Origin of the sequence: Paenibacillus sp. UNC496MF, from assembly GCF_900113915.1 — a bacterium.
GTDB lineage: Bacteria > Bacillota > Bacilli > Paenibacillales > Paenibacillaceae > Paenibacillus_Z > Paenibacillus_Z artemisiicola.
On sequence record NZ_FORE01000005.1, the window covers coordinates 230,687 to 288,357 of the forward strand.

General features: G+C 59.2%; 55 protein-coding genes (2 of these 55 running past the window's edge). All 55 read right to left on the minus strand.

Annotated features, from left to right (window positions below; genetic code table 11):
- Window positions 1–1,092 carry the 5' portion of a 30S ribosomal protein S12 methylthiotransferase RimO gene (gene rimO, locus BMZ79_RS05845; RefSeq protein ID WP_090637507.1) on the minus strand. The gene continues 234 nt to the left of window position 1, outside the view, so the window shows 1,092 of its 1,326 coding nt (coding positions 1–1,092); it begins with the start codon at window positions 1,090–1,092; its stop codon lies off the left edge, out of view.
- A gap of 150 nt (window positions 1,093–1,242) precedes the next feature.
- Window positions 1,243–1,731, minus strand: coding sequence for a YajQ family cyclic di-GMP-binding protein (locus BMZ79_RS05850; RefSeq protein ID WP_090637509.1), 489 nt, complete (start codon window positions 1,729–1,731; stop codon window positions 1,243–1,245).
- Between the two features lie 120 nt (window positions 1,732–1,851).
- The gene (locus BMZ79_RS05855; RefSeq protein WP_090637511.1) at window positions 1,852–2,868 is read right to left on the minus strand and encodes a helix-turn-helix domain-containing protein; all 1,017 of its coding nucleotides are present in this window, start codon (window positions 2,866–2,868) and stop codon (window positions 1,852–1,854) included.
- Window positions 2,869–2,903: 35 nt separating this feature from the next.
- Window positions 2,904–3,668: a DUF3388 domain-containing protein gene (locus BMZ79_RS05860; protein WP_090637512.1), complete on the minus strand. Its 765-nt coding sequence runs from the start codon at window positions 3,666–3,668 to the stop codon at window positions 2,904–2,906.
- Between the two features lie 196 nt (window positions 3,669–3,864).
- Window positions 3,865–4,116, minus strand: coding sequence for a DUF3243 domain-containing protein (locus BMZ79_RS05865; protein ID WP_090637513.1), 252 nt, complete (start codon window positions 4,114–4,116; stop codon window positions 3,865–3,867).
- A 125-nt stretch (window positions 4,117–4,241) separates the two neighbouring features.
- Entirely contained in the window at window positions 4,242–4,973 is a 732-nt protein-coding gene (ymfI, locus tag BMZ79_RS05870; RefSeq protein ID WP_090638714.1) for an elongation factor P 5-aminopentanone reductase, read from the minus strand.
- 14 nt (window positions 4,974–4,987) lie between these two features.
- Complete coding sequence (gene yfmH / locus BMZ79_RS05875; protein ID WP_090637516.1) at window positions 4,988–6,274, minus strand: EF-P 5-aminopentanol modification-associated protein YfmH; 1,287 nt, start codon at window positions 6,272–6,274, stop codon at window positions 4,988–4,990.
- Between the two features lie 5 nt (window positions 6,275–6,279).
- Window positions 6,280–7,560, minus strand: coding sequence for an EF-P 5-aminopentanol modification-associated protein YfmF (yfmF, locus tag BMZ79_RS05880; protein WP_090637518.1), 1,281 nt, complete (start codon window positions 7,558–7,560; stop codon window positions 6,280–6,282).
- A 129-nt stretch (window positions 7,561–7,689) separates the two neighbouring features.
- Entirely contained in the window at window positions 7,690–8,481 is a 792-nt protein-coding gene (sleB, locus tag BMZ79_RS05885) for a spore cortex-lytic enzyme (protein ID WP_090637520.1), read from the minus strand.
- Between the two features lie 98 nt (window positions 8,482–8,579).
- Entirely contained in the window at window positions 8,580–11,234 is a 2,655-nt protein-coding gene (locus BMZ79_RS05890; protein WP_090637525.1) for a DNA translocase FtsK, read from the minus strand.
- 75 nt (window positions 11,235–11,309) lie between these two features.
- The gene (locus tag BMZ79_RS05895) at window positions 11,310–11,534 is read right to left on the minus strand and encodes a YlzJ-like family protein (RefSeq protein WP_090637527.1); all 225 of its coding nucleotides are present in this window, start codon (window positions 11,532–11,534) and stop codon (window positions 11,310–11,312) included.
- The gene (locus BMZ79_RS05900; protein ID WP_090637529.1) at window positions 11,531–12,283 is read right to left on the minus strand and encodes a ClpP family protease; all 753 of its coding nucleotides are present in this window, start codon (window positions 12,281–12,283) and stop codon (window positions 11,531–11,533) included. The genes BMZ79_RS05895 and BMZ79_RS05900 overlap by 4 nt, the downstream gene beginning before the upstream one ends.
- 171 nt (window positions 12,284–12,454) lie before the next feature.
- Window positions 12,455–14,134: a ribonuclease J gene (locus BMZ79_RS05905; RefSeq protein ID WP_090637531.1), complete on the minus strand. Its 1,680-nt coding sequence runs from the start codon at window positions 14,132–14,134 to the stop codon at window positions 12,455–12,457.
- Between the two features lie 476 nt (window positions 14,135–14,610).
- Window positions 14,611–15,483, minus strand: a complete 873-nt coding sequence (gene dapA, locus BMZ79_RS05910) for a 4-hydroxy-tetrahydrodipicolinate synthase (protein ID WP_090637533.1) — start codon at window positions 15,481–15,483, stop codon at window positions 14,611–14,613.
- 74 nt (window positions 15,484–15,557) lie between these two features.
- A complete protein-coding gene (dapG, locus tag BMZ79_RS05915) occupies window positions 15,558–16,787 on the minus strand; it encodes an aspartate kinase (RefSeq protein WP_090637535.1) in 1,230 nt (409 codons plus the stop codon).
- Between the two features lie 72 nt (window positions 16,788–16,859).
- Window positions 16,860–17,900 (minus strand): aspartate-semialdehyde dehydrogenase, encoded by a 1,041-nt coding sequence (locus tag BMZ79_RS05920; RefSeq protein WP_090637537.1) that lies wholly within the window; start codon window positions 17,898–17,900, stop codon window positions 16,860–16,862.
- Between the two features lie 74 nt (window positions 17,901–17,974).
- Window positions 17,975–18,562: a dipicolinate synthase subunit B gene (locus tag BMZ79_RS05925; RefSeq protein ID WP_090637539.1), complete on the minus strand. Its 588-nt coding sequence runs from the start codon at window positions 18,560–18,562 to the stop codon at window positions 17,975–17,977.
- A complete protein-coding gene (gene dpsA / locus BMZ79_RS05930; RefSeq protein WP_090637541.1) occupies window positions 18,559–19,458 on the minus strand; it encodes a dipicolinate synthase subunit DpsA in 900 nt (299 codons plus the stop codon). Before dpsA ends, BMZ79_RS05925 begins: the two co-directional genes overlap by 4 nt.
- A gap of 256 nt (window positions 19,459–19,714) precedes the next feature.
- Window positions 19,715–20,158 carry a dUTP diphosphatase gene (gene dut / locus BMZ79_RS05935; protein ID WP_090637543.1) on the minus strand — a complete coding sequence of 148 codons (444 nt, stop codon included), beginning with the start codon at window positions 20,156–20,158 and terminating at the stop codon, window positions 19,715–19,717.
- Window positions 20,139–21,404, minus strand: coding sequence for a M16 family metallopeptidase (locus tag BMZ79_RS05940; RefSeq protein WP_090637545.1), 1,266 nt, complete (start codon window positions 21,402–21,404; stop codon window positions 20,139–20,141). Before BMZ79_RS05940 ends, dut begins: the two co-directional genes overlap by 20 nt.
- Window positions 21,405–21,458: 54 nt before the next feature.
- Window positions 21,459–22,457 carry a polysaccharide deacetylase family protein gene (locus BMZ79_RS05945; RefSeq protein ID WP_090637547.1) on the minus strand — a complete coding sequence of 333 codons (999 nt, stop codon included), beginning with the start codon at window positions 22,455–22,457 and terminating at the stop codon, window positions 21,459–21,461.
- A gap of 121 nt (window positions 22,458–22,578) precedes the next feature.
- Window positions 22,579–24,684 carry a polyribonucleotide nucleotidyltransferase gene (pnp, locus tag BMZ79_RS05950; protein WP_090637549.1) on the minus strand — a complete coding sequence of 702 codons (2,106 nt, stop codon included), beginning with the start codon at window positions 24,682–24,684 and terminating at the stop codon, window positions 22,579–22,581.
- A gap of 265 nt (window positions 24,685–24,949) precedes the next feature.
- Window positions 24,950–25,219, minus strand: a complete 270-nt coding sequence (rpsO, locus tag BMZ79_RS05955; protein WP_090574209.1) for a 30S ribosomal protein S15 — start codon at window positions 25,217–25,219, stop codon at window positions 24,950–24,952.
- A gap of 166 nt (window positions 25,220–25,385) precedes the next feature.
- Window positions 25,386–26,342, minus strand: a complete 957-nt coding sequence (locus BMZ79_RS05960) for a bifunctional riboflavin kinase/FAD synthetase (RefSeq protein ID WP_090637551.1) — start codon at window positions 26,340–26,342, stop codon at window positions 25,386–25,388.
- A gap of 27 nt (window positions 26,343–26,369) precedes the next feature.
- Window positions 26,370–27,293: a tRNA pseudouridine(55) synthase TruB gene (gene truB / locus BMZ79_RS05965; RefSeq protein WP_371263635.1), complete on the minus strand. Its 924-nt coding sequence runs from the start codon at window positions 27,291–27,293 to the stop codon at window positions 26,370–26,372.
- A complete protein-coding gene (locus BMZ79_RS05970; protein WP_090637553.1) occupies window positions 27,290–28,300 on the minus strand; it encodes a DHH family phosphoesterase in 1,011 nt (336 codons plus the stop codon). Before BMZ79_RS05970 ends, truB begins: the two co-directional genes overlap by 4 nt.
- Window positions 28,297–28,659: a 30S ribosome-binding factor RbfA gene (gene rbfA / locus BMZ79_RS05975; RefSeq protein ID WP_090637555.1), complete on the minus strand. Its 363-nt coding sequence runs from the start codon at window positions 28,657–28,659 to the stop codon at window positions 28,297–28,299. The genes BMZ79_RS05970 and rbfA overlap by 4 nt, the downstream gene beginning before the upstream one ends.
- Before the next feature lie 7 nt (window positions 28,660–28,666).
- Window positions 28,667–31,597 carry a translation initiation factor IF-2 gene (infB, locus tag BMZ79_RS05980; RefSeq protein ID WP_090637557.1) on the minus strand — a complete coding sequence of 977 codons (2,931 nt, stop codon included), beginning with the start codon at window positions 31,595–31,597 and terminating at the stop codon, window positions 28,667–28,669.
- Window positions 31,590–31,925, minus strand: a complete 336-nt coding sequence (locus BMZ79_RS05985) for a L7Ae/L30e/S12e/Gadd45 family ribosomal protein (RefSeq protein WP_177222029.1) — start codon at window positions 31,923–31,925, stop codon at window positions 31,590–31,592. Before BMZ79_RS05985 ends, infB begins: the two co-directional genes overlap by 8 nt.
- Window positions 31,906–32,223, minus strand: a complete 318-nt coding sequence (gene rnpM / locus BMZ79_RS05990; RefSeq protein ID WP_090637561.1) for an RNase P modulator RnpM — start codon at window positions 32,221–32,223, stop codon at window positions 31,906–31,908. Before rnpM ends, BMZ79_RS05985 begins: the two co-directional genes overlap by 20 nt.
- A 35-nt stretch (window positions 32,224–32,258) precedes the next feature.
- Window positions 32,259–33,356, minus strand: coding sequence for a transcription termination factor NusA (nusA, locus tag BMZ79_RS05995; RefSeq protein ID WP_090637562.1), 1,098 nt, complete (start codon window positions 33,354–33,356; stop codon window positions 32,259–32,261).
- Between the two features lie 63 nt (window positions 33,357–33,419).
- Window positions 33,420–33,881 carry a ribosome maturation factor RimP gene (rimP, locus tag BMZ79_RS06000; RefSeq protein ID WP_090637564.1) on the minus strand — a complete coding sequence of 154 codons (462 nt, stop codon included), beginning with the start codon at window positions 33,879–33,881 and terminating at the stop codon, window positions 33,420–33,422.
- A gap of 267 nt (window positions 33,882–34,148) precedes the next feature.
- Window positions 34,149–38,456 carry a PolC-type DNA polymerase III gene (locus BMZ79_RS06005; protein ID WP_090638719.1) on the minus strand — a complete coding sequence of 1,436 codons (4,308 nt, stop codon included), beginning with the start codon at window positions 38,454–38,456 and terminating at the stop codon, window positions 34,149–34,151.
- 17 nt (window positions 38,457–38,473) lie between these two features.
- Complete coding sequence (proS, locus tag BMZ79_RS06010; RefSeq protein WP_090637566.1) at window positions 38,474–39,922, minus strand: proline--tRNA ligase; 1,449 nt, start codon at window positions 39,920–39,922, stop codon at window positions 38,474–38,476.
- Window positions 39,923–39,928: 6 nt separating this feature from the next.
- Entirely contained in the window at window positions 39,929–41,206 is a 1,278-nt protein-coding gene (gene rseP / locus BMZ79_RS06015; protein ID WP_090637568.1) for an RIP metalloprotease RseP, read from the minus strand.
- Window positions 41,207–41,284: 78 nt separating this feature from the next.
- On the minus strand, window positions 41,285–42,424 hold the full coding sequence (locus BMZ79_RS06020) for a 1-deoxy-D-xylulose-5-phosphate reductoisomerase (protein WP_090637570.1): 1,140 nt from the start codon (window positions 42,422–42,424) through the stop codon (window positions 41,285–41,287).
- A 22-nt stretch (window positions 42,425–42,446) separates the two neighbouring features.
- Window positions 42,447–43,241, minus strand: coding sequence for a phosphatidate cytidylyltransferase (locus BMZ79_RS06025; protein WP_090637572.1), 795 nt, complete (start codon window positions 43,239–43,241; stop codon window positions 42,447–42,449).
- Between the two features lie 28 nt (window positions 43,242–43,269).
- The gene (locus BMZ79_RS06030; protein ID WP_090637574.1) at window positions 43,270–44,034 is read right to left on the minus strand and encodes an isoprenyl transferase; all 765 of its coding nucleotides are present in this window, start codon (window positions 44,032–44,034) and stop codon (window positions 43,270–43,272) included.
- 70 nt (window positions 44,035–44,104) lie between these two features.
- Window positions 44,105–44,659, minus strand: a complete 555-nt coding sequence (frr, locus tag BMZ79_RS06035; protein WP_090637576.1) for a ribosome recycling factor — start codon at window positions 44,657–44,659, stop codon at window positions 44,105–44,107.
- The gene (gene pyrH, locus BMZ79_RS06040) at window positions 44,659–45,390 is read right to left on the minus strand and encodes a UMP kinase (RefSeq protein WP_090637578.1); all 732 of its coding nucleotides are present in this window, start codon (window positions 45,388–45,390) and stop codon (window positions 44,659–44,661) included. Before pyrH ends, frr begins: the two co-directional genes overlap by 1 nt.
- Window positions 45,391–45,518: 128 nt before the next feature.
- Window positions 45,519–46,169, minus strand: coding sequence for a translation elongation factor Ts (gene tsf, locus BMZ79_RS06045; protein WP_090637580.1), 651 nt, complete (start codon window positions 46,167–46,169; stop codon window positions 45,519–45,521).
- Between the two features lie 105 nt (window positions 46,170–46,274).
- Window positions 46,275–46,973 (minus strand): 30S ribosomal protein S2, encoded by a 699-nt coding sequence (gene rpsB / locus BMZ79_RS06050; RefSeq protein WP_090637582.1) that lies wholly within the window; start codon window positions 46,971–46,973, stop codon window positions 46,275–46,277.
- 121 nt (window positions 46,974–47,094) lie between these two features.
- Window positions 47,095–47,751 (minus strand): hypothetical protein, encoded by a 657-nt coding sequence (locus BMZ79_RS06055; protein ID WP_090637584.1) that lies wholly within the window; start codon window positions 47,749–47,751, stop codon window positions 47,095–47,097.
- Window positions 47,748–48,362, minus strand: a complete 615-nt coding sequence (locus BMZ79_RS06060; protein ID WP_090637586.1) for a hypothetical protein — start codon at window positions 48,360–48,362, stop codon at window positions 47,748–47,750. The genes BMZ79_RS06055 and BMZ79_RS06060 overlap by 4 nt, the downstream gene beginning before the upstream one ends.
- A gap of 32 nt (window positions 48,363–48,394) precedes the next feature.
- Window positions 48,395–48,724, minus strand: coding sequence for a hypothetical protein (locus tag BMZ79_RS06065; RefSeq protein ID WP_090637588.1), 330 nt, complete (start codon window positions 48,722–48,724; stop codon window positions 48,395–48,397).
- 62 nt (window positions 48,725–48,786) lie between these two features.
- Window positions 48,787–50,175: a DUF342 domain-containing protein gene (locus tag BMZ79_RS06070; RefSeq protein WP_090638721.1), complete on the minus strand. Its 1,389-nt coding sequence runs from the start codon at window positions 50,173–50,175 to the stop codon at window positions 48,787–48,789.
- A gap of 39 nt (window positions 50,176–50,214) precedes the next feature.
- Window positions 50,215–51,000, minus strand: coding sequence for a FliA/WhiG family RNA polymerase sigma factor (locus BMZ79_RS06075; RefSeq protein WP_090637590.1), 786 nt, complete (start codon window positions 50,998–51,000; stop codon window positions 50,215–50,217).
- A gap of 4 nt (window positions 51,001–51,004) precedes the next feature.
- Window positions 51,005–51,388, minus strand: a complete 384-nt coding sequence (locus BMZ79_RS06080) for a hypothetical protein (RefSeq protein WP_218154663.1) — start codon at window positions 51,386–51,388, stop codon at window positions 51,005–51,007.
- Between the two features lie 50 nt (window positions 51,389–51,438).
- Window positions 51,439–51,933 carry a chemotaxis protein CheD gene (locus BMZ79_RS06085; protein WP_090637594.1) on the minus strand — a complete coding sequence of 165 codons (495 nt, stop codon included), beginning with the start codon at window positions 51,931–51,933 and terminating at the stop codon, window positions 51,439–51,441.
- A complete protein-coding gene (locus BMZ79_RS06090; RefSeq protein ID WP_090637596.1) occupies window positions 51,930–52,547 on the minus strand; it encodes a chemotaxis protein CheC in 618 nt (205 codons plus the stop codon). Before BMZ79_RS06090 ends, BMZ79_RS06085 begins: the two co-directional genes overlap by 4 nt.
- A gap of 3 nt (window positions 52,548–52,550) precedes the next feature.
- Window positions 52,551–53,012, minus strand: a complete 462-nt coding sequence (locus tag BMZ79_RS06095) for a chemotaxis protein CheW (RefSeq protein ID WP_090637597.1) — start codon at window positions 53,010–53,012, stop codon at window positions 52,551–52,553.
- Between the two features lie 14 nt (window positions 53,013–53,026).
- A complete protein-coding gene (locus BMZ79_RS06100) occupies window positions 53,027–55,099 on the minus strand; it encodes a chemotaxis protein CheA (RefSeq protein ID WP_090637599.1) in 2,073 nt (690 codons plus the stop codon).
- Between the two features lie 45 nt (window positions 55,100–55,144).
- Entirely contained in the window at window positions 55,145–56,413 is a 1,269-nt protein-coding gene (locus tag BMZ79_RS06105; RefSeq protein ID WP_090637601.1) for a protein-glutamate methylesterase/protein-glutamine glutaminase, read from the minus strand.
- A 29-nt stretch (window positions 56,414–56,442) separates the two neighbouring features.
- Window positions 56,443–57,312 carry a MinD/ParA family protein gene (locus tag BMZ79_RS06110; RefSeq protein ID WP_090637603.1) on the minus strand — a complete coding sequence of 290 codons (870 nt, stop codon included), beginning with the start codon at window positions 57,310–57,312 and terminating at the stop codon, window positions 56,443–56,445.
- Window positions 57,305–57,671: the 3' end of a flagellar biosynthesis GTPase FlhF gene (flhF, locus tag BMZ79_RS06115; RefSeq protein WP_090637605.1), read on the minus strand. The gene runs 1,106 nt beyond the window's last position; only the last 367 of its 1,473 coding nucleotides appear in the window; its start codon lies off the right edge, out of view; the stop codon is at window positions 57,305–57,307. The genes BMZ79_RS06110 and flhF overlap by 8 nt, the downstream gene beginning before the upstream one ends.

Consider the following 57,671-nt stretch of genomic DNA (forward strand, 5'->3'; position numbering starts at 1 on the left):
TTCCATCAGCGTATTGGAACGCCATTCCTTGACGTCGTCCGGCACGGCGTTCGGCAGGCGAACGGCCGGCGTGTCCTCCTCCGGCGAATACGTGAAGACCCCGAGCCGGTCGAACTTCATTTCGCGGACGAAATCGCACAGGCGATCGAAATCCTCCTCGGTCTCGCCGGGGAACCCGACGATGATCGACGTGCGCAGCGCCACGTCAGGAATCTGCGCGCGAATGCGGGAGACAAGCTCACGCGTATCGCGTTGGCGGCCCGGACGGCGCATGCGCTTCAGGATGGAATCTTCGCTGTGCTGCAGCGGCATGTCGATATAGTTGCACACCTTCGGGTTGGACGCGATCGTCTCGATCAACTCGTCCGAGAAGAACCCCGGATAAGCGTAATGCAGGCGCACCCAGGCGATGCCTTCCACTTCGCTGACGCGGTTGAGCAGCTCCGGCAACATGAACTTGTCGTACAAATCCGTGCCGTAGTTCGTGGAATCCTGCGCGATCAGGCTGACTTCCTTGACGCCTTGGTTCGCGAGCTGCCGCACTTCGTCCACGATCGATTCGATCGAACGGCTGCGGAACTTGCCGCGCATAATCGGAATCGAGCAGAACGTGCAAGCGTTATCGCAGCCCTCCGCGATTTTGACGAACGCCGTATAGCGCGGCGTCGTGACGAGCCGCGGCAGCTTCTGATCGTAGTCAAACGCCGGATTGCCGACTTTGACCGGCCGTTTGCCGCGCAGCGCTTCGTCGACGATATCGGTGATATGGTGGAAATCGCCCGTTCCGACGATGCCGTCGATTTCCGGCATCTCGTCCATGAGCTGCTGCTTGTACCGCTGCGTCAGACAGCCCGACACGATGAGCGCTTTCAACCTTCCGGTCTGCTTTAGCTCCGCCATGTCCAAAATGGTATTCACGGATTCTTCCTTGGCGGCGTCGATAAATCCGCACGTATTGACGATGATGACGGTCGCATCGTCTGCCTGGTCCACCAAATGGTAGCCTCTGGCATCGATCAATCCCGACATGATCTCGGAATCGACGAGGTTTTTCTCGCATCCCAACGTTACCACTTTCACTCTTTCAGTCATCGATGTGTCCCCCAAACCCCTCCGAAAAGCTATCTTACCCAGTATAATACATGGCCTATGCAGTGTCAAAACAGGAAAAAGCCCCGAAAGGCCGCGATTTCGGCGGCAAAACGGGACCTCGCCTATGTACGTTAACGGCGCTTGCCGTCCTTATTTATAGTTCGTAAACTGCAGGTCGATCTGCAAATCGGCGCCTCGCAGCAGCGCCATAACCGCCTGAAGATCGTCTAGGCTCTTGCCGGTTACCCGGATGGAATCGCCTTGGATCTGGCTTTTCACTTTGATTTTGGAATCGCGGATCAGCGTGTTGATTTTTTTGGAGCTGTCCTGTTCGATTCCTTGCTTCAGCTTGACTTTTTGCCGGACGGTTCCCATCGAAGCTGCCTCGACTTTGCCGAATTCCATGTTTTTGATCGGAACGCCGCGCTTCATCATTTTGGATTGCAAAATGTCGATGACGTTCTTCAGCTTGTATTCGTCGTCCGAAACGACGACCAAGTCGGTCTTCTCCAGCGTGAAGCTCGTTTTCGTTCCTTTGAAGTCGAACCGGGTGTCGATCTCCCGCTCCGCTTGCGTGATCGCGTTGCTCAGTTCCTGCATATCGACTTTCGACACGATATCGAATGAATGATCCGCCATTGCGCTGCAGCTCCTTTGTCTTTCCTTTTCTTGTCACGTATTATAACGTATCCCGCTCCGCAAGAAAAGGCACCCGGGACCATAATGCCTGCAGTCCGGATGCCTTTGTTGTGGCGAACATCAGGGCGTCGTTCCCGCGTTCGCCGCGTTTCCCGTCCCGGTCGTGCCCGTTCCGGACCCGGCGGATTCGCCTTCCACGGGGGTAAGCTGAATTTTTCTAGAACCCGCTTTATTGCCGTCGTCGATTAATACACCATCGACGGTTACGTCTACGGTATTCGCGTGCGCCACCGAAATATACACTGGTCCATCCGCATCGTAGGAAACGCTATCGTCGCTTTCCAGCGTCTTGCTCAATACCATTTTTCCGTTATGGCTTTTTTGGTAAACACCGACCCATACCCGTCCCGTGGATTTGAACTCGATCTTATGAGCGCCGCCCGGAGACACATTGTAATAATCCGTCGTGCCCGACGTCCGGTCGAGCGTCAGCGTCGTCGTCGGTGCCGTCGGCGGCGGAGTCGTCTCGCCCTCCGACTGTTGATCCGGCGGCGTTGCCGAATCCGTCCCCGTGCCGTTCGTCCCGCTCCCGTTAGAAGCTCCGCCTCCGTTCGTCGATCCGCCGCCCGTTGTCGCGTTGCCCCCGTTGTTCCCCGTACCCTTTTCCGGATTCGTCGCCGGAGGCGTCGTTTCGTCGGTCATCTTCGTCTGATCCGCCGAATCCACGTTCTCTTTGCTTGGCTGCTTAATGGCGAAGATATAGACGAGCACGATGATCAGCAGCAGAAACGACCACATGAGCGCCCGAAAGCCCCATCGGCTTATGCGGTCGGACGTATGCGACTGGCCGCCGGACCGACGCGGCCGCTGAACGGGCTCGATTACCGGCTGCTCCGGTACGCTCGACGGAATCTCCTTATTATAGAGACGCAGTACTTCTTCCGCGTCCAGTCCGACGGATTCGGCATAGTTTTTCACGAATGCGCGTACATAGAACGAACCGGGAAGCACGCTGTAATTGCCTTCCTCGATGGCTTCAAGATAACGCTTGCGGATTTTCGTCAAGTCCTGAATATCGTCCAAGGACAGGCTTCTCTGTTCCCTCGCTTTCTTGAGCAATGCGCCCAAATCCGACATGACCACACCTCCTTATCATTATTGGCTCACCGGTATTAAAAATCATTAAAGCCCATCGTGAACGATTCGTACGAAATTTCTTCGTCCGGCGTATTGCGAAGCTCGATGATATAATCGAAGTCGCTGTATTCGAATGCCGACTCTTTTACGAAAATATCGGGATGCTCGATGACTTTCGTCGAAGGCATCGCCATGATTTCCTGAAGGAGCGCATGATGCTTTTCATTGGAACGAATGGTGCTTACGATCCCGTCGATAATAAAAATATTGTTCGGCGTCATTTCCTCTTCGGACAGCTGGCTGCGGACCGTCTGGCGCAGGAGCGTCGAGGACACGAACGTCCATCGCTTGTTCGAACAGACGCTGCCGGCGATGATGGATTCCGTCTTGCCGACGCGCGGCATGCCCCGCAGGCCGATGACCTGATTTCCTTCTCTTTTAAACACCTCGCCCAAAAAGTCAACCAGCATGCCGAGTTCGTCGCGCGTGAAGCGGAACGTTTTGCGGTCGTCGGAGTCTCGCTCGATATAGCGCCCGTGCCGGACGGCTAAAATATCGACCAGCTTGGGCTCGCGAAGCTTGAGCACCGTGATATTGTCGACCTTCTGCAGCATTCGTCCGAGGATTTCGATCTTCTCGTCGTCGTTCGTCTGCAGCAGCATGCCGCGGGTGCGGTTTTCGACCCCGTTGATCGTCAAGATGTTCACTTCGAGCATGCCGAGCAGCGACGCGATGTCGCCGAGCAGGCCGGGGCGATTCTTATGTATTTTATATTCCATGTACCATTGTTTGAATTCCATCGGAGGCACCTCTGCTGAAAGGATGAAGTTCTTTGAAAGCTTCTTATCGATATGAGAGCAAACCCGCCCGCCGTAGCGCGTTCGAGCTATGAATTTATGCTTTAAAAAGTTTATTCTACAATATTCGTCAAATTCCTGCAACAGGCAGCGAACATTACAGAAAAGCCTCCGCTGGGGAGGCTTTTCTCGTGGGCGTTTACGAATGTTGGACGAGCTTGACCATCAGGCCTGCGATCGTTTTGCGTTCCGATTCATCGCCGACATCCCACAATTGCTTGAGCGTACGCTGCTCTTCGTTCTTCGGATCGACCTTCTCATCCAGGAAGGAGCCGATCTCGTAAGCGAGGTTGGAAATCGTGTCTTCGTTCAACCCCATGCTTTTTGCTTGCTCGACGCGGTCAGATAAAAACTCTTTCCAGGTACCGAAGTTAGAAAGGACTGTTGCCATTGATGAACTTCCTCCTTTGCGTGTTGGCTGTTGATCAGCAACAACCGTATTGTTCGCGCAAGGAGCGACATTTATTCTTCACCGGACCGGTCGTCCGATTTTTTCTCGAAGATAAGGCCACCCGGTCAGGTCAACCAGCCGCCGTTCGGGCTGATGATCTGGCCGGTGATATAAGCGGATTCCGGCAATGCCAAAAAGTACACAAGCGAAGCGATTTCTTCCGGCTGCGCGAAACGGCCGACCGGGATTTCGGATTGGAGCGCCACCTTCTCGGCGGCGTCCAGGTTGTCCAGCATGACGGTATCGACCGCCCCCGGCGCGACCGCGTTCACGGTTACGCCCGACGGCGCGAGCTCTTTGGCAAGCGCTTTAGTAAACGCGTTCATTCCGCCTTTGCTGGTGGAATACAGTACCTCGCACGAAGCGCCCGATATGCCCCAAATCGACGACACATTGATGATCCGGCCGAACCGCTGCCCGATCATGGCCGGCATGAACAGCTGCGTGCACAAGAACATGCCTTTCAAATTCACGTTCATGACTTCGTCCCAATCGTCGTCCGTCACGTCCGCCAGCATGCTGTAATGGGCAATGCCCGCGTTGTTCACGACGATATCGGGCACCATGCCGCGCTGCTCCAGCTTCTCGCGCATCCGCAGCAGTTGTTCCCGCGAACGGACGTCCGCGGATACGGTCAGCACGTTGGCCGCTCCGAGCCGCATGCAGCTGCGAGCGGTCTCGTTCGCAGCCTCATGCGCCTGATTGTAGTGAATGACGACGTTCATGTTCTCCACCGCGAATCGGCGCGCGATTGCGGCGCCGATGCCGCGGCTTCCCCCGGTTACGAGAACGGTCATTTCCTTTAACGTTTTCAAGCTTCTTCCTTGGCTACGATCGATACCGCCATCCGGTCCCAGTTGAAGTGGCTGCGCAGACGCGCGTTGGCTTCGTCGAGCGTGATGCTTTCATAGACCGGCAGCAGCTTGAACAAATCCGCCCCGCGGAAACGGTAACGCGTAAATTCGCTAGCAATCGCTTCGGGGGAGTTCAGCATGCGCAAGTAACCGCCGATTTTTTTACGTTTCGTACGTTCGAACGTATCGACGTCGAGCCCTTTCGCCTGCGCGGCTTCGATCGCTTGGCGCAGCCTGCGCAGCAGCTCGTCGGGATCGCGAGATTCACCGCCGACGACGGAGAACGCGTAGTCCTCGCTGCTGTTGAATTCATGGCCGAACGAATCCGTGATCAGCGTGTCGTCGTACAACGCGTGATAAATCGGCGAGCTGGAGCCGAGCAGCGCTTCGAGCATAAGCTTCGTCGTCAGCTCCGTGCGCAGCAGCTCCTCCGGATCGGACGCGCCGCCGCGCTCCTTGAAGCCGATCATGACCTTCGGCATGGAGACGGGGAGCGTCGTCTTCTTGAGCGGAATCTTCACGGTGTCCGGCTCGGGATCGAAGTAGCGGGTAATCTCGCCCTGCCGCTCGAACGGCTTGCGCGCCTGATTGTCGCGAACGAGCTTCATGACCGTTTCGGGTTTCACGCCGCCGACGACGAACAGAAACATGTTGGACGGATGGTAAAACGTTTCGTAGCAGCGATAAAGCGTTTCTTTGTCGATCTGATAGATGGACTCCACCGTGCCGGCGATGTCGATGTGGATCGGGTGTTTATGGTACAGCGCGTCGATCACGCCGAAGTACACGCGCCAGTCCGCGTTGTCGCGGTACATGTTGATCTCTTGCTCGATGATGCCCTTTTCCTTCTGGACGTTCTCGTCCGTGAAGTAAGGATGCTGCACGAAATCGATCAGCGTCTCCAAATTCGCTTCGATCTGCTCCGTCGCCGAAAACAAATAGACGGTGCGGTCGAAACTGGTGAACGCATTAGCAGACGCGCCTTGGGACGCAAAGGTTGCAAAAATATCGCCCGTCGGCTCCTCGAACATTTTATGTTCCAGGAAATGCGCGATGCCGTCGGGAACCGAAACCGGTGCTTGACCGCCGACCGCGAACCGGTTGTCGACGGATCCGTATTTCGTCGAGAAGGTCGCGTACGTTTTGCTGAAGCCTTCCTTCGGAAGCACGACGACCTCGAGCCCGTTTGGCATGACTTCGCGGTATAACGTCTCTTGAACGCCCGGGTAGGCTAACGTTTCCATTGGCTTCAGCCCTCCTTATTGTCGCGCAGGAAATAGATCGTGTCGAGCTCGGCTTTGCGCGCGACGGCCGCGATCTGTTCCGGCGTGACCGCCTGCACTTCCCGCAGCAGCTGCATCGCCGAACGCTCGCGCTTCGACAGGACGGCGTTGAAGTCGAACCCGATCATTTCGTTGGCGGAATCCTGCAATTCGCGCAAGTGATTGGCGATCATCGCCTTCGTCTGGCTCATTTCCAACTCGCTGTACGAGCCGCTGCGCATCTGCTCCAGCTGCTCCTGAATGATCGTCTTGGCCTTCTCATAGTTGCCGATTTCGATGCCGGATTGAATCGTGCAAATGCCTTTATGTCCGTCAAGCCGCGATGCCGCGTAATAGGCCAAGCTGGCTTTCTCGCGAACGTTGAGAAACAGCTTGGAGTGCGGATAGCCGCCTAAAATGCCGTTGTACATCAGCGCCGCCGGATAGTCGTCGTCGCCGTATCCCGTATTGATGCGCAGCCCCATGTTCAGCTTGCCTTGGGTCACGTCCATCCGTTCGACGACGTTCTGGACTTCCTTCACCGGCTTGGTTGCCGAGGAGACGCCGTAGACGGCGGGCTCGCCCGCGTTGTGGCGGAAGGCTTCAGCGACCAGCGCTTTCACCTCGTCCAACGTCGTATCGCCGACGACGTACAAATCGAACGCCGCCGTCCCCAGCCAATCCCGGTACGTTTTCGTCACGGATGCCGGCGTGATCGCGTCGATGTCCTCCATCCGCCCTAGCGGGTGCAGCCTGTACGGCTCATCCGCGCACATCACTTCCAAGCAGCGCTCGGCCGCATACCGGATTTTATCGTTAATGATCGCTTCGAGCCGCTTGCGCAGGGTATCCTTCTCCGCCTCGACGTATTTGGGACGCAGGACGCCGTTCTCCATGACGGGGTCCGTGACCACTTCGCCGAGCAATTGGAGCGATGCCGCGAGCAGCGGCCGGTCGGACGACACGAAGCGGTCGTTGATGACGTCCATGCGGAATTGCACGATCTGCGAATCTCCGCGCTTGTAAACGTCGAAACCGAAGCCGGCGCCGTACAGATCGTCGAGCCGTTCGCGGAACGCGATCGTTTCCGGCGTGGAAGCGGTGCCTCTGCGCAGCACGAAAGGAATCAGCGCGGCCGAAGTGACCGTCGATTCATGAAGCGGCAAACCCGCGTATAGGGAGATTGAAAAGGTTTTGAAACGCTGCGTCGGCAATACATGCAGTCGAATTCGGTTCAGCTGTCCTCGTTGAAATGGCGAGTTGCTCACGCCTCACGTCCCCTTCCGCTCAAGTGATATAAAGCCAATCTATTCCAATTCCCAGAGATCTATTCCATTCTACCCGATGCGAAAAGGAAGAAGCAACCCGCGTCCTCGTGCGGGCTGCTTCAGCCGACTCTACATGCAGAAAATGTGTTTTCCGATGGTTTTGACCTGCGGACGGGTCCAGATCCACTTGGACGTCGCCGTCTCGGGGTTAAAATAGTAGAGGCAGCCGCCCGTCGGATCCATGCCGTTCAGCGCGTCCTGCACGGCCTGAGCCGCTTTCTCGTTCGGGGTCAGCCAGATTTGGCCGTCGGCGACCGCCGTGAACGCGCCTGGCTGGAAGATCACGCCGGACACCGTATTCGGGAAGCTCGGCGATTTCACCCGGTTCAGGATAACCGCCGCCACCGCGACCTGCCCGATATAAGGCTCGCCGCGGGACTCGCCATACACGGCATTCGCCATGAGCTTCAGATCGTTCGCGGACAATCCGAGCGAGTTGGATTTCGTGACGTCCGATCCAGCGTTGTCGCTTTGATTGCCGCCGGCTCCCGTTCCCGCGTTGCCCCCGCCGCTTACGGCCGTGTCCGCCTCCGAGGGCGCCCAATTCTTGGTCGCCTCCCACAGCTTCAGCTTCGTCTTGGCGCCGACGACGCCGTCGGACTTGAGCCCGAATTTCCATTGAAACCAGGTAACGGCGTTTTTTGTGGAGGAGCCGAACACCCCGTCCACCTTGCCGTCGAAAAAACCGAGGAATTTCAGCCGCCCCTGCAGCTCTTTGACGTCTTTGCCCGACGATCCGACCTTGAGGGTTGCGCTGCTGAACGTTTCCGCCGATTTGCCGAAGTGGGCGTTCTTAAGCGAGAATGCCCCGAACAACAGGAGGACGATGACGATGGTCACCGTAATTAAACGATTTCTCATCTTGGAATCTGCCTTTCTCTTGCAAATGTTTTCGCAAAGCAAGCCGAAGCATATTCCTATTATGAGAAATCGAGGGAACAACTATGCATGAAGCCGAATTATGAACTGATTCGGCCGGCGTCGTATTGATCGATCGACAGCAAAACTTCCCGCGGCTTGCTGCCTTCGTAAGGACCGACGACGCTTCGCGCCTCCATCTGGTCGATCAGCCTCGCGGCGCGCGTATAGCCGATGCGCATGCGCCGTTGCAGCAGCGAGACCGACGCCTGCTTCGCCTCCAGCACGATTCGGACGGCCTGGTCGTACAGCTCGTCCAGCATTTCCTCGCCTTCCGCCGCCGTATCTTCCACTTCCGGAACGAGGTCTTCCTTGTACTCCGCCTCGCCTTGGCCCCGCGCATACGTCACGATGGCCTCGACTTCCTGATCGGACAGAAACGCCCCTTGCACGCGAATCGGCTTGGACATGCCTACGGGCAGGAACAGCATGTCGCCGCGGCCGAGCAGCTTCTCCGCGCCCGCCATGTCGATGATGGTACGCGAGTCGACCTGGGACGAGACGCCAAAGGCGATCCGCGACGGAATGTTGGCTTTAATGACGCCCGTAATGACATCGACCGACGGCCGCTGCGTCGCGATGATCAGGTGGATGCCCGATGCGCGGGCCATCTGCGCCAGCCGGCAAATCGCATCTTCCACGTCGTTCGCCGCCACCATCATGAGATCGGCGAGCTCGTCCACGATGACCACGATGTACGGCAGCACCGCGGCCGGATTATCGGCCATCAGCGTGTTGTAGCCTTCGATGTTGCGAGTGCCCGACTTGGAAAACAGTTCGTAGCGCTTCTCCATCTCGACGACGATCTTCTTCAGCGCGAGCGATGCCCTGCGCGGATCCGTCACGACGGGCGCGAGCAAATGCGGAATGCCGTTGTAGACGTTCAATTCGACCATCTTCGGGTCGATCATGAGCAGCTTCACTTCATCCGGCCGCGCTTTGTACAAAATGCTCGTGATGATGCCGTTAATGCAGACCGATTTCCCCGAACCCGTCGCGCCCGCGACGAGCAAGTGGGGCATTTTGGCCAAATTGCCGACGATCGGCTGCCCGGAAATATCCCGTCCGAACGCGATGGACATTTTGGACGTCGCGTTCTGGAACGATGGCGTCTCCATAACCTCGCGCATCGTGACGACGGATACTTCCGTATTCGGCACTTCGATCCCGATGGCCGATTTGCCGGGAATCGGCGCTTCCATCCGAATATCCTTCGCGGCGAGCGCCAGCGCGATATCGTCCGTCAAGCCGACGATCCGGCTGACCTTCACGCCGGTGGCCGGCTGCACTTCGTAGCGCGTCACCGCCGGGCCCCGCACGACGTCCAGCACTTTCGCGCGGACGCCGAAGCTCTCGAGCGTCGCTTCCAGCTTGCGCCGCGACTCGATCGAATCCGCGGCTTCGCCCGCCTTCCCGCCGCCGTTCGGCTTCTGCAGCAGCGCCAGCGACGGCAGCAAATACGGCTTCTCCGACGGCGGCTTCACGATGCTGCCTGCCGCGTCGGGCTCCTCCTCCTCGTCCGGCGAAGCGATCGCCGGGCTGCGCGGCGGATGAGCCGGCGATTCATCCGGAAAATCGTCGTCCAAACGGTCGGCCTCTCGAACGTCCGCGACCTCTTCATCGTCGTCGAGCGGCTCGTCCGAATCGTAGGGCAGCGATTCCGCCGGCGGACGGGCGGACTCCGCCAGCGGCGGATTCCAAGGCTGCGCCGGCACGGACGGCTCTTCGATCGCGCCCCCGCCTTCCAGCACGGGCGAGCGCCAATCGTCGTCCTCTTCTTCGTCCTGCCAGACGGCCTTCCGGGCGGCGGACTTGCCGCCGGTACCGCTCGCGGCGTCATGCTCGTCCTCCAGCTGCCATTCTTGATCGCCGGGCTCGTGGCCGCCCTCCTGCTTGGACACGTCGTTGAACCACGAGAAGATCGGCGAACGCTTCTTTTTGGTCCGCGCGCTCATGGCCGCCGCGTATGCGTCATCGTCGTCCTCATCGTCCAGGTCGTCCAGTTGCACGGCTTTGCCGGCGCCTTTGGATGACGCTGCTCCTGCCGTTGCCGGCTGGCGCCGCGAGACGATTTTCATGCGCAGCAGGGACAGGAAGCGTCCTCCTCTGACGCGAGCGGCGCGAAGCAGATCGACGTACGATTTGCCCGTCATCAGCATGACGGAAATCGCGAACATGACGATCATGATAAACTTCGCGCCGAAATAACCGAATAACCAATAGAGCAGCGTATACTGGATCGCGCCGGCATATCCGCCGCTTGCCGAATACGTGACGCCGGCTCCTTGCGAATCCGCTGGAGCGTCCATGAGCGAGCCCCGAATGTCGCTGCCGAGCTGCGACAGGATATACGAAGCGGTCAATCCGCCCGTCGGCTCCGTCTTCTGATCCATGACGGCGATCGAGCTCCAAAGCGTGCAGGCGAGCACGACCAGCAGCGCGCCCGTCTTGCGGCTGGACCAGCCCGAAGGCCAGGCCCGCTTGATCATGACGGCCAGACCGACATAGATGCCGACCAGCGCCAAAACAAAATAGAACTTGCCTAATACAAGTCCGAATAATTTCGATAATGCGCGGCCGACGGTCGCTTCTCCGGATAGTGCGATGACGGATACGGTGATCAGCAAAATCCCGTATACTTCGTATTTAAGGCTCGTCCCGACTGAGTGTTTTCTCTTTTTCTTTTTCTTAGCCAAAATCGTCACCTCTGTCAGCTATTATACCATAGGAGCAGGGTGCGATGTGTTACTATTATCCAGCGCGGAGCCCGGTTACGAGGTTGTCGCGCCGTACGCGACGAGCGTCCCGGGCGTCAGCTCGGGGCGCAAATACGCGTCCAGCGGCCCGTCCGTCAGGCGCACGATGCGCCCGATGCCGGGCGCGACGGCTTCGATTTGCAGCCGGACGTCGCCGGCTTGAACGGTCAGATAAGGCCCCGGCTGCTGGCGGATTCCGTCGAGCACGAGTTCGAGCGGCATGACCGAATAAATCGTCATTGCGTCAGCCCTCCAAGCACCGGTGCGCCTGCCGATTGGCGTCTCGCATCGATCAGTTGGTTCAATCGGCGCAGCGCCTGGCCGATCCCGCCGACCTGGTCGATCAGCCCGTGCTTGACCGCGTCGGTGCCGATGACCGTCGTGCCGATATCACGCGTCAGTTCGCCGGTCTTGAACATGAGCTCCTTAAATACTTCTTCCGTGACGTTGGAGTGCGACGTCACGAACCGGACGACCCGCTCCTGCATCTTCTCCAAATATTCGAACGTCTGCGGCACGCCGATCACGAGGCCGTTCAGCCGAATCGGATGAATCGTCATGGTAGCCGTCTCCGCGATGAAAGACGTATTGCCGGCTACGGCGATCGGCACGCCGATGGAATGGCCGCCTCCGAGCACGAGCGTCACCGTCGGTTTCGTCAGCGACGAGATCATTTCCGCGATGGCCAGACCGGCCTCCACGTCGCCCCCGACCGTGTTCAGAACGATCATGATGCCTTCGATTTTCGGATTTTGCTCCGCCGCGACCAGCTGCGGAATGAGATGCTCGTACTTCGTCGTCTTATTTTGCGGCGGCAGAACGATATGCCCCTCCACCTGTCCGATGATCGTCATGCAAAAGATATTGGATTCCGCTGCCGGCGTCGCCGTTTGGCCCAGCTGCTGGATCGTTTCGACGACCGGATTGCCGATCGGCGGCTTGGCTGCCGGCGGCTCCGGCTGCTCCGACTTGAATGTTTCCTCCCACATTGCCTGTCCTCCTCGATGTCATGCTAGGCTTTGCCATGGCTGGCTCTGCATAGTATGGAATCCCCTTGCGGATTTATACGGACCCCCGGGAATAAAAAAACGGCCTCCGGCCGAAGCTTATCGCTCCGCCGAAGACCGTCGTTTCTAGTTGTTCTATGGCTTGCGCCGTGCTTATACTTCCATAATAATCGGCAAAATCATCGGACGGCGGCGCGTCTGCTCGTACAAGAAACGGCCGAGCGCGTCCTTCACGTTCGTCTTCAGGGACGCCCATTCGTTGACTTTATCGTTCATCAGCTTATGCAGCGTCGAGGTAACAATTCGGTTCGCTTCTTCCAACAAGCCCTCCGACTCTCGCACGTAGACGAAGCCGCGGGAAATGATGTCCGGGCCGGACAGAATCGCGCCGTCCTGCTTGCTCAGCGTAACCACGACGACCAAGATGCCGTCCTGCGACAAGAGCTTGCGGTCGCGAAGGACGATATTGCCGACGTCGCCGACGCCGAGGCCGTCGATCAGCACGTTGCCCGCGGGCACTTTGCTGCCTTTGCGCGCCGTGCCGCCCTGGAATTCCACCGTATCGCCGTTATCGATGATGAAGATATTTTCCCGTTCGACGCCGACCGCTTCGCCGAGGTGCGCGTGCTGGCGGAGCATCCGGTATTCGCCGTGAATCGGAATGAAATACTTCGGACGAATCAAATTGAGCATCAGTTTCAGCTCTTCCTGGCTGCCGTGGCCGGAAACGTGAACGCCGGAGACGGAGCCTGGTCCGTAAATGACGTGCGCGCCCAAGCGGAACAGCTCGTCGACCGTACGGCCGACGTAGCGCTCGTTGCCCGGAATCGGCGTCGCCGCGATGATGACCGTATCGCCAGGCATAATGTCGACCTTCCGGTGCGTGGAACGAGCCATGCGCGTCAGCGCGGACATCGGCTCGCCTTGGCTGCCCGTGGACAGCACGGCGACGCGGTCCGCCGCCATTTTATTAATCTCTTCCGGTTCGATGATCGTGCCTTCCGGAATGTTCAAGTACCCGAGCTCCGACGCGATCGTTACGACGTTGACCATGCTGCGGCCGACGACGGCGATTTTGCGCTTCGTCGCGACGGCGGCGTTCACGACCTGCTGGATCCGGTGCACGTTGGACGCGAACGTCGCGACGACGACGCGCTGCGTCGCTTTGCGGAAAATATCTTCCAGCTCGGAGCCGATCATGCTCTCCGACGGCGTGAAGCCCGCGCGCTCCGCGTTCGTGCTGTCCGACAAGAGCGCCAATACCCCGCGGCGCCCGATATCGGCGATCCGCTGCAGATCGGCGTATTGATTGTTGACCGGCGTATGGTCGAACTTGAAGTCGCCCGTATGTACGACCGAGCCTTCCGGCGTATCCAAGCAAACGCCGACCGAGTCGGGAATGCTGTGATTCGTTTTGAAGAAGGACGCCTTGATCGAGCCGAGCTGCACTTCGCTGTCGGCATTGATCAAGATGCGTTTCGTTTCGCCGAGCAGACCTGCTTCCTTCAATTTACCCTCGATGAGACCGAGCGTCAGCTTGGTCGCGTAAATCGGCACGTTCAGATGCTTGAGCACGTACGGCAACCCGCCGATATGGTCTTCGTGGCCGTGGGTAATGAGAATGCCTCTGACTTTGTCGCGGTTTTCCGTCAAGTACGTAATGTCGGGAATGACAATATCGATTCCGAGCATATCTTCTTCCGGGAACTTGAGACCCGCGTCCACCACGACGATATCGTTCGCGTATTGAATGACGTACATGTTTTTACCGATTTCACCGACGCCGCCAAGGGCAAAAATAAGCAGCTTATCCTGGATGTTCTTCTTAGACAAGTGAATTCAATCCTCCTAATCGTACTACGAAATAAGGTGTACCTCGTCCGCCATTTAATCAAAAAATAGCGAAGAAGACACTTTGTTTCATCGCGATATATATTTTCCGAGCTCAAATTACACGGCCGCCCGTTCCTCGCTCGGGAACGTCGCTGCATGTAATCAATAACTAGTGCTGTCGAACGCCGCCCCTCGGCGTTACACTTTTTCAAAAATTTGCCGCACACCGTCACTTGCATTCATTATACATGATTGAAAATAAGAAAAACAAGTAACTGTTCGAGAAGCCGATAGAACGCCGCGCAATCAAAATACAATCGAAATACGCTGCTATGATAACGCTTTCGAAAACTTGCTCGAATAGGCATGTCCGACGCGCCGGCGTGCTTTGAACGCGCAGCCGGTCCGCTGAAACAAAAAACCGATGCTAGCGCATCGGTTTTTGACGAATGCAGCAGTGTACGTCCGGCAGAGCTTTACGCCTCTTGCTTTAAAACGCGGCGCAGCGTCTCTAGCTCGCTCTCGCTCGCCGCGACCAGAGGCAGCCGCACGCCGCCGACCGGAAGGCCTTGAAGCGACAGCGCCGCTTTGACCAGGACCGGATTCGGGAGGTCGAACAGCCCTTTGAAGATCGGCAGTTGCTCGCCGTGCAGCTTCGCCGCTCGGCTTACGTCACCGTCCAAATACGCTTGGATCATCGCCTTCATCGGCTTGCCGATGATATGGCTCGCCACGCTCACGACGCCGTGCGCGCCTACGGCGAGCGCCGGCAACGCCGAGCTGTCGTCGCCGCTATAGACCAGGAAGCCTTCCGGGGCGCCCATGACGATTTCGGCGACTTGGTCGAGCGCCGCGCATTCCTTCGTGGCGACAACGTTCGGCAGCTGCGCCAGACGCAGCGTCGTCGCGGCGGACAGGCTGACGATCGTACGGCCCGGCACGTTATAAAGCATAACCGGCAAGGACGTCGATTCCGCGATGGCCTTGAAATGCTGGTACAACCCTTCTTGCGTCGGCTTATTATAATAGGGCGCGACGAGCAGCACGGCATCGACGCCGCATTGTTCAGCGATACGGGTCACATGAATGGAGTGCGCCGTATCGTTGCTGCCGGTGCCCGCAATAATCTTGCAGCGGCCGCGGGCATGCTTCACGGCGAACGCGAACAGCGCCTGCTTCTCCTCGTCGTTCACCGTCGGCGATTCGCCGGTCGTGCCGCAGACGACGACGCCGTCGCTGAGTTGATCTTCGATTAAGTAGTCCAATAAACGCCCCGTCGTCTCCCAGTCGATCGAACCGTCCGCCGAGAAAGGCGTAACCATCGCTGTAATCAAACGTCCGAAATCCACGATTATTCCTCCTCAGAATTTTGCCTAGCAAAATTCACTTCGTAAGCATGGGTTTGAATTTTGCGCAGCAAGATTCACTTCAACTCTTTAATATCATGCAGTGCGAATTTCGCGTGCAGCGCCTGAAGCGCGCTTGCCATATAGCTCTCCCGCACCAGAACCCATATCGTTGTGTTGGAGTCCGCCGACTGCAAAATCGGGATGCCCTCTTCCGTCAAAGCTTCCACGATCCGGGCCATGATGCCGGGCACGCCGTTCATGCCTCCGCCGATGACCGAGATTTTCGCGCAGCCGTTGACCGCCCGCGGCGCGTAACCGATTTCTTGCAGGACCGCCACCGCTTTGTCCGCGTCCTGGTCAAATACGGTATACACCGCTCCGCCGGGATTGACATTAATGAAGTCGACGCTGATATGATGTCTCGCCATCGCCTGGAACACCTGCAGTTGGACGTCCGCATGTCCTTCCTGCGCCTGCACGGTGATCTGCGTAACGCCGCTCACATGCGCGACGCCGATGACATGCCGATCGCGAACGGCGCCGGAATGAAGGACGTCGCTAACATCCGTGACGAGCGTGCCCTCCTCTTCCGAGAAAGTAGAGCGCACCCGCAGCGGAATGCGTGCCTGCTGGGCGATCTCCACGGCTCGGGGATGAATGACCTTGGCTCCTTGTCTCGCCATGTTCCCGACTTCCCCGTAGCTGATGACGGACAATGCCCGCGCGTCCTTGACGATTCGCGGATCCGCGGTCAAAATCCCGTTCACGTCCGTATAGATATCGACGCGCGCCGCTTGAAGCGCGGCTCCGAGCGCCGTGGCCGACGTATCGCTGCCGCCCCTGCCGAGCGTCGTGAAATCGCCGGATTCCGTAACGCCCTGGAATCCCGTCACGATAACGACGTTGCCCGCCTGAAGCGCATGGCGGATCCGGTCGGTGCGGATTTCCAAGATCCGCGCCTTGCCGAACTGATTATCCGTAATAATGCCTGCCCCGCCTCCCGTTAGCGCGATGGCCGGAATGCCCGCGGCGCGCAGCAGGCTGCACAGCACCGATGCGGAAATGATTTCGCCGCAGCCTTGAAGCAAATCCCGCTCCTTGGCCGGCAGCGCATCGCCGTGCTCCGCGACGAGCGACAGCAGCGTGTCCGTTGCGTACGGATCGCCTTTTCGCCCCATTGCAGAGACGACAACGACGAGTTGGTACTGTCGTTGCCGCTCTCTTTGGATATGCTTGATTACCAGTTCTCTCGCTTCTTTCGACGACAGCGAAGTGCCGCCGAACTTCTGCACGAGGATATGCATGGCCAAACCTCCGTATCCGACTGTGAAGCCCGCCGGATCGTCCGTCTGACAACCTGCTTGCAAGGAGGATGATTATGGTTTCTCGATGGCGATATATTCTGCGATTTGGACGGCGTTCCATGCCGCGCCCTTCAACAGATTATCAGATACGATCCACAAGTTAAGGCCGCGTGCATGACCGAGGTCACGGCGCAGACGACCGACGAAGACATCCGGCTTACCTGCCGCATCGGTTGCGAGCGGGTAGCGTTGCCCTGCCGGGTCATCGACCAGAACGACGCCCGGAGCGTCAGCAAGCAGTTTCTTGACGTCTTCCAGTTCATAATCCTGTTTCAATTCGACGTAAACCGACTCCGAGTGGCCGTAAACGACAGGGATCCGAACGCAAGTCGCCGTCACGTCGATCGACTCGTCATCCATGATTTTTTTCGTTTCGCGGACCATTTTCATTTCTTCGAGCGTATAGCCGTTATCCTGGAACTTATCGATTTGCGGAATCGCGTTGAATGCGATTTGATGCTTCACCGGCAAAGAACCGACCGGCAAAATGTCCGGATTCACTTCGTTGCCGTCGAGCACTTCGCGCGTCTGGCGAAGCATTTCGTCGATCGCGCGGCTTCCTGCGCCCGAGACGGCTTGATACGTGGAAACGATGATGCGGGAAATGCCGTATTTGTCCTGCAGCGGCTTGAGCGCCGCCACCATTTGAATGGTGGAGCAGTTCGGATTGGCGATGATGCCTTTATGTTCGTTCACTTTGTCGAGGTTGACTTCGGGCACGACAAGCGGGGTATCCGGATCCATGCGGTACGCGTTCGTATTGTCGATGCAAACCGCGCCGTGCTCCACGGCGTGGGGGGCAAGTGCTTTCGACACGTCGCCGCCCGCGCTGAACAAAGCGATTTCGACGCCTTTGAAGCTCTCCGGCGTCGCTTCTTCGACCGTATATACCTTGCCTTTGAACGTCACTTTTTTGCCCGCGGAGCGAGCGGACGAGAGCAATTTCAGTTCCGCGATCGGGAAATCGCGTTTCTCGAGCAACCCGATAATTTGTTCGCCTACTGCGCCTGTCGCCCCGACTACGGCGACGTTAAACATCTTCTGCTGTGACATTGGCTGTCGACTCCCCTTTAAAAAAACTTATGTCAAGGATTGCTCCAATTGCATACGGGATGAACTTGCGAGATTTAAGCGCGCTCGACGAGCAGCGGTTGAAGCTGCTTGCCGTTCAAGGCCGCTTCGCACGTTTCGGGCACCAGCTCCATTTTCGCGACGAGCGAATTCGGCTTCTGGATCGGATTATCCTGCCCGAACGGCACGAAATACACGTTTTTGCATACTAATAGTTTCGCGATGTTGGCCGCATTCAATCCAAGCCCGTCGTTGGTCGAGATGGCCAGCACGAGCGGACGCTGATTGCGCATTTGCGCTTTGGCCGCCATAAGGACCGGGCTGTCGGTTTGCGCGTTCGCCAGTTTGCTCGTCGTATTGCCCGTGCAGGGCGCAATGACGAGTACGTCGAGCAGTTTGGACGGCCCCAGGGGCTCTGCGTCGACAATGGTCGAAATGATGTCGTTTCCGGTGATGGCTGTCAGCTGACGCTGCCACTCTGCCGCCGTTCCGAACCGGGTATCCGTCGTAAGAAGCGTCTGCGTAACGATCGGCACGACGTTCGCGCCTTCGTCTACGAATCGCTGGATGACCGGCATGACCTCCGCGAACGTACAGTGAGAACCGGAGAGCGCGTAACCCACCGTTTTGCCTTGCCATTTCATTGCTCATTCCCCCGTAACCTGGAATCTTCCATAATCAATCGGCTTAAACAATCCGCGATGATGCGTCCAGCGGTTTTGGGTGCGACGATTCCTGGGAGACCGGGGGCGAGCAAAGCCTTGATTCCGCGCTTCTCGGCGAACCGGAAATCGGTTCCGCCGGGCTTCGAAGCAAGGTCGATAATGACCGCTCGCGAGGGCAAATTTGCTATAATTTGCGCTGTGACTATCATAGTCGGAATTGTATTAAAAAGCAAGTCAATATTCCCCACGTATTGCAGCAAATCCTTGATATAAAAAGGCTCGAAACCCATCTCGTACGCCCTTGCGAAATGCTCTTCCCGGCGTACGCCGACCTTCACTTTCGCGCCCAAACCTTGCAGCGTCCGCGCCAGCGTCAACCCCGTCCGCCCGATGCCGAGCACCATGCACGACGAGCCGTGAATCGTAATGTCCGTGTTCTGCATCGCCATCATGACGGCGCCTTCCGCGGTCGGAATCGAATTATAGATGGCCACGTCGTCCCGGTCGAACAGTTCGACGAGCGCAATGCCGTGCTTCTGGCACAGATCGCGCAAGTATGGTTTGGCCATGCCGGCGTAAACCTTGCAATGCTTCGGCAGCTTGGCGACGTATTCGTCGGTCAGCACCAGTTCCTGGTCGCTGAACACGGCCACGATCTTGCCTTCGTCGTCGGTCCCGACCGCAGGCAGAACAAGCGCGTCCGCGTTAACGAACAGCGATTCGCTCATCTCGGCCCGGACGGCGCCGTCGAGCGACGAATGAAGCTGATCGAACCCCGCGACCGTCACCGTTGCATCGAGCTCGGTCAGCTTCCGGATGACTTCCAATCCTCGAGCGTCGCCACCTAGAAGCACGACCTGAACTCCTGTCAGCATAAGGGTATCACTCCTTTCAGCGGCAACCGATACGCGCCGCGTGAATCGGCGGTTCGGTCGGCATTACAAACCGCAACCGTCGGCCCGCGTAAAGGCTGCCCGGTTGACAGTTGTTCGCTCTTGGTTATAGACCATCTTATGCACCCGCCCAGAGGGTGGTGAAGCCGTTTTGCGCATTTGCGGCGAAAATGAAAAAAGCACCGGAGCCGAGGCTCCGGTACTTCATTTTCCGAAAATCGAGTCTTTCCGTCAGCCTTTAAACGCCCGTATGCCCAAACCCGCCCGCGCCGCGCACGGTCTCGGGCAGCTCGGCCGCTTCCGTAATCGCAACCTCGGGTACAAGCTGGAACAGCATCTGGGCGATGCGTTCGCCGCGTTCGATCGCGAACGGCTGCTGGCCGAGATTGATCAGCAGCACCTTCACTTCGCCGCGATAGTCCGCGTCGATCGTGCCCGGCGAATTCAGGCACGTGATGCCGTGCTTGAACGCCAGTCCGCTGCGCGGACGAATTTGCGCTTCGAGCCCCGCCGGCATCGCCATCGCGAAGCCCGTCGGAACGAGCTTCCGCTCTCCGGGCTGCAGCGTTTCCGGCTCCGTCACGGCCGCGTGCAGGTCGAACCCTGCGGCCAGCTCGGACATTTTGCGCGGCAGCGGGATGTCTTCGTTGCCGGGAAGCCGCTTAATCGATACTTGATACAAGCGAATCCCTCCCGATGGCCGCAGCCGCTTTGTCGTTGCTTCCGACCATCGCAACGGCGAACGGCACGGACAGGATGCGCTTCGTTACGGCGCGGATGTCGTCCATCTTCACGGCGTCGATCCGTTCCAGCATCTCGTCCAGCGTGAAGTGCCGCCCCAGCATGAGCTCGTTTTTGCCCAAGCGGTTCATGCGGCTGCTCGTGCTCTCTAGGCTGAGAATGAGACTGCCTTTCAGCTGTTCCTTGCCGCGGTGCAGCTCCGCGTCCGTCAACCCTTTCGTCGCGAGGTCGTGCATCTGCTCGAGCGTCAGGTCCAGTACTTCCTTCGTCTGCTTCGGAGCCGTTCCCGCATAGACGGTGAACAAGCCGCTGTCCGCGTACGACGTGTGGTACGAATAAACGGAATACGCCAGTCCCCGCTTCTCGCGGATTTCCTGGAACAGCCTGGAGCTCATGCCCCCGCCGATCGCGTTGTTCAGCAGAATCATCGCGTACTGAAGCGGGTCCGCGATCGAACAGCCCGGGAACGAGATGCAGATATGGTTTTGCTCCGTCTTCTTCTTATGAAACAAATAATTGCCGTTGAAGCTCGGCGACGAGACTTCGCGCTCCGCGCCGGTTGTCTTGAACGCGCCGAAATGCTGCTCGAGCAGTTCCAGCAGCGGCCCTTCCTCCACGTTGCCCGCGACGGCGATGACTGTGTTGTCGATGCGGTAATGGCCGTCCATGTAGCCGCGCAGCGTATCGCCGTTCATCGCGCCGAGCCGGTCTTCAAGACCGAGAATGGAATAAGCCAGCGGATGGTCGCCGAAGGCCGCGCGCGAAGCTTCGTCGTGCACCTTGTCGTCCGGCGTATCCTCATACATGGAAATCTCTTCCAATATCACGTTCTTTTCCTTCCCCAGCTCCGTCGGGTCCATCTTGGAATGGAAGAACATGTCGGCCAGGGCATCCACGGCGATCGGCAAATGCTGGTCCAGTACCTTGGCGAAGTAGCACGTATACTCTTTGGCCGTGAATGCGTTCACGTTGCCGCCGATTCCGTCGAACAGGTCGGCAATGTCTTTGGCGCTGCGACGGTCGGTCCCTTTGAATAACATGTGCTCGATGAAGTGCGAAATGCCGTTATTGTCCGGCGTTTCGTTCCGGGAACCCGTTTTGACCCAAACGCCGAACGAGACGGAGCGGCAGGTCGGAATGTATTCCACAACGACGCGCAGGCCGTTGCTAAGTTTATAGTTGTTCAATCTAGACGCCTCCTACGGCAACAGCATGAAATTATTGACTTCACTATAACAAAATTACGGTCCCGCCTCAACTAAGGACGCCCGGTCGGAGGAAAGCGTGTCGCTGACGGTCCCGAGCATGAGCCCTTTTCCTTTGATCGCCTTGATCATGCCTTCGAGCGCTTGGCTGGACGAATCCGTCGGATGCATGAGAATGAGCGAGCCCGGTTCCACGCGCGCGCGGATCTTCTGCACGATCGCATACGCGGGCGGATGCTTCCAATCGACGGTGTCGAGCGTCCACAGCACGGTCTTCAGTCCCTGCTCGGCGGCCACGTCGACGGTCATCTGATTGTAGTCGCCCGAAGGCGGCGCGAACCAGCGATTGGTCACGTTCAGCGTCGATTTGAGCAGCGCTTCCGTCTTGGCGATCTGATTGTACGCCGCGTTGCGGTCGAGCTGGCTCATATTGGGATGCGTGTAGGCGTGATTCGAAATCTCGTGCCCGTCCGCTTGGATCCGCTTCGCCGCGTCCGCGTTCTTCTTCAGCCAAGAACCGTCGAAGAAGAAGGTCGCTTTGACGTTCTCGTTCTTTAGCGTCTGGAGCATGGACGGGATGTACTCGTTACCCCAAGCGACGTTGATCATGAGCGCGACCATCGGCTTATTCGGATTGCCTTTATAGATCGGGACGCGGCCGAGGTCGTCCAGGTTAACCCTGGGTTTCACTTCCCTGTACACGAACCGGATCGGCTGAGTTTCGGGAGCGTGAAGCATTAACCGATACGTCTTGTCGACGTCGACTTCGAGACCGTTGTAGCCCGGAATCGCTTTCCACACGCGGTCGACGCGCGCATCCACCGGGGCGATCCGCTTCTTCTCCGCCTCGGTTTGTATCGCCTCGCGCAGGGAGGCCTTGCCTTGCGGCGACGGCACGGACGGCGCGGAGGCGAAAACCGCCGCGTCCCCTCGCTTCATCGCGGACACGTAGGCCGACAACGGGCCGTTCAGCCGAACCGCGATCAACAGCGCGCACATGGTCAGCAGCATGAAGATTCCCTTTTTCAGCTTCATGGCGTTGTCCCCCCCTTCTCTTTCATCTTATTATGGCTCGGCCCACAATATGAGAAGAAGAACGCGGAGGATGCAAAAAAGGAGACAGGTTGCCCTGCCTCCTTCCATTCTCAAGCGATGATTATGACTGCTGAGCCGGTACTTCCGGCGTGAGCAGCGCCTTGCGGGACAGATTGATCCGGCCCTGGGCGTCGATTTCCGTGACCTTGACCGTCACTTGATCTCCGATGTTGAGGACGTCCTCGACCTTCGCGATGCGCTCTTGCGCAACCTGCGAAATATGGATAAGCCCGTCCTTGTTCGGCAAAATCTCGACGAAGCAGCCGAATTTCTCGATGCGCTTGACCGTGCCCGTGTAAATCTCGCCGACCACGACTTCGCGGACGATGCCTTCGATGATCTGCTTCGCGCGTTCGTTCGCCTCGGCGTTGGACGAGGCGATGAATACCGTGCCGTCCTGCTCGATATCGATTTTAACGCCGGTCTCGTCGATGATCTTGTTGATGATCTTGCCGCCGGACCCGATGACGTCGCGGATCTTATCCGGGTTGATCTTCATAATGACGATCTTCGGCGCATAAGGCGACAGGCTCGTACGCGGCGTTTGCATCACTTCGTTCATTTTGCCGAGGATGAAAACGCGGCCTTCGCGCGCCTGTTCCAGCGACTGCGATAAAATCGCGCGGTCGATGCCATCGATTTTGATGTCCATTTGAATGGCCGTCACGCCGGCAGCCGTGCCGGCGACCTTGAAGTCCATGTCGCCGAGATGGTCTTCCATGCCCTGGATGTCCGACAGAATGGAGAAATGATCGCCATCCTTGATCAATCCCATCGCGATGCCCGCGACAGGCGCCTTGATCGGCACGCCGGCATCCATCATCGCCAAGGTGCTGGCGCAAATGCTGGCCTGGCTCGTGGAGCCGTTCGATTCCAGCACTTCGGACACGAGGCGGATCGTATACGGGAATTCGGTTTCGCTCGGAATGACCTTCGACAAAGCGCGCTCGCCGAGCGCGCCGTGGCCGATTTCGCGGCGGCCCGGAGCCCGGAGCGGTCTTGCTTCGCCGACGCTGAACGGCGGGAAGTTATAGTGATGCATGAAACGTTTGGTTTCTTCCAGGTCGATGCCGTCGAGAATTTGCACGTCGCCGAGGGCGCCGAGCGTACAAATGCTGAGCGCTTGCGTCTGTCCGCGCGTGAACAGGCCGGAGCCGTGCGTGCGCGGCAGCAGCGCGACGTCGCATTCGATCGGACGGATTTCGCTCAAGGCCCGTCCATCCGGACGGACTTTGTCGTGCGTGATCAGGCGGCGCACTTCTTCCTTGACGATATCGTACAGCACTTCCTTGACGTCGCCGAGCAGTTCCGGCGTCTCCGCGTACTCCACTTCGAAGTGCGCGATGGCGTCCGCGTTCACCGCGTCGATCGCCTCTTGGCGCGCGTGCTTCTCCACGACGCGAACGGCTTCGACCAGCCGTTCTTTCGCGAACGCGCGCACCGCTTCGTTGACGCCTCCGTCGACGGCGTGCAGCTTCACTTCGATCTTCGGCTTGCCGGCGAGACCCTGCAGCTCTTCGATCTTCGCGACGATGCGGCGGATCTCGTCATGGCCGAACATGATGGCTTCGAGCATGACTTCCTCCGGCACTTCGTTCGCTTCCGCTTCCACCATCATGATGGCGTCCTTCGTTCCCGCGACGACGACGTAAATGTCGCTCTTCGCTTCCTGCTCCACCGTCGGATTGATGATGAACTGTCCGTCGAGGCGGCCGACGACGACGCCGCCGATCGGTCCGTTGAACGGAATGTCCGAGATCGTAAGCGCCGCGGACGTGCCGATCATCGCCGCGATTTCAGGCGAGCAGTCTTGGTCCACGCTCATGACGATGTTCGCGATTTGGACTTCGTTGCGGAAGCCATCCGGGAACAACGGGCGAATCGGTCGGTCCGTGAGCCGGCTCGCCAGAATCGCCTTTTCGCTCGGACGGCCTTCGCGCTTGATGAAGCCGCCGGGGATTTTGCCCACGGCGTACAACCGCTCTTCATAGTTGACCGTGAGCGGGAAAAAATCGAGATTTTTCGGTTCGTTGGACGCGACGACGGTACACAACACGACCGTTTCGCCGTATTTGACCGTAACCGCCGCGTTGGCTTGTTTCGCCAAACGTCCCGTTTCCAGCACGAGCGGACGGCCGCCCAAAGTAGTTTCTACGCGCTGCACCATATAGTTCCTCCTTGCCGCGACGGTCCTTCCCGTCTACAAACGGGCGCCATCGCAGGCATTCATATTTCCAAGCGACTTGTATATGAAGTCCGGCCGGCAAACCCAATGCCGGATTCGTATTCACGTTGAGGAGATCAGCCCATCAACGGGCTCTTCGTGTCCATGTATGTATGCAAGCAGGCGATGCGATTTATAAAAAGCAACCCAGCGCAGCCGCCCGTTCCCGGGCGGCATCACAACCAGGTTGCTTTTATCCCCGCATCTATTATCGGCGAAGGCCGAGTTTTTCGATCAATGCGCTGTAACGTTTTACGTCTTTGTTTTTCAGGTAAGCCAACAGCTTGCGGCGTTGACCGACCATTTTGAGCAGACCGCGGCGCGAGTGGTGATCTTTCTTATGCGTCCGAAGATGGTCCGTCAAATTGACGATGTTTTGCGTCAGGATAGCGATTTGAACTTCCGGGGAGCCCGTGTCGTTCGCGTGGGTTTTGTGCTCGTCGATCAGTTGATGCTTGCGTTCTTGCGTAAGTGCCATCCGTGTTCACCTCCTTGTTTCTTAATCGCCGTCAGCCTCGCCGCCGTTCGGTGAATGACGGGCGGCCAAGCTAAGGTTCCGTTGCTGCGCGCGCTGCGAATGAAAAGTACGACTGCGCAACGTCTTCGAGTATAACATAGGTTTAGGCCAGAAGTAAATGCGAATGCTATTTCTTGTTGTAAGCCGTCAGCAGCGCCCGCGCTTGATCCGCATCGGCATGGATCTGGGCGATAAGCTCGTCGACGCCGCCGAATTTTTTCTCCGTCCGCAGGAACGCGACGAATTGAACGGTCACGGTCTTGCCGTACAGGTCGCCGTCGAAATCGAACAAATGCGCCTCCATGACCGGTTCGGGCAAGCTATCGTGAAACGTCGGCTTAACGCCGATGTTCAGCACGCCGGGGTACCGCCGGCCTTCCGTCTCCGCCATGATGGCGTACACGCCCTGGCGAGGAACGAAAAAGCCGTCTTCCTGCCGGATATTGGCCGTCGGAAATCCGATCGTACGGCCGCGCCCTTCGCCCTGCACGACCACGCCGCGCACGGCATAGAGTTCGCCGAGCAGCTCCGCCGCTTCCTCGGGACGGCCGTTCATCAATGCTTCGCGAATGCGCGTGCTGCTTACTTTATCTCCGTCTTGCATGAATGGCTCCACAATTTCCACCCCAATATCCGGTTCGCCAAGCGCCCATAACGTCTCCGGCTTGCCCGCGCCTCTGGCCCCGAACGTGAAATCGAAGCCGACGACGGCCCGTCTCACCCGCAGCGGCCTCAGCACGTCGTCGACAAACTCGGCGGGCGTCACCTTGGCGAAATCCAAATCGAATTGCACGATATAAACGACGTCCACTCCCAACCTGCGGAAACGTTCGAGCTTGTCCTCAAGCGGGGTCAAACTCGCGTTGTAGTGCGGGCTCCTGCCCAGCACTTCCTTGGGATGGGGATGAAACGTCATCACAGCCCCCTGGAGGCCGGCCGCCCGCGCGCACGTCATCGCATGGGAGATGACGTTTTGATGCCCCCGATGGACGCCGTCGAAGTGGCCGATGGCCAGCGCCTTCGGAGACGCGTTCCGGGCCAGCGCGGACTCGCCGATCGGGTACTGCACAGAAATGATTTCCACTGCGGTCACACCTGCTTTTTCAACTTGCTAGTCTCCCGTCGGCGTAAACACTTTGACGGCCTTCAGGGTGCCGGAATCCGCATCCGGCTGAAATACGCCGGCGAACGCTCCGTCTTCGCCATATATGCGGACTAAGGATTCGGGCTCGTAGGGTTCGTGCGCCAAGATCGCCCGAAGAGGTATCCGTTTCCCTTGGAACGCGCGCACGACGTCCGCCTCGCTGACGGTGATCCGCGGAAAATGATCCAGCGCTTCGTCGGGAGGCGTCAGCTTGTCCGCGAGCTCGCCGGCCGCTTTCAACCGCGCGACGTCCTCGAGCGTCAGGCAATTCGCTTCCGTGAAGCCGCCGGACATCGTCCGCGTCAGCTTCGCCATGACGGACGGCACGCGCAGCGCGGCGCCGATATCGACGCAGAGCGTTCGGATATACGTACCCTTGGAGCAGACGACGGAGAAACGGATGACGGGATGCGGCTGATCCAACTGCGTATCCAGCAGTTCCATGCCGTAGATCGTTACCTTGCGCGGCTTGCGTTCCACGACCTGCCCTTCCCGGGCAAGTTCGTAAAGCCGCTTGCCGTCGACGCGCACCGCCGAGAACATCGGCGGCACTTGTTCGATCTCGCCGACGAACGACGCCAAAACGGCGCGGATTTGCGCCTCGGTCACCTTGACCTCGGGCAGCTGCTCCGTGATCGTGCCCGTCAAGTCCTCGGTATCCGTCGCCAATCCGAACTGCATGACGGCCTCGTAGGACTTAGGCCGATCTTGCACGTATTCGACGACGCGCGTCGCCCGTCCGATGCAGAGCGGCAGCACGCCGGTCACCTGCGGGTCGAGCGTGCCGGTATGCCCGATCCGCTTGACCTTCAGAATGCCCCGAACCTTCGCCACCACGTCGTGCGAGGTCCAGCCCGCCGGTTTCCATACCGCCAAAATTCCGTCCATCATCGATCCAGCGCCTCTCTTACGGTTTGCACGACGGTCGCGATCGCGGCGTCCATGCCGTGCTGGAGCCGGCAGCCGGCCGCCCGGACATGCCCGCCGCCGCCGAAGGATTGCGCGATGGCCGCGACGTCCGCCTTGCCCGACGAACGCATGCTGACCTTCACTTCGCCGTTCTCCGTCTCTTTGAACAAAATGCCGACTTCCACGCCTTCGACGTTCAGGGCGTAATTGACCAACCCTTCCAGATCGTCCCCGACCGCGCCCGTCTCCGCCATGTCGGCGTACGAGACGTACAGCCAGGCGATCCGGTTGTCGTCCGAAAACGCCAATCGGCTGAGGCCTCGCTGCAGCAGTAAAAGCTGCGGCTTCGTCATGCGCTCGAGCAGATGGTTGGCGATCCAATAGCCCGGCACGTCCTCGGCCAGCATGCGCGATGCCGCCTGCATGACGCGCGGGGTCGTATTGGAGTAGCGGAAGCCGCCGGTGTCGGTCAACAGGCCGGTATAGACCGCCGTCGCCGCTTCCCGGTCGAACGGGATGCCGGCGAACTCGATCAGATCATGCAGGATCTCGACCGTCGCCGCGGCGTCGACCCGGATCAGGTTATGCGTGCCGAAGGCGTCGTTCGTCGGATGATGATCGACGTTCAGCAGCTTCGCCCCATCCGCGAACAAGTCCTTCACCGTGCCGATCCGGCGGAAATCCGCGCAGTCGACCGCGACGACGCGATCGAATTTTTCTTCGAGCGGTTGCTTGCCGTGATTGACGATGGAAGCGGCCGCGTCCATGAAAAGAAGCCGCGCGGGCACCGCGCCCTCGTTCGCGAGCACCGCTTGTTTCCCCAGCTGCCGGAGCAGCCAGCCGACGACGAGCGTCGAGCTGATGGCGTCTCCGTCCGGCTGCACGTGCGCGACGACGAGATACCGGTTGCCTTCCCGCAGGAAGTCGAGCGCCTCCTGCAGCTGCGCCCGATAAGCGTCCGGCGAACTCGCGCCGTTCGCGGCGGTCATTGCGTATCCCTGCCGCTGCGATCGTTGATGTCGTGTAGAAGCGACTCGATCCGGCTGCCGTACTCGATGCTGCTGTCGAACTTGAACAGCAGCTCCGGGGTATGGCGGAACCGGATGCGCTTGCCCAGCTCCGAGCGAAGGAAGCCGGTGCTGCGCGCGAGCGCCTTAAGCGTTTCTTCCTTCTGCTCGTCGCTGCCCAGCACGCTCAGGTAAACCCGCGCTTGGGACAGGTCGTTCGTGATCTCCACGCCCGTCACCGTAATAAAGCCGATGCGCGGATCCTTGAGCTCCGTCTGAATAATCGTGCTGAGCTCTTTCTTGATTTGCTCGCCTACGCGTCCTACGCGGACTTTGGCCATCGGTCAATCACCTCTCCACGGACTCTAAGATGTACGCTTCGATAATGTCGCCCTCTTTGAGGTCGTTGTATTTATCCAGCGTAATGCCGCATTCGTAGCCTTGGGCCACTTCCTTGGCGTCGTCCTTGAACCGTTTGAGCGATTCGATCTCGCCTTCGAAGACGACGATGCCGCCGCGGATCAAGCGCGCTTTGGCGTTCCGCGCGATTTTGCCCGAGATGACCATGCAGCCCGCGATAACGCCGACTTTGGTCACCTTGAACAGGTTGCGGATTTCGGCTTGGCCGATGACGACTTCCTTGAATACCGGATCCAGCATGCCCTTCATCGCGTGTTCGATCTCGTCGATGACGTTGTAGATGATGCTGTGCAGGCGGATGTCGACTTTCTCTTGCTCGGCCGTTGCCAGCGCCTGCGGTTCCGGACGCACGTTGAAGCCGATGACGATCGCGCTGGAAGCCGCGGCGAGGTTGATGTCGGATTCCGTGATCGCGCCCGCGCCGCTGTGAATGATTTTCACGCGCACGCCTTCGATGTCGATCTTCGCGAGCGAGCCCTTGAGCGCCTCGGAAGAACCTTGCACGTCGGCTTTGATGATCACGTTGAGATCCTTGATTTCGCCTTCTTTAATATGATTGTACAAATCTTCGAGCGTTACGCGCGAGTTCGCGCCGAGCTCGGATTGGCGATGCTTGATGGCGCGGCGCTCGGCGATGTCGCGCGCTTTGCGCTCGTCCTCGAACACGAGGAACGGATCGCCCGCCTGCGGCACTTCCGTCAAACCGGTGATTTCGATCGGCGTGCTCGGGCCGGCTTCCTTCAGACGGCGGCCTTTGTCGTTGACCATCGCCCGGACGCGGCCGAAGCAGTTGCCGGCGACGAACGCGTCGCCGATTTTGAGCGTGCCGTGCTGCACGAGAATCCGCGCGACCGGCCCTTTGCCTTTGTCCAGCTCGGCTTCGATGACGGTGCCGCGCGCCCGTTTGTTCGGGTTCGCTTTATAGTCGTTCACCTCGGCGACGAGGAGAATCATTTCGAGCAGTTCTTCCAGGCCGATGCGCTGCTTCGCGGAGACGTTGACGAAAATCGTGTCGCCGCCCCACTCTTCCGGCACCAGTCCATACTCCGTCAAGCTCTGCTTGATTTTGTCCGGCTCGGCGTCCGGCTTGTCGATCTTGTTCACCGCGACGATGATCGGCACGTTCGCCGCCTTCGCGTGGTTGATCGCTTCGACCGTTTGCGGCATGACGCCGTCGTCCGCGGCCACGACGATGATCGTGATATCCGTTACCTGCGCGCCGCGCGCCCGCATCAGCGTGAACGCTTCGTGGCCCGGCGTATCGAGGAACGTGATTTTCTTATGGTTGATCTCGACTTGGTAGGCGCCGATATGCTGCGTAATGCCGCCGGCTTCGCCGCTCGTGACGTTGGTTTTGCGGATCGCGTCGAGCAGCGTCGTTTTGCCGTGGTCGACGTGACCCATGATCGTGACGACCGGCGGACGCGCTTCGAGGGATTCCTCTTCGTCCTTCTCTTCGATCGTCTCGAATTGATCTTCCTCGACCGGAATCTTCACTTCGACTTCGACGCCGTATTCCGCCGCGATGAGCTGCACGGTATCCAGGTCGACTTCTTGGTTGATCGTCGCCATGACGCCGAGCATGATGAGCTTCTTGATGACTTCCGAAGCGTCCTTATGCAGCAGTTTCGCCAGATCGCCGACGGTTACCGTGCCGCGCACGATGATTTTCTTCGGCGTATTGTCGATCTTCTCGCGGCGATCCTGCTGCTGGTTCCGGCCGCGGTTGTTCTTGCCGCCTCTATTGTTCTTCCCGCCCCGGCCGTTGTTGTCTTCGAATCGCTTGTTGTTGTTGTACGAATTGTTCGAGGCTTTCGGATTGTTGCGTCTCCGATCGTCCGACGTGCCGCCGCGGTTGCTGTTGTCGAACGTGCGTGCCGGCGCGCTGCCGGCGGCGCCGCCCTGACCTTGCGGACGATTGCCCTGGCCGCCGCCTTGACCTTGCGGTCGGTTGCCTTGGTAGCCGCCTTGGCCGCCGCTCTGGCCTTGCGGACGATTGCCTTGATAACCGCCTTGGCCGCCGCCTTGGCCTTGCGGACGATTGCCTTGGTAGCCGCCGCCTTGGCCTTGCGGTCGGTTGCCTTGACCGCCCTGACCGCCGCCTTGACCTTGCGGACGGTTGCCTTGATAGCCTCCGCCGCCTTGGCCTTGCGGACGGCTGCCTTGGTAGCCTCCGCCGCCTTGGCCTTGCGGTCGGTTGCCCTGGTAGCCGCCGCCTTGGCCGCCTTGGCCGCCTTGACGATTGCCTTGGTAACCGCCGCCGCCGCCCTGGCCGCCTTGGCGATTGCCTTGGCCTCCCTGGCCGCCTTGACGATTGCCCTGGTAGCCGCCGCCTTGACCGCCTTGACGATTGCCTTGGCCGCCTTGGTTATGCAGGCGTTGATTCTGATTGTCGCTGTTTGAAGAAGTACCCGAAGTTTGGGCGCTGGAAGCCTGGCCCGAAGCCGGCGAGGGACTGGTCGTCGTGTTGGCGGACGTTGCCGCGTTCTTGGATTGTTCCGTTGTATGTGAAATAGTCATATTCCCCTGTTTTTCTTTCGTATTTTTGTTGCCTTGCTGAACGGATGCGTTGAGCGCGTGCTGCGGCTTGCGCTCCTGCTGCTGCCGATTGGACGATTGGGCCGCCGAAACCGTCGCGTTCTCCTGCGCGCGTTTGGCCGCCGCGTTCGCTTTGATGTCGCGGAAGAAACCTTCCACCTTCGAAACCATCTCATTCTCCATGACGCTCATATGGTTGTTCACGGGCAGATTGAGACGTTTTAGAATCGTGATGATTTCTTTGCTGCTCATGTTGAGCGATTTCGCGTATTCGTATACGCGCAATTTATCTTTGTTGTCTTTGTCTTGTTGTTTAGTCAATATACTCCACCTCCGTAGATTCAGCTAAGCTTTGAACGATGCTTTTGGCAAAACCGGCATCCGTCAGCCCGAGAATGACCCGCTCCGATTTCCCGATCGCCTCTCCCAACGCAATCCGGTCAAAAGCCTCCACGCAGTTCGTGTCGTACGTCGCGCATTTATCCCTAAACTTCTTCTTCGTATTATCCGAGGCGTCCGCCGCGAGGATGACGAGCGCCGCCTTGCCTTGACGGACGGCCTTCAGCACGGTTTCGTCGCCGGTGACCAGCTTCCCGGCCCGCATCGCCATGCCGAGCATGGACAGCGCCTTATGCTTCCTCTGCTTCATCGGGCTCATCCTTGCTTGCGATAAACTCGTCTTCGACGGCGATGAAATCCTGCGCGAGCTGGTCGTAGATCTCCGCCCCGACCGTCTGCTTCAGCGCCCGGTCCAGCGCCCGGCTCTTCTTCGCCAGCCTGAAGCAATCCACCTGTCCGCAGAGATAAGCGCCCCGGCCCGCCTTCTTGCCCGTCAAATCGATCAGAACGGCTTCGTCCGGCGTGCGGACGACCCGGATCAGTTCTTTCTTCGGCTTCATTTCTTGACAAGCCACGCACTTGCGCAGCGGAATTTTTCTCGGTTTCATCCTTCATCCCTCCCCCGGGCGATGGCCCGCCCCGATCAATCGATGGAGACGGAATCTTGATGCATCGTGCTCATCGCCGATTTCGGACGACCGTATTCCTGCTCGGCTTGCGATTCGCTCTTGATGTCGATTTTCCAGCCGGTCAGCTTCGCGGCCAACCGCGCGTTCTGCCCCTTGATGCCGATCGCTAGCGAAAGCTGGTAGTCCGGCACGATGACGCGCGCCATCTTCTCCTGCTCGTACACGATGACTTCGATGACTTTGGACGGGCTCAGCGCGTTCGCGACGTATTCTTCCACGCTCTCCGACCAGCGCACGATGTCGATTTTCTCGCCCTTCAGCTCCGTCACGATCGTCTGGACGCGCATGCCCTTCTGCCCGACGCACGAGCCGACCGGATCGACTTCCGGATTGCGCGAATGCACGGCGATCTTGGAACGGAAACCCGCTTCGCGCGCGACCGAGCGAATCTCGACGACGCCGTCGTAAATTTCCGGCACTTCGAGCTCGAACAGCCGTTTGAGCAGGCCCGGGTGCGTGCGGGACAAGAAGATTTGCGGCCCCTTCGTCGTGTTCTCCACTTTCGTGATGAACGACTTGACGCGGTCGCCGTGTTTGAACTTATCCGTCGGCATCAGCTCGGTCAGCGGCAGCACCGCCTCGACCTTGCCCAGATCGATGAACAGGTTGCGCACGTCTTGGCGCTGCACGATGCCGTTGACGATATCCTCTTCCTTATCGATGAACGCGTTATAGATAAGGCCGCGTTCCGCTTCCCGAATGCGCTGCGTGACGACCTGCTTCGCCGTCTGCGCCGCGATCCGTCCGAAATCGCGCGGCGTCACTTCGATCTCCGCGACGTCGTCCAGCTGGTAATGCGGGTTGATCTCGCGGGAAGCCTCGACCGAGATTTCGAGACGCGGATCCAGCACCTCGTCGACGACGGTCTTCCGTGCGTATACCTTGATGACGCCCGTAAACCGGTTAATGTCCACCCGGACGTTCTGGGCGGTATTGAAATTGCGTTTGTAGCTCGAAATCAGGGCAGCCTCGATCGCTTCCAGCAAAATATCTTTGCTGATCCCTTTCTCTCTTTCGATTTCCGCCAATGCTTCGATAAATTCCATGCTCATTGGAAATGAGTTCCCCCTTTCGACTGGTTCCCTACGTTATGATAAAGCCGCCTCTTCCGTCAATCAGAAGAGGATGGCCAAACGCGCGCTTGCCACTTTCGCGTACGGAATGGCATGCTTCTTTTTGCCGATCTCGATCACGACTTCTTCGCCGTCGAAGGACGCGAGCGTACCCTCGAACTCTTTCAAGCCGCCGATCGGCTCATACGTGGTCACGAACACATGCTTGCCTACGGACTTGGCGACGTCCTCCGGCTTCTTCAGCGGACGTTCCGCTCCCGGAGACGAGACCTCGAGGAAATAAGCTTCCGGAATCGGGTCGTTCGCATCGAGCCGCTCGCTTAAATATTCGCTGATCCGGCCGCATTCGTCGATGTCGATGCCGCCTTCTTTGTCGACGTAGACGCGAAGGAACCAATTGCTTCCCTCTTTCACGTATTCCACGTCCACGAGTTCAAATCCATGTTCGTCAAGAAACGGTTTGACCATGTCCTCGACGGCGCTTTTGATTTTAGGTGTGCTCAAAAACGTTGTACCTCCCATTGCAGCCTGTCGTCGTCGGATAGGCGCGCTGTCCGTTAATTTTTCGGTCGTCTCGCTTACGAAGGAGAATCTCGCTGTCATTCGTACGGGTAAAAAGGTGCAGACAAAACGTAAAGAGTGGGTTTCCCCACTCTTCTGCGAAAAAGTCGTATCATCAGCATTACCAGAAAGATTATACCATAATCACGAATCCGTGACAATACGGTGCGGGCCGTCATGCGCCGAGACGCCGCTTCCCGCTTGCCGCTTTTAAAACAGCGACAGCTGATTGGATTCCGGCAGGCCGCGGAAACAGCCCATGCCCGTCAGCACTTCGACGATCGTCTTCGTGGCTTTCGACTTCTGCTGGAAGTCTTCGATCGAAAGGAACTCGCCGAAGTCCCGGGCCGCCGCGATGTTGCGGGCGGCGTTCTCGCCGATGCCGCTGATGGCCCCGAACGGCGGAATGAGCGAATTGCCTTCGACGATGAAGCGCGTCGCCTCGGAGCGGTAAAGGTCCACGGGCTTGAAGGAGAAGCCCCGCGCCGTCATTTCGAGCGCCATTTCGAGCAGCGAGATGCTGTTCTTTTCTTTCGGCGTGGCGCTGAACCCTTTTTGCTCGATCTCGATAATCCGCTTCAGGATGGCCTCGTAGCCTTGGCACAGCAGGTCCAGGTCGAAGTCCTCGGCCCGGATCGAGAAGTACGTCGCGTAATAATAGATCGGATAATAGAGCTTGAAGAAGGCCGTCCGCACGGCGGATATGACGTAGGCCGCCGCGTGGGCTTTCGGGAACATGTACTCGATTTTGAGGCAGGAATCAATGTACCATTGCGGGACCTTGCAGTTCTTCATTTCCTCGATCCACTCCGGCGTGAGCCCCCGGCCCTTCCGCACGCTCTCGGTGATTTTGAAGGCGAGCCCCGCGTCCATGCCGGCCTTGTAGATCAGGTACAGCATGATGTCGTCGCGGCAGCCGATCACCGTCTTGATCGTGCAGGTCCGGTTCTTGATCAGCTCCTGCGCGTTGCCGAGCCAAACGCCCGTACCGTGGGACAGTCCCGAAATTTGCAGCAAATCCGCGAAGGTCGACGGCTTCGTCTCCTCGAGCATCTGCCGCACGAATTTCGTGCCCATCTCCGGGACGCCGTAGGTGGCGACGGACGAGCGGATCTTCTCCGGCATGACGCCGAGCGCTTCCGTGGAGCTGAACATGCTCATGACCTTCGGATCGTTCATCGGAATCGTCGTCGGATCGACGCCGGTCAAGTCCTGCAGCATGCGCATCATGGTCGGATCGTCGTGCCCGAGAATATCGAGCTTCAGCAAATTTTCCTCGAAGGCGTGGTAATCGAAATGCGTCGTCTGCCATTCGGCGTTCAAGTCGTCCGCCGGATACTGCACGGGCGTCACGTCTTCCACGTCGATGTAATCCGGCACGACGACGATGCCGCCGGGGTGCTGGCCGGTGCTGCGCTTGACGCCGGTACAGCCGGCCGCAAGCCGGGACAGCTCCGCGCCGCGCCACTTCTTGCCCTTCTCTTCCTCGTACTTCTTGGCGAAGCCGTATGCCGTCTTCTCGGCGACCGTGCCGATCGTGCCCGCGCGGTACACGGCTTTCTCGCCGAACATGATTTTGGTGAAATTATGCGCCGTCGCCTGGTATTCGCCCGAGAAGTTCAAGTCGATATCGGGCACCTTGTCGCCTTTGAAGCCGAGGAACGTCTCGAACGGAATGTCCTGGCCTTCGCCCTTCAGCGGCTTGCCGCAATTCGGGCACGGCTTGTCCGGCAGATCGAAGCCGCTCGGATAGCTGCCGTCGAGGAACCATTCGCTGTACTTGCACGCTTCGTTCAGGCACAGATAATGCGCCGGCAGCGGGTTAACCTCGGAGATGCCGAGGAACGTCGCGACGACGGACGAGCCGACCGAACCCCGGGAGCCGACGAGATAGCCGTCCGCGTTGGACTTCTTCACGAGCCGCTCGGAGATGAGATAGTTCGCGGAGAAGCCGGCTTTCGTGATCGGCACGAGTTCTTTCTCGAGCCGCTGTACGACGACCTCCGGGATGGGATCGCCGTAGAGCCGTTTCGCCGTCTCGTAGCACGTGGCGCGCATTTCCTCGTCCGCGCCTTCCATGATCGGCACGAACAGCTTGGACGGGAACAGGTCGAATTTCTCGAACCGGTCGGCGAGCTCGTTCGTGTTTTTCACGACGACTTCGTACGCCTTCGCTTCGCCGAGGAACTTGAATTCGTCCAGCATTTCTTTGGTCGTCCGGAAATGCGCGTCCGGCTTCGTAATGTCCTTCAGCGGGCTGAAGCCGGTGATGCCGTGAATCGTAATGTCCCGGAACATTTTGTCGCGTTCCTTCAAGTAGTGCACGTTCCCGGTCGCGATGACCGGCTTGCCCAGCCTGTCGCCGATTTCGCACACGCGCCGCAAAGCCTGCTCGATCTCGGCACGGCTCGCGACGAAGCCCTTCTCCACGAGATGCATGTAGAACGTTACCGGCTGAACTTCCAGCACGTCGTAGTAGCGCGCGGTTTCCTCGGCCTCTTCCACCGACTTGTTCAGCACCGCTTCGAAAAACTCGCCTTTCTCGCAGCCCGAGATGATGAGCAGCCCTTCGCGAAGCTCGGTCAGCTTGCTCTTCGGGATGACGGCGACGCGTTTGAAGTGTTTCGTGTGGGAGATAGAAATCAATTTGAATAAGTTCTTTTTGCCGACCGCGTTCAGCGCGTAGATGCAGCAGTGGAACGGCCGCGAGTTGGACAGGTCCAGCCCGACGTAGTCGTTCAGCATATGCAAGCCCGTTATGTTGCGGGCCGCCGCATCGCCGATGAGCCCGAACAGCACGCCGCCGAGCGCGATGGAGTCGTCGATGGCGCGGTGGGCGTTCTCGAGACTGATTTTGTATTTGTCCGCCAGCGTGCCCAGCCGATGGTTCTTCATCGATGGATGCAGGAAGCGGGCCAGCTCCAGCGTATCGAGCACGGGATTCGTCACTTCCGGCATCCCGTAGAGCTTGCAGGCGGCCTGGATGAAACCCATATCGAACCGCGCGTTGTGCGCCACCAGCACCGCGTCGCCGATGAATTCGACGAACTCGCGGATTTTCGGCTCCAGCTCCGGCGCGTCCGCGACCATTTCGTTCGTAATGTTCGTCAGCTGCTGGATGTTGTACGGTATATGCTCGTGCGGGTTGATGAACGTCGAGAAACGTTCGATTTCCTTGCCCTCCTGCATCTTGACGCCCGCGAGTTCGATGATTCGGTTGTTCACGACCGACAGACCGGTGGTCTCGATGTCGAAGACCACGTACACGGCCGCCGCCATCGGCTCCTCGCGCGCGTTCATGACCATCGGCACGGCGTCGTTGACGACGTTCGCTTCGAGCCCGTACAGCACTTGGACGTCGTTCTTTTTCCCGGCCTTCGCCGCCTCGGGGAAGCATTGCACGTTGCCGTGATCCGTAATCGCGATCGCCTTGTGCCCCCATTTGGCGGCTTGTTTGATGTAAACGTCGACCGGCGTCACCGCGTCCATCGTGCTCATCGTCGTATGAAGGTGAAACTCGACGCGCTTCTCTTCCGCTTCGTCCTTCTTCTCCTTCGGCGCGACGACCTCGTGCAGGTCGGACGGCATCATGACGAGCTCGGGCTCCATCATGAACCGGTCGTACTCCACGCGGCCGCGCGCCTTGATCCACTTGCCGTTCGCGAGCTGCTTTAGCACCTTCACGTCGTCCTTCGTCTTGGCGAACATCTTCATCGCGATGGAATCGGTGAAGTCCGTGACGTTGAACGTGAACAGCGTGCTGCCGTTGCGCAGCTCTTTCTCCTCGAGGCCGAACACCGTGCCCTGCACGGCGATTTTCTTCTCCTCTTCGAGAATATTCATGATCGGCACGGCTTCCTCGCGGATGTCGTAGCCGACCACGAGCCGGACGTCGCCTTCATCGGCCGGCGGCGCTTCCGGAATCGACGCGGTCATCATCTGCTCGATGACGTCGCGTTCTTCCTGCTGACGTTTCTGCTCGAACGCCTCGTAAATCTCCTGCTTCGAATCCGCGACCTTCAGCTTGACGCGAATGTCGGCCGCGAACTGATCGCGGTAAAAGCCCGCCGCCAGCTCGTCGATGCCTTTTTTCTTTGCCATTTGCAGGCCCATGTCGTCCATCATGTACAGCGTGACGAGCTCGCCGTCCGTCTCGATGCGCGCCTTGCTCATCCAGCCGTTGATGGACGCGTTGCTGTGCTGCAGCCATTCCACGAAGGCCGGCCAATATTCGTGAATCAGCTCGTCCCGCGGCACCTCTTCGCCGTAGAGGAACTGGAAGGAAACCTTCGCGATATGCGAGAATTTCCCTTGAATCGTCCTGCAAAAAACGCCAAAAGCCGGTAAAGGAACCAAGGACGTTTTGCTGATGCAAAACGTCCATTCCCGGTTACTCCGGCTTACGATCACTTTGTCTATATGCCCATCGCCAAAATGTTCATTCGCGATTTGCTGCGGCAGGTCCGCCTGCTTCATCAGCAGTTCGAACCGCTGCCGTTTTTCCCCGGTTTGGTTCATATTGCCCTCCCCCAAAATCAATAGGCCCGAGCAAATACGACGGAATGCTCCGCCTTCTCTCCGCATACCAGACAGGTCGGCTTCCGCTCCGCCGGCTCGAACGGAATGTTCCGGCTCGTAGCGCCCGTCTCTTCCTTCACTTGCCGTTCGCACGCTTCGGATCCGCACCAGCCCGCCAGCACGAAGCCGCGCTGCTCTTCGAACAAGGCCTTCATCTCGTCGAGCGTCTCGACCGAATACGAATGCTCCGCCCGGAATTGCCTCGCGCGTTCAAACATATCACGGTGGATGTCCGCGAGCATACGTTCAATTTCTTCCTTCAAGCTGCTTTGCTGCACGATCCGCTTCTCGCCGGAGATGCGGGAGACGAGCACGACTTGTCCGTTCTCCATGTCGCGCGGACCGAGCTCGAGACGAACCGGCACGCCGCGCATCTCGTATTCGTTGAACTTCCAGCCCGGGCTCATGTCCGTCCGGTCGTCGACTTTGACGCGGATGCCGGCGCGCTTCAGCTCGGCGTAGAGCTCGTCCACGCGCGCGACCACTTGCTCGCGGGTCTTCGGCGGTCCGATCGGAATCATGACGACCTGCGTCGGCGCGACTTTCGGCGGCAGCACGAGGCCGCGGTCGTCGCCATGCACCATGATCATGGCGCCCATCAGACGGGTCGATACGCCCCACGAGGTCGTATGTACGAACTGCTGCGTGTTCTCGCGGTCCAAGTACTTGATATCGAACGCCACCGCGAACTTGTTGCCCAAGTAGTGGGACGTGCCCGCCTGCACGGCTCGTCCGTCCTTCATCATCGCCTCGATCGAATACGTGTCGACCGCGCCGGCGAAGCGCTCGGATGGCGTCTTTTGGCCCATGATGACCGGGATCGCCAAGAAGTTCTCGCAGAAGTCGCGGTAAATTTCGAGCATCCGGTTCGTTTCCTCGCGCGCTTCCGATTCGAGCTCGTGCGCCGTATGCCCTTCCTGCCAAAGGAACTCCGTCGTGCGCAGGAACGGCAGCGTCCGCTTCTCCCAACGGACGACGTTCGCCCATTGATTGATCAGGACCGGCAGGTCGCGGTAGGACTGAATCCATTTCGAATACATGTGGCCGATGATCGTCTCCGACGTCGGACGGATCGCGAGCCGTTCCTCGAGTTTCTCGCCGCCCGCCTCGGTAACCCACGGCAGCTCCGGATTGAAGCCCTCGACGTGTTCCTTCTCTTTCAAGAAGAAGCTTTCCGGGATGAACATCGGGAAGTACGCGTTGCGGTGGCCCGTTTCCTTAAAGCGCCGGTCCAGCTCGTCGCGCATATGCTCCCAAATTTCGAATCCTTCCGGCCGGAACACGATGCAGCCGCGGACGGGCGAATAATCCATGAGCTCCGCTTTCTTGATGACATCGATGTACCAGCGCGAAAAATCCTCGCTCTGCGGCGTAATTTCCGTTACGAATTGTTTATCCTTCGACATGACCGACTAGTGCTCCCCTCTTACCAAGCGCAAAATATCGTTATACGTGACGGCCAGCATCAGCAGCATGAGCATCGCGAAGCCGATGAAATGGACCATGCTCTCGCGGTTCGGATCGACCGGTCGTCCGCGAACCGCCTCCAGGCCGAGGAAGAGCAAACGGCTTCCGTCGAGCGCCGGGATCGGCAGCAGGTTGAATATCCCCAAATACAAACTCAAAATAGCCACCCACGACGTCAACTGGGTAATCCCCTGCGAGGCGATTTGACTCGTCACCTGGGCCGTCCGGACGGGACCGCCGAGATCGTCGAGCTTGAAATTGCCGATGATCAAGTTTTTGAAGCCTTCGAAAATCATGATCGTCATGTTCTTCATCGCTTGGCCCGCGTACTTGAACGTCTCGCCGAACTTGACCGAGCGCGAAGGTACCGCGGCAGTGATGCCGAGCTTGCCGGCGCCGGTGTCGTCGGGCTTCGGCGTGATTTTGGACGTGATCGTCTTGCCCTCGCGAACGACGGTGAAGGTCAAAGGCACGTTGGGCGATTTGCTGATCAAATCGATCATTTTCTCGGAATCGGCCCCGATCTTGACGCCGTTGACGGAATCGATGACGTCGCCGACCTTGATGTCGGCCTTGGACGCCGGCATGCCGGCCACGACGTCGCCGATCAACAGCCGGTCGGGATTCTCCATCGGCACGCCCGCCATCTGGAAGTAAACGCCGAACAGCACGAAAGCCAGGATAAAGTTCATGACGGGCCCCGCAACGATCGCAAGCGCGCGCTGGCCGACGGTCTTGCTGCCGTATTGGCGGTCGAGCGGCGCGATCTGCGTCTCCTTGCCTTTCGCGATCATGAGCGCTTGCGGATGGATGTCGAACGACTCCGTCACTCCGTCCGCGTTGAGCGCCAGCTTCAGCTTGTTCTCGATATCGATCGATTCGACCTCGCCGCGAACGACGTTCGTGCGGTCGTCGAGCCGGTCCAAATAAATACGGGACACCTTGCCGTCCTTGACGCGAACGGCGATGGTCTGCCCCGGCTGAATCTCGATCAGTTCCGGATCTTCCCCGGCCATGCGGACGAACCCGCCTGCCGGCACGAGACGCAGCGTGTAGCGCGTCTCGCCGCGCTTGATGGAAAACAGCTTCGGCCCGAAGCCGATGGCGAACTCCCTCACCAATATCCCCGCGCGCTTCGCAAAGTAAAAGTGACCCCATTCGTGTATGGTCACGATGACGAAGAAGACCATTACCGTCAAAAAGACGACTTGTATCGTGTGCATCGCTCTCGAGCCTCCTGTTCGTAACGGCCTGTACTTAGATTATCATTATTCTCCCGTTCGATACAAGAGAACCCCCGGTCAGATGCTTGCCGCCGTCCGGCGAGCCCAGGCATCGACTTCGGCGATCGCCGTTACATCGGGAACCTCGACGATCTCGTGCCGATCCAGCACGGACGCGATGACGTCTTCGATTTGCAAAAAGGTGATTTCGCCGTTCAGGAACCGGGCTACTGCCGTTTCGTTGGCCGCGTTGAATACCGTCGGAACCGACTTCCCGGCCCGGCCGCTCTCGTACGCGAAGCTCAGGCACGGATAACGGTCGAAGTCCATGGTCCGGAAGTGCAGCGCGGACAGCTTCGCGAGATCCAGCGGCTCCACGGGCGATACCCGGCGCTCGGGATACGTCAGCGCGTACTGAATCGGCACCCGCATGTCGGGAAGCCCAAGCTGCGCGACGACGCTGCGATCGACGAACTCGACGTACGAATGGATGATGCTCTCCGGATGGATCAGCACCTCGATGCGGTCGTACGGCAAGTCGAACAGCCAGTGCGCTTCGATGACCTCCAGCCCTTTATTGGCCATCGTGGCCGAATCGATGGTCACTTTCGCGCCCATCGACCAGTTAGGGTGGCTGAGCGCCTCCGCGACGGTAACCCCGTGAAGCTCTGCGCGGGTCCGATCCCGGAACGAACCGCCCGAAGCGGTCAGCGTGATGCGCTGGATATCTTGGCGCCGTTCGCCGTTCAGGCATTGGAAAATCGCCGAATGTTCGCTATCCACCGGCAATATCGCCACGCCCCGTTCCGCCGCGCGGCGCATGACTAAGTGCCCCGCCGTCACGAGCGTTTCTTTATTGGCGAGCGCGATCGACTTGCCCGCGTCGATCGCGGCCAGCGTCGCCGGCAGCCCGCGGCTGCCCACGATCGCGGTCATGACCGTATCCGCATCCGTCTCGGCCGCGATCTGGACCAAGCCTTCGTCGCCGAACACCGCCTTCGTGCCGGCCGGCAGGTGCGGTCTGGCTTCGTCCGCCAGCGCTTTGGACGACAGGCAAACGGTCTTCGGACGGAACTGCCGCGCTTGCCGCACCAGCAAATCCACATTGCTGCCCGCCGCTAGCCCTTCGATCCGGTAGCGGTCCGGTTCGCGCCCGACGATGTCCAGCGTTTGGGTCCCGATCGAGCCCGTCGAGCCGAGAATCGTTAGTTTTTTCAATCTATTGGCCTCCCCGAGCGCCTTACAGCGGCAGCAAATTCGTCATGATGAGCAGCGGAAACACGATCAGCCAGCTGTCGCAGCGGTCGAGCACGCCGCCGTGCCCCGGCAGCAGCGTGCCCGAATCCTTGATGCCGCGCACCCGTTTGTACGCGGATTGGATCAAGTCGCCGAGCTGTCCGGCCACGGCCGCCACCAATCCGATCATGATCGCGCGGCCGATGCCGATCTCGTCCGGATACATCCACGCGAACGCCAAGGCGATCAGCAAGGCAAGCACGACGCCGCCGAGAGATCCTTCGATCGTTTTGTTCGGGCTGATCGCCGGCCACAGCTTGTTTTTGCCGATCGCTTTGCCCGTAAAATACGCGCCGGCGTCCGATGCCCATATGGCGAAAAACGCCATGATCGTCGTCATGAGTCCGTGCGATTCGCCGCCGCGGACCTCGTACATCGCATGAAAGCCGTATCCGATGTAGAGCGCGCCGAGCAGCATGAGCGCCGCTCCGTCGATCGTCACTTCGTTCTTGGTAAGCACGGTCACGCTGAGCAGAATAAACATCAACATCCAAATCATATGTAAGGCTGCCGGCTGACGCAGGCCGAAGTCGTCCCACGGCAAGAAAAGCAGCAGCGTACCTGCCATCGCGAGCCAGGCCAGCGGATGCTTCATCGACACGCCGTTCATCCGGATGTATTCCATCATCCCGACGATCGTCAGAAAAAGTAGAAGTGCAAAGAAATACCATCCGCCCAGCACGGTCAGTATCACAAATGCGGCGCCGGCAAGCACGCCCGAAATAATGCGTTGTTTCACGCGTATGACACTCTCCAGTCCAGCCTCGTTACAATCCGCCGTATCGGCGGGCTCTCCGTTGGTATTCGCGGACCGCCTCATAGAAGTGCTGATCCGAAAACTCGGGCCAGTAGACGTCCGTAAACCACATTTCGCTGTAAGCGAGCTGCCAAAGCATGAAATTGCTGAGGCGCAGTTCGCCGCTCGTGCGAATGAGCAAATCCGGATCCGGAAGGCCCGTCGACAGCAGGCGGCTTTCCATATCCGGCACGTCGATTTCGTCCGGGTCCAGCTTGCCGTCCCGGATATCGCGGCCGATGCTTTTCATGGCCTCGATCATTTCTTTCCGGCTGCCGTAGTTCAGCGCGAACGTTAGGACCAGACCGGTATTGCCCGACGTCAGGGCGACGGCGTCCTCGACGGCTTTCAAGGTGTGGGAGGGCAAATCCTCTTTGTAGCCCATGATGCGGATTCGCACGTTCTTCTCCATGAGATCCTTGATCTCCATGGCCAGGAACTCCTGGGGCAGCTTCATCAAGAATTCGACTTCCGCCTTCGGCCGCTTCCAGTTTTCCGTCGAAAACGCATATAGCGTTAAATATTTGACGCCTACCCGATCCGCGGCCATCGTGATCCGCTTGACCGCTTTCATCCCGGAATGGTGGCCGGCCATGCGCGGCAGGCCGCGGCGCTTCGCCCACCTGCCGTTGCCGTCCATGATGATCGCGATATGCTGCGGGATGTTATCCGATTCCAACGTCTGCAGCGGCGCCGCGGACGTTTTGCCAAACAAGGCCTTCAATCGCTGTAACATGCTCGTCCTCCCGCCGCTAGCGTCGATTTATGCAACAAACCCCACCATTCGGAGGGGCCGGTACGCATTATTATACTTCCATGATGTCCTTCTCTTTGGCGGCGAGCACTTTTTCCACTTCGGCAATGAATTTGTCCGTCGTTTTTTGGATGTCGTCCTGGTGGCGGCGGGATTCATCTTCGGAAATATCCGTCTTCTCGAGCTTCTTGATGTCGTCGTTCGCGTCGCGGCGGATGTTGCGGATGGCAACCTTCGCTTCTTCGCCGAATTTCTTCGTCATCTTGACCAGCTCGCTGCGGCGCTCTTCCGTCAGCATCGGAATGCCGATGCGAATCGTGGAGCCGTCGTTCGAAGGCGTCAAACCGAGATCGGATTTCATGATCGCTTTCTCGATAGCGCCTAGCGAGGATTTATCCCATGGCTGGATGAGCAGCGTGCGGGAATCCGGCGTGTTGATGTTCGCCAATTGGTTGACCGGCGTCAGGGCGCCGTAATATTCGACTTGCAGACGGTCCAGCAGAGCCGGCGTCGCGCGTCCGGCGCGGAGCGTCGACAGATCGCGCTTCAGCGCGGCGATCGCTTTGTCCATCCGTTCTTCGGCGTTCTTCTTAATGGTTTGCGGCACTAGGACGCACTCCCTTTCATCACGATAGTTCCGATTTTTTCGCCCAGCACGACGCGCTTAATGTTTCCGGCTTCCGTAATGGAGAATACGACGAGCGGAATGTCGTTGTCCATGCAGAGCGACGACGCCGTGGAGTCCATGACGCCCAAATTGCGGTTGAGCACTTCCAGATACGTCAGCGTCTCGAATTTCTCCGCGGAAGCGTCCTTGAACGGATCGGCGGAATAGACGCCGTCCACTTTATTTTTAGCCATCAAAATGACTTCGGCTTCTATTTCAGCTGCGCGCAATGCGGCAGTAGTGTCCGTCGAGAAGTACGGATTTCCCGTGCCGGCCGCGAAAATAACGACGCGCCCCTTTTCCAGGTGACGAATCGCCCGTCGGCGAATATAAGGTTCCGCGATTTGCTGCATCGCGATCGAGGTTTGCACGCGAGTCGGCACGTCGATTTGTTCGAGCGCGTCCTGCAGCGCGAGAGAATTCATAACCGTGGCAAGCATTCCCATGTAATCGGCCGTCGCGCGGTCGATGCCTTTTGCCGAGCCCGCGATGCCGCGCCAGATGTTTCCGCCGCCGACGACGATCGCCACTTCAACGTTAAGTTCCACAACTTCTTTGACCTGCTCGGCGATCGAAGAAATCATGGAGGATTCGATTCCGTACCCATTGTTACCCGAGAGCGATTCCCCGCTCACCTTCAGCACGATACGTTTGTACACGGGACTTTGCAACGTGGTTTACCTCCATCTTGGACCTTGTCTTAAGGCCGCATACTCGAAATGAATGCTGCTTATCGCGCAGCGGTCGGTAAGTAGAAAAAACGGCGGGGCGAACGCCCCGCCCCGCCTGTGCGTTCGGATTACAATTTGGCTTGAGACATAACTTCGGCAACGAAGTTGTCTTCTTTTTTCTCCAAGCCTTCGCCGAGTTCATAACGAACGAAGCGACGGATCGAGATGTTTTCGCCGATCGTGCTGATTTTTTCTTTAAGCAGCGTGTGAATCGTTTTGTCCGGATCTTTGATGAACGCTTGCTCAAGCAGGCAGTACTCTTCATAGTATTTGCTGATGCGGCCTTCAACCATCTTTTCGACGATTTTTTCCGGCTTGCCTTCGTTGAGGGCTTGCGCCTTCAGAATTTCGCGCTCTTTTTCCAGCTCATCGGCCGGCACTTCTTCGCGGCTGACGAATTTCGGGCTAGCCGCCGCGATTTGCATCGCGATGTCGCGCGCGAATTCGCGGAATTGATCGGTTTTGCCGACGAAATCCGTTTCGCAGTTGATTTCGACGAGCACGCCGATGCGGCCGCCTGCGTGAATGTAAGACTCGACCGTGCCTTCCGTCGCTACGCGGCCCGCTTTGTTCGCCGCCGCGGACAGACCTTTCTCGCGAAGCAGGTCGATCGCTTTCGCGATGTCGCCGTTCGTTTCGTCCAGCGCTTTTTTGCATTCCAGCATGCCCGCGCCCGTTCTTTCACGCAATTCTTTTACTGCACTCGCACTTACCGCCATCGTTCGTGACCTCCTGAAAATTGGATAAGGTTTGACTTTAAAAAAAGGGCGGTGAGAGGTTATGCACCTTCTGACCACCCTTTCTAGTCGGTTCGTCAATGAATATTAAGCAGTCGTGACTTCGCCTTGGCGAGATTCAACGATTGCGTCGGCCATTTTCGCCGTCAGCAATTTTACTGCGCGGATTGCATCGTCGTTACCCGGGATGACGTAATCGATCTCGTCCGGATCGCAGTTCGTGTCTACGATGCCGACGATCGGGATACCCAGCTTGCGCGCTTCGGCAACCGCGATACGCTCTTTGCGAGGGTCGATGACGAAGAGGGCGCTAGGCAGGGAACGCATGCCTTTGATGCCGCCGAGGAATTTTTCGAGACGATCTTTCTCTTTGCGGAGAAGGATGACTTCTTTCTTCGGAAGCACGTTGAACGTGCCGTCTTCTTCCCATTTGTCAATCGTTTTCAGACGATCGATACGTTTTTGGATCGTTTGGAAGTTCGTCAGCGTGCCGCCCAGCCAACGCTGGTTGATGTAGAAGTTGCCGCAACGTTCCGCTTCTTCCTTAACCGAATCCTGTGCTTGTTTTTTCGTGCCGACGAAGAGAATCGTGCCGCCTTGCTCGCCGATCGAGCGAACGAAGTTGTAAGCCTCTTCGACTTTCTTTACCGTTTTTTGCAAATCGATAATGTAAATCCCGTTACGTTCCGTGAAGATATAACGATCCATTTTCGGGTTCCAGCGACGAGTTTGGTGACCGAAGTGTACCCCAGCTTCAAGAAGCTGTTTCATGGAAATAACCGCCATCTCTTCAACACCTCCTGTTAAATGGTTTTTTGTTTTCCTCCGCCGATCTCATTTTCCGCCATCACTTCGACCGGGCCGAAGCACCAATGGCAAAATTAATCGGCGTGTGTTTTTAACACCGTCAACTACTATACCATATCCGGATGGGGCCATGCAACCGCATTTGACGGCAATTCGACGCCGTTTTCAACACGGCGTCATTTCCGCTTTGATCCAGTTCGCGCTTGGCCGTTTCGGGATCGAGAGGCTGGCCCGTCACGATGCCGCGCACTTGCTGAAGGGTCGGTTTGCCCTGAAACGAAAAATAGCCCGCGCGAATCGTGTTCGATCGCATCAGGTCGATGAAAGCCTGCTTGTCGGCGATGATGCCGCGGTCGGCAAGCAGCTCCGCCGTCTCCGATACGCTCGCGTTCGGCGGGATGCGCACGATCGTTCGGGCCGGCTCGGCCGCCTTGTCTTCCCCGGCCGATGCCGACGGCTTCCCGGCCTTCCCGTCCTCGGCGCCGGCTGCCGGCTTATCCGCCGCCTTGCCCGGCGCGGCCGACGGCTCGGCGTTATCCGTCGCCGTCTTGGGCTGAAGCTCGGCGCGAACGCGCTCGCGCTCGTCCGCGATGGCCTTATCGAGATCCGCTTGCGAATACGTCTTGATCTCGGCCTTCGTCTCCGGCAGCGCGTTCAAGCCTTCGGCCTGCTTCTCGCCGATCAGCATCAACTGCAGCAATCCGGCACCCAAGATGATGCCGACGCCGAGTCCGAACAGAAACGTCCGCCTGTTCATCGCGCCGCCTCCTCTTGCTTCGCCAGTTGAAGGATCAGCTGGACTTCTCCTTTGTGGCGTCCCAGCTTCTTCGCGATCGCCTCGATGGACTTGCCGGCCGAATGGAGCTCGAACAGCTCCGAGTACCGGCCGCGAATCGAGTCCGTCCGAGTATCGTCTTCGGCGCCGTCCGCAGCCAAGAACGCCGCTTCCCGCAAGCCCGCTGCGGCCGGAATCGAAGGCTCGGCCGCCGAAAGCGCAGGCGCCTCCGGCTGTGTCCCTACATTATATAGAGCCGGCATCGTCTTGCTTTCCGTCTGCGTTCGCAGCAGCTCGGACAGCGCCGCTTCGAGCTCGGCGCAGCGCGTCTCGAGCCGTTCAAGCCGCTCGTCCCGTTTCGCCGCCATCGCCTGCGCTTCTTGCGCCGATTTGCCGACCAGATCCGCGATTTCCCGATTGTCCGCCTCCATGTTCTCCATGAACTGCTCCAGCGCGGTTTCCATGCCGCGCATGGTCCGGTCGCGGTCTTCCGCGCCGCCTCGCGCGCTTCCGCCGGCGCTCCTGCGGGGAAGCACGGCTGCGCAAACGATGGCGATGCCTCCGAGGAGCATGATGGTTTGCCACGGTTCCATTTCGAATCACCTGCAATTATGGTTATGATGCTTCATGTCGACACGTCGATATGCTTGCCCTTGTACGGATGCGGCGGTTCATCGCGCTCGTCCTTGCGTTCTTGCCCCGCTTGTCCCGGGTTTTGCCGGGCGCTCCGCTTTGCAGCGGAACGGGAATCCCGGTCGCGCTTCGACGAGATGCCGCGGTTGCCGGTCTGTTCGACTTCCGCGTTGCGGCTGCGCCGCTCCTCCGTCGTCTTGGCCGCGTCCTTCTCCAGCAGCGCTTGCTCCAGCGCCGGCCGATGGTTCATTTGGCTTTGCTGCGAGGCGGTTTCGGGCGTGCGCGGCACGGATACTTGAAGGTCGATCGGCCTGTACGGCATGCGCGGTCCTCCTTTCGATGCGGACGCGAACGAATCGCCGCTTGCGGCCGCACCTCGATGCTTTACCTATAAGGAGCCATCGTGACGTCGCCTTCGGAATAACGGAACGAAATGCGCTGCGCCGCATCCTTGACGAAGCGCGTATTGCGGCCGATCACGATTTTGGTGCCGCCGTAGATGACGTTGACCACATCCACCTTCGCGCTGTCGGTATCTTCGAGGGATCGTTCGATTTCCAGCAGCCGGTCCTTGTTGTCCGCGATTTCCTCGAGCGCCGCCCGCTTCGTCGACGTCAGCTTGATCCGCATCGCCAGCTTGTCGTTGGACAGCGTGCCCGCGGCCGCAAGCTGATCGAGCAGCGCCAGTGCCTTCTCCGTCTTGTCCAGGCTCTCGTTCAGCGCCCGGAGTTGCGTGCGCCGCTCCAGCAGCTCGCTCCGCAGCTCCGGGCGGACGCCGACTTCGATGACGGTCGCGGTCGACATCGTGTTGCCGATCGTTCGCGCGACGACGCGTTCGCCGGCTTGGATGCTTCCCCCGACGACGAGGCCTTTGGCGCCGGTACACTGCACGCTGCGGCCCGCGCGGACTTGGGAATGCATGATGCTTTGCGAGACGAGCACGTCCTCCGCCGCGATGACGTTGCCTTCCTGAATGAAAGAGCATTTCACGTTTTTGCCGGCTTTGATCAGCCCTTTGCCGCTCGCCAGCACGCCGCCGGTGATTTCGACGGACCCGTCCGTTTCGAGCACGGCGCCTTCGACGCCGCCGACGACCCGAATATCACCGGAAGCTTTGATCTTAAAACCCGCCAGCACGTTTCCGCGAACGACGACCGTCCCGACGAAATCGATATTGCCGATTTTGTAGTCGACGTCCCCGTTGACCTCGTACACCGGAAACACGTTGATTTTGGACTTGTCGGTCAACGAGACCAACCCGTCGATGGCGGCGTAGAGCGCCGTTTGTTCGGGATTGAGCACGACGTTCTTCCCGAGCTTGAAGTACGCTTCCTTGCCGTTGCGGCCGGCGATCGGCTCGCCCGTGACCGCCACCCCATCTTTGCCGGGCGTGGCCCCGACTTTCTCCGCGACGAGCTGGCCCCGCTTCACGTTCTTCAGCTGCGTCACTTCCTTGAAGTCGACCTTGCCGCCTTCCAGCTCGACGGGGCGGTAGCCTTCCTCGTCCATGTCATAGGAAAACCGGATATAGCCGTCCTTGCCGTTCGACGCCGCTTCTCCCTCCGCGACGACCGTTTGCTTGTAATAGTAACGGCTCGGCACCGCGGCGATGTCGTCCAGCACGTTCCGCAGCACGCCATGCTTGACGCCATGGCTCATCAAATATTCTTCCAGCTGCGAAGCCGTACAGGAGAACGTTTCGTCCGCCACGTTGAATTGCACGAACGCAGTCAATTTATCGGGCGACTGCTGCACGACCACGTATTTTTGCATTTGTTCGGCCGTCGTCACGACTGCCCCTCCCTCGATCGGTTAGTGCTGCATGAGCTGATCCTTCTGTTTCTCCAGCGCGCCCCGAAGCCGCAGAATCGCCTTGGAGTGAAGCTGCGAGATGCGCGAAGGCGAAAGCGACATGACCTCCGCGATTTCGCTGAGCGACAGCTCTTCGTAGTAGAAGAGCGAGATGACGGTCCGCTCCTTCTCGGTCAGCCGGTCGATCCCCCGGACGAGGGACTCCTTCAGGAAAAACTCATGCACCTTGTAATCCGGATTTTTGGCTTTCTCGTCCACGAGGAGCGACAGACGGGTTTCCGACTCCTCGTCGCGGATCGGATCTTCCAGCGAGCATACCGTCGTGACGGCGATTTCCTGCAGCATGACGCCGAATTCCTTCACCGTCACGTTCAGGTAGCCGCTTATTTCCGCGTCTTCCACGGAGCGCATGTACTGCTGCTCCAATATCTGATAAGCTTCCTCAATCCGCTTCGCCTTCTCGCGCACGGAGCGCGGAACCCAGTCGCCCTGGCGAAGGCCGTCGATGATCGCCCCGCGAATCCGCCAGGACGCGTACGTCTCGAATTGAAGACCTCTTCTGTAATCGAATTTTTCGATGGCGTCGATCAAGCCCATGACGCCGTTGCTGGCCAGATCGTCTTTCGATACGTTCTTGGGAAGCCCGATGGCCATCCGGTTGCTGACGTAGTCGACCAAGGACAAGTATTGCTCGATCAACCGTTTCTTGGCTTCGATGTCCCCGTCTTCTTTCCACTTGCGCCAGATCTCGATGTTCGACAAATGAGGCGCTTTCGGCTCAATCATCGTCTCACCCTCCTGTTAGGTGACGTATTGCTTTTGCCAATTCTTCGGGCTCCTTGTTTTGCGTAGAAACCAATTTTGGAGGCGACAGCGGTTTAAAGTCCGATGGTTGGCTTGACTCCGGCGTTACGTTTCCATTCGTTTGATAATGGAGCAGCTCGCGCAGCTCTTCGCCCTGATCCGGCGTCGAATAATCGATCGCCTGCCCTTTGGGCTGTTCCTCGGCCGCGGCGGCATGCCGCATGGCCGCCTCCGGCCGAGGCTTCAAAATAATCGCCAACGCGGCGCGAACCAGAAACGCCAGCGCGAAAAAAACGATAAACGCGTACAGGCAACGAAGGCCGGTAATGGCCGGTCCGTTATCGCCGATCGAAAAAAGGAGCGTCAACAAGCTTCCGCTTAGGCCGAGCGTAATGTTCCAGCGCCATGAACCGATCATTGCTAAATCTCCTTTACTCCTTGCTGAACGCTGCGTATGGTCAACATGCCGTTCAGGCTGTTGAACTCGATCGTCCGTCCGTAATTCGCCCCCGTATCCTCCGATAGCAGCGGAATGTCGAAGCGCTCCAGCATCAGCCTGCAGGATTCCACGTTCCGCGGACCGATCCGCATGGCGTCGCTGCTTGCATGGAACGCGAACATTTGGGCGCCGCCGGCCATCTTGGCCACGAACCTGCGCGGCACGGCCCCTTCCGTCCGCATCAGCTCGATCAGACGGGGGATCGACGTATCCGCGTATTTGGCGACGTTGATCGGTGCTTCCCGCGCGATCTCGGAAGTCGGCAGCATGACGTGCGCCATCCCGGCGATCTTGGCGCGTTCGTCGTACAAGGTCAGGCCGACGCACGAACCGAGACCGGTCGTTTTCAGGACGGCGCCGCCGGCCGCGACTTTCAAATCCGCCATGCCGACTTTCACGACGTTCTCGCGGATCATTCGGTCGGCACTCCCAAGGCATTGAAAATCCGCTCGAACGACTCCGGATCCGGAATGAGGAAGAAGCGGCCCGCGAGCGCTTCCTTGTCCTCCAAGAAGGTCGTATCGATGAGAAGCGCGGAGTCGCCCATGTCTCCGTATTGCACGAGGCCGTAACTGAGAATCGCGCCGGCCATGTCGACCGCGATCGCGGGGACGGTCGGCGACAAGTACAAGCGCGTGAAATCCGCGAGCGACGACAGGTACGACCCGGCCAAAATATTGCCGATTTCGCTCAATGCGGAAAATTCCATCTCCGAGTACCCTTCGTCCTGCACGTCCATGGCGAGCAGGTTGCGCAGCAGCTTCTTGGCGGATTCCTCGTCGATCAGGAAAAACATGTTGCCCGGCGCGTCGCCCTCCACGCGCAAGAACACGGCAATGACCACCTGCTCGAACCCGCCGACCTTATCGGCGATTTGCTCGAACGGGAGTAAGCTGACGGTCGGTACTTTCATGTCGACGGGCTTGTCCAGCAGGCGGGACAGCGCGGTCGCGGCGTTGCCCGCTCCGATGTTGCCCACTTCCTTCAGCACGTCGAGCTTGAACGCTTCCAGGCGGTTTAACGGATTCACGCGTTACGCCTCTTGCTGCTCGAGCTGGATGATCTCGCTCTTGTTCAGCACTTCCGCCAGGTTGAGCATGATGAGCAGCCGATCGTCGCCGACCTTCGCCACGCCGCGCAAATACTTCGCCTTGACGCCGCCGACGACCTCGGGAGGCGTGTCGATCGTGTCGGCATCGATATCGATGACGTCGTTTGCGGCATCGACGATGAATCCGACCTCCAGCTCGTTCACCGCCACGATGATGATCCGCGAGCTTTCCGTCGGCTCCGTCTCCTCCAGGCCGAACCGGCCGCGCAGGTCGATGACGGGAATGACGACGCCCCGCAGATTGATGACGCCTTTGACGAACGCGAACGTTTTGGGCACGCGCGCGATCGGCATCATCCGCTCGATCGTGCGCACTTTATCCACTTCGATGCCGTATTCCTCGTTCGCCAATCCAAACACGATCACTTTCACTTCTTCCCCCATACGTAACCCCTCCTTTATTTGATGAGCGCGTTCGGATCGACGATCAGCGCGACTTGGCCGTCGCCCAAGATCGTCGCGCCGGATATCGCTTCGATGTTGGTCAGATAGCCTCCGAGCGTCTTGAGCACGATTTCGCTCTGCCCGATGAATTCGTCCACGGTCACCGCGCCGACCTTATTCCCCTTGCGGATGACGATAACCTCCGTCTCCTGCTCCTCCTCTTCGGGGAACGAGCGGCAGTCCAGTACCTGCGCGAGCGAGATGAGCGGAATGACCGAGCCCCGGTAGTCGATCATTCGGTTGCCGTGAATCTTGCGGATTTGCTCCCGCGGCACGATGGCGGTCTCGACGATCGACGAGAGCGGAATGGCGTATTTCTCGGTGCCCAGCTTCACGAGCATGGCGGAAATAATCGACAGCGTGAGCGGCAGCTGGATCGAAAATTTCGTGCCCCGGCCTTGCGCCGACTCCACGCTCACATGCCCGCCGAGCGATTCGATCTTCGACTTCACGACGTCCAGCCCGACGCCGCGGCCGGAAATGTCCGAGATTTTGTCCGCGGTGCTGAAGCCCGCGGCGAAGATCAGCATGTTGATCTCGCTCTCGGTCAGCCGCTTCGCCGCTTCGGCGTCGACGACGCCGTTCTTGATCGCGGTCTGTTTGACCTTCTCCGCGTTGATGCCGCGGCCGTCTTCTTCGACCTCGATGAAGACGTGGTTGCCGCTGTGGTACGCGCGCAGATGAACGGTGCCCGTCTCGGGCTTGCCGGCGGCGACGCGGTCCGCGATGGATTCGATCCCGTGGTCGAGGGAGTTGCGCAGCAGATGGACGAGCGGGTCGCCGATCTCGTCGATGACGGTCCGGTCGAGCTCCGTGTCCGCGCCGCTCACGACAAGCTCGACCTTCTTGTCGAGCGACTTGGCCAAGTCGCGCACCATGCGGGGGAACCGGTTAAAGACCGACTCCACCGGCACCATCCGCAGCTTCAGGACGATGTTCTGCAAATCGCTGCTGACGCGGGACATATGCTCGACGGTTTCGGTCAGTTCGTTGCGGCGGATTTCGCTCGCCAGCTGCTCGAGGCGGACGCGGTCGATCAGCAGCTCGCTGAAGAGGTTCATCAACGAATCGAGGCGTTCGATGTCCACGCGGATCGTCTTGCCGACGGTGCCGCCGGCGGCTGCCGCCGGCGCGGCGGCGCGCGGAGCGGCCGGTGCTGCCGGAGCCGCGGCCGCGGCGGTCTGGGCGATCGCCGCGGCGACCGCTTCTTGCGCGATGGACGCGGACGCCGTCGGCGCCCCTTGCACGGAAGCGCCGCCGAGCTGCCGCAGCGATTCTTGATCCAGCTGCGTGATCGCGGCGCTTTCGATCTCCGATACCGCTTCTATCCCTTTGCGAAGGTCCTCCTCCGGAAGGCTCGCGATCGTGAACACGGTGAAGGTCCGGTCGAACTTCTCCTGCTCGATGTCCTGCGCGCTCGGCGCCGACTTCACGATTTCGCCGTTCCGTTCCAGGAAATTGAACACCATGTAGGCGCGCGCCGCCTTCAGCACGCAATCCTCGCGAACCGTCACCGCGACGTGGTAGACCGACATGCCCGCTTCAATCGACTGCAGCAGGATGGAGCTTTGGAATTGGTCCAGCGCGCCGCCGTCGTCCGCCATCCCCGCGCCCGCCTGCGAGGACGCCGCGCCGCCCGTCTTGTAATCGCCCTTCACGATCGCCTGCAGCGACGCCACGATGGACGTGACGTCCGCTTTGCCGGTGCCCCCGCCCGTGATGTCCTGCACCATCGACTCCAACGCGTCCAAGCCCTTGAACAAGGTATCGAAAATAAAATCGTCCATCGCGAGCTTGTGGTTGCGCACGAGATCGAGCACGTTCTCCATCTCGTGGGTAAGCGAGGCGAGGTCTTCGAAGCCCATCGTCGCCGACATGCCTTTGAGCGTGTGCGCGGAACGGAAGATGATCTGAACGATCCCGATGTCGTCGGGCGCGCCTTCCAGCTTCAACAGATTTTCGTTAAGCGCCTGCAGGTGATCGTTCGATTCGTCTATAAACATCGATAAGTAGGCGTTCATGTCCATGTCCTTGCACCTCCTGAATGAATAGTTGCCACACGAATAGCCGGTTTAGCGCCGCACGGCGCGCACGAGCGCCGGCGCGATGTCCTTCAGCGGAAGCACGTCCTTCGCGGCCCCGGCTTCCACGGCCGCGCGGGGCATGCCGTACACGACGCAGGTTTCTTCGGATTCCGCGATCGCCGTCTCCGCGCCGCTTTCGTTCAGATGCTGCATGCCCTTCGCCCCGTCGGTGCCCATGCCCGTCATGAGCACGGCATGCCGCTTCAGTTCGGGGAAGCGCGCGCACGATTCGAACAGCGCGTCGACGGACGGGCGATGACCGCCGCGCGGCGCGTCGCCGGTCAGCAAGACGCGATAGCCGCCGCCGTCCTTCGCCAGCGTCAGATGGTGCCCGCCGGGCGCGATGTAGACCACGCCGGCGCAGATCCGTTCGCCCTGCGCGGCCTCCCGGACGCGCAGGGCGCTGAAGGCGTCCAGCCGCTGCGCTAGCGACCGGGTGAATTTGGGCGGCATATGCTGCACGACGAGCACGGGCGCCGGGAAATCCTCCGGCAGCGCCGAGATGACCTCGTGAAGCGCCCGCGGGCCGCCCGTCGACGTGCCGATCGCCACGAGATGCCGGAACGCCTCGGTCGGCTGAGGCTTGCGCCTTGCCTGTTCCGGCGTCTCGACGGCGGCGGGATGCGTCTTGACCGCTTCGGCAGCCGGTTCGGTCACGGTGTGGCGCGCCGCATGCTCCTCGCCCGCGGGTTCGGTTTTCGCGGACGGCGCGGGTGTTCTGCCTTTGGCGGCAGGACTGTCCTCGTCAAGCTTCGGCCTTGCCAGCGGCCGAGGCGGGATGAACCCCGGCTGCTTCGGCGCGCTACGGGCTCCGTCGCCCGGCCGGTCCGCCGCATACCATTTCGAATGGCGCCTCGTGATGGCGGCGATGCGCAGCTTCTCCAACAGCTGCTCGCCGACGCGCCGGATGTCGGGCGACAGCGGGCCGGACGGCTTGCGGATGAAATCGAACGCGCCGTTCTGCAGCGCTTTGATCGTCTCCCGCGTGCCGTCGTCGCTGACGCTGGACATCATGACGATCGGAACGGGATGCATGCGCATGATGCGCTCCACCGCTTCCAAGCCGTTCATGACCGGCATCTCCAAATCCATCGTGACGATGTCCGGCTTCAGCCGGCGCACGGCTTCGATCGCGTCGCGGCCGTCGTTTGCCGTGCCGGCGATCGCGAACCGGGGATCGCTTCCGATCAGATCGCAAATAATTTTTCGCATAAAGGCGGAGTCGTCGACGACGAGCACGCGAGAAGTCGCAGCCATTGGCGAGCCTCCGTTTCCTCAAAGGTAGGTTAAGATCGTTTGAACATGCGCTGCAGGAAACCTTTGACGCCGCTGCTCGCGGACGCCTGCGCGGCGGGAACCTCCGCGAACCGGCCGGCGATTTCGGCGATGGCGCGGGCCGCGTCCGTGCCGGGAAACGCGACGGCGAACGGAATCTGCTTCTTGACGGCTTTCGTGACGTTGGCATCGTCCGGCAGCATGCCGAGCACCGGAATGTCGATGCCGAGGAAGCGCTTGGCCACGAGCCCGATCTTGTCGGCCGTCGCGCTGCCTTCCTTCGCGTCCGACGCCCGGTTGACGACAAGCTTGAACGAAACTCGGTGCTCCATGGCCGTCACCATTTTGATGAGGGCGTAAGCGTCCGTGATGGACGTCGGCTCCGGCGTCGTCACGACGATCGTCTCCTGCGCGGCGGCGATGAACTTGACGGTTTCTTTGGACAGTCCCGCTCCGGTATCGAACAGGATCACGTCGTACTGCCCGTGCAGCCGCCCGATCTGCTGCGCGAAGTAATCGAGCTGCGCCGGCGACAGATCCAGCAGATCCGCGAACCCGGAGCCGCCCGCGATGAAATGAACGCCTTGCGGTCCCTCCTGGATAATCTCCCAGATGGTCTTCTCTTGCTTCAGCAGATGGTAGAGGCTGTATGTCGACGAAATGCCCATGAGCACGTCGATGTTCGCCATGCCGATGTCGGCGTCGAAGATCAGCACTTTCTTGCCGATCCGCGACAAGGCGAGCGCGAAGTTCAAGCTGAAATTCGATTTGCCGACGCCGCCCTTTCCGCTCGTCACCGCGACGATGCGGGTCGTCCGGCCTTCCTGCCGCAGCTCTTGGTTGCGCACCATATGCCGGAGCGCCTCTGCCTGGTCATTCATGCGGCGCCCCCAGCAGCTGCCTGACATAGTCGGAAGCCCGGAACGGCGCGATGTCGTCCGGGACCGTCTGGCCGTACGCGATGTACGTCGGCTTCAGCCCATGCTCAAGCGCCAGATTCAGCACGGCGCCAACGGCATTCGTCTCGTCCTGCTTCGTGTACAGCACCCGCGTTACGCCGAATCTGGCGAAATTGGCCGCGACCGCGGACATATCGCTCGACTTGCCCGTCAAACTGAGCACGAGGAACGTCTCCGACCGGCTGCCCGGCTGAAGCAGGCTGTTCACCTCCGAGACGTAAAGCTCGTTGCGGAAATTCCGGCCGGCCGTATCCATGAAGATGAGCTCGCGGTCCTCCAGC

What these genes read in the sequence shown, in the direction of transcription:
- BMZ79_RS06060 (WP_090637586.1), bottom strand. Translation starts at nt 48,362, where the DNA reads ATGGAACCGTGGCAAACCATCATGCTCCTCGGAGGCATCGCCATCGTT.
- dpsA (WP_090637541.1), bottom strand. Translation starts at nt 19,458, where the DNA reads ATGCTGACAGGAGTTCAGGTCGTGCTTCTAGGTGGCGACGCTCGAGGA.
- BMZ79_RS06075 (WP_090637590.1), bottom strand. Translation starts at nt 51,000, where the DNA reads ATGATTGAGCCGAAAGCGCCTCATTTGTCGAACATCGAGATCTGGCGC.
- rpsB (WP_090637582.1), bottom strand. Translation starts at nt 46,973, where the DNA reads ATGGCGGTTATTTCCATGAAACAGCTTCTTGAAGCTGGGGTACACTTC.
- BMZ79_RS05860 (WP_090637512.1), bottom strand. Translation starts at nt 3,668, where the DNA reads ATGGAATTCAAACAATGGTACATGGAATATAAAATACATAAGAATCGC.
- BMZ79_RS06110 (WP_090637603.1), bottom strand. Translation starts at nt 57,312, where the DNA reads ATGAATGACCAGGCAGAGGCGCTCCGGCATATGGTGCGCAACCAAGAG.
- nusA (WP_090637562.1), bottom strand. Translation starts at nt 33,356, where the DNA reads ATGAGCATGGAATTTATCGAAGCATTGGCGGAAATCGAAAGAGAGAAA.
- sleB (WP_090637520.1), bottom strand. Translation starts at nt 8,481, where the DNA reads ATGAGAAATCGTTTAATTACGGTGACCATCGTCATCGTCCTCCTGTTG.
- ymfI (WP_090638714.1), bottom strand. Translation starts at nt 4,973, where the DNA reads ATGACCGTTCTCGTAACCGGGGGAAGCCGCGGCATCGGCGCCGCAATC.
- BMZ79_RS05985 (WP_177222029.1), bottom strand. Translation starts at nt 31,925, where the DNA reads ATGAAGCAGAGGAAGCATAAGGCGCTGTCCATGCTCGGCATGGCGATG.
- BMZ79_RS06085 (WP_090637594.1), bottom strand. Translation starts at nt 51,933, where the DNA reads ATGATCCGCGAGAACGTCGTGAAAGTCGGCATGGCGGATTTGAAAGTC.
- BMZ79_RS05855 (WP_090637511.1), bottom strand. Translation starts at nt 2,868, where the DNA reads ATGTCGGATTTGGGCGCATTGCTCAAGAAAGCGAGGGAACAGAGAAGC.
- BMZ79_RS06030 (WP_090637574.1), bottom strand. Translation starts at nt 44,034, where the DNA reads ATGTTACAGCGATTGAAGGCCTTGTTTGGCAAAACGTCCGCGGCGCCG.
- yfmH (WP_090637516.1), bottom strand. Translation starts at nt 6,274, where the DNA reads ATGGAAACGTTAGCCTACCCGGGCGTTCAAGAGACGTTATACCGCGAA.
- BMZ79_RS05925 (WP_090637539.1), bottom strand. Translation starts at nt 18,562, where the DNA reads ATGAAATGGCAAGGCAAAACGGTGGGTTACGCGCTCTCCGGTTCTCAC.
- pnp (WP_090637549.1), bottom strand. Translation starts at nt 24,684, where the DNA reads ATGGTGCAGCGCGTAGAAACTACTTTGGGCGGCCGTCCGCTCGTGCTG.
- rnpM (WP_090637561.1), bottom strand. Translation starts at nt 32,223, where the DNA reads ATGAAACCGAGAAAAATTCCGCTGCGCAAGTGCGTGGCTTGTCAAGAA.
- BMZ79_RS05895 (WP_090637527.1), bottom strand. Translation starts at nt 11,534, where the DNA reads ATGACGATTTATTCGGTCATGCCGCTCGAACTCGTGCTCGACGGAATC.
- dapG (WP_090637535.1), bottom strand. Translation starts at nt 16,787, where the DNA reads ATGCATATCCTCGTGCAGAAGTTCGGCGGCACTTCGCTGTCGTCGAAA.
- BMZ79_RS06100 (WP_090637599.1), bottom strand. Translation starts at nt 55,099, where the DNA reads ATGGACATGAACGCCTACTTATCGATGTTTATAGACGAATCGAACGAT.
- proS (WP_090637566.1), bottom strand. Translation starts at nt 39,922, where the DNA reads ATGTCGAAGGATAAACAATTCGTAACGGAAATTACGCCGCAGAGCGAG.
- truB (WP_371263635.1), bottom strand. Translation starts at nt 27,293, where the DNA reads ATGATGGACGGAATTTTGGCGGTATGGAAACCGGCGGGCTGGACCTCG.
- BMZ79_RS06105 (WP_090637601.1), bottom strand. Translation starts at nt 56,413, where the DNA reads ATGGCTGCGACTTCTCGCGTGCTCGTCGTCGACGACTCCGCCTTTATG.
- BMZ79_RS05920 (WP_090637537.1), bottom strand. Translation starts at nt 17,900, where the DNA reads ATGTCACAGCAGAAGATGTTTAACGTCGCCGTAGTCGGGGCGACAGGC.
- BMZ79_RS06065 (WP_090637588.1), bottom strand. Translation starts at nt 48,724, where the DNA reads ATGCCGTACAGGCCGATCGACCTTCAAGTATCCGTGCCGCGCACGCCC.
- BMZ79_RS05970 (WP_090637553.1), bottom strand. Translation starts at nt 28,300, where the DNA reads ATGACCGCCGCGAACGGCGCGAGTTCGCCGGACGCTTATCGGGCGCAG.
- rbfA (WP_090637555.1), bottom strand. Translation starts at nt 28,659, where the DNA reads ATGGCCAAAGTCCGCGTAGGACGCGTAGGCGAGCAAATCAAGAAAGAG.
- BMZ79_RS05850 (WP_090637509.1), bottom strand. Translation starts at nt 1,731, where the DNA reads ATGGCGGATCATTCATTCGATATCGTGTCGAAAGTCGATATGCAGGAA.
- BMZ79_RS06070 (WP_090638721.1), bottom strand. Translation starts at nt 50,175, where the DNA reads ATGCAAAAATACGTGGTCGTGCAGCAGTCGCCCGATAAATTGACTGCG.
- BMZ79_RS06095 (WP_090637597.1), bottom strand. Translation starts at nt 53,012, where the DNA reads ATGGGGGAAGAAGTGAAAGTGATCGTGTTTGGATTGGCGAACGAGGAA.
- rseP (WP_090637568.1), bottom strand. Translation starts at nt 41,206, where the DNA reads ATGCACACGATACAAGTCGTCTTTTTGACGGTAATGGTCTTCTTCGTC.
- rpsO (WP_090574209.1), bottom strand. Translation starts at nt 25,219, where the DNA reads ATGGCACTTACGCAAGAACGCAAGCATCAACTGATCGACGAGCACAAA.
- tsf (WP_090637580.1), bottom strand. Translation starts at nt 46,169, where the DNA reads ATGGCGGTAAGTGCGAGTGCAGTAAAAGAATTGCGTGAAAGAACGGGC.
- BMZ79_RS06005 (WP_090638719.1), bottom strand. Translation starts at nt 38,456, where the DNA reads ATGAACCAAACCGGGGAAAAACGGCAGCGGTTCGAACTGCTGATGAAG.
- BMZ79_RS05945 (WP_090637547.1), bottom strand. Translation starts at nt 22,457, where the DNA reads ATGAAGCTGAAAAAGGGAATCTTCATGCTGCTGACCATGTGCGCGCTG.
- BMZ79_RS05865 (WP_090637513.1), bottom strand. Translation starts at nt 4,116, where the DNA reads ATGGCAACAGTCCTTTCTAACTTCGGTACCTGGAAAGAGTTTTTATCT.
- BMZ79_RS06055 (WP_090637584.1), bottom strand. Translation starts at nt 47,751, where the DNA reads ATGAACAGGCGGACGTTTCTGTTCGGACTCGGCGTCGGCATCATCTTG.
- BMZ79_RS05900 (WP_090637529.1), bottom strand. Translation starts at nt 12,283, where the DNA reads ATGTGGGAGGAAACATTCAAGTCGGAGCAGCCGGAGCCGCCGGCAGCC.